This window comes from Micromonospora sp. CPCC 205539 (assembly GCF_036906815.1).
GTDB lineage: Bacteria > Actinomycetota > Actinomycetes > Mycobacteriales > Micromonosporaceae > Micromonospora.
On the sequence record NZ_JBAKHW010000014.1, the window covers coordinates 57,672 to 113,689 of the forward strand.

A 56,018-nucleotide genomic window follows, 5' to 3' on the forward strand; every position below is an offset into this window, starting at 1 on the left:
CGGCGGCGCCGTACCCCTTGGACACCCGGTCCAGGTTGACGATGTTGGCCACGCTCCCACCCTCCATGATTAAGGCGTCCCGGTGCCGGCGGGCACCTGGGGACGCCTGACCCAAGGGTACGCGGACGCTTCGGCCGCCCGCGCCGCGCGCCCGGAGGGCGCTGACGGCGGCTTCGTGACGGGCGGAGTCAGCTGATCCGGGCGCCCGCGACCGGGCCGTGTGCGACCCGGGCGTCCCGGCACACGCCGGCGGCGGCCAACTCTGCGGCGATCCGCTCGGCGGCGGCCGCGTCCGCGGCGAGGAAGACGCAGGTCGGCCCGGAGCCGGAGACGATGCCGGCGAGCGCGCCGGCCGCCTCACCGGCCTTGAGGGTGTCGGCCAGCGCCGGCCGCATCTCCAGCGCGGCGTCCTGGAGGTCGTTGCCGAGCGTGCGGGCGAGCACCCGGGGGTCGCGCTGGCGCAGCGCGCCCAGCAGCGCGTCGGTGCTGCCCAGCGGGGCCCCGGCGGTGCCGGCGTCGCGCAGCCGGTCCAGCTCCCGGTAGGCGGCCGGGGTGGACAGGCCGACGTCGGCGATCGCCACCACCCAGTGCCAAGAGGTGGGGCGGACCAGAACCGGGCTGACCGCCTCGCCCCGGCCGGTGCCCAGCGCCGTACCGCCGTAAATCAGGAACGGCACGTCGGAGCCGAGGTCGGCGGCGATCTCGGCCAGTTCGTCACGGGACAGCCCGGTGCCCCAGAGCGCGTCGCAGGCCACCAGGGCGGCGGCCGCGTCGGCGCTGCCACCGGCCAGCCCGCCGGCCAGCGGGATCTGCTTGCGCAGGTGCAGTCGGGCGTGCGGCAACACCCCGGCGTAACCGGCGAGGGCGTGCGCGGCACGGATCACCAGGTTGGTGTCGTCCAGCGCCAACTCGCCGGTGCCCTCGCCCTCCATCGTCAGGGCGAGCGTGTCACCCCGGCGGGCCGTCAGCTCGTCGTAGATGGAGATGGCGTGGTAGACGGTGTTCAGCTCGTGGTAGCCGTCGCGCCGCAGCGGGCCCACCCCGAGGTGCAGGTTGACCTTCGCGGGCACCCGGACCTTCACCGGCCCGATCGCGCCCCGCCGCTCGTCCTCGTCGTCCGGTCGCCAAGCCTCGGTCACGGGGTGACGTCCCGCAGGCGCAGGCGGATGTCGAACGGCTTGGCCACGATCAGCTCCTCGGCAGAGTCGGCGGCCAGCTCGTACCGGCCGTCGACCAGGTCGTACGCGTACACGTCCAGCGGATTTTGCTCGATCCGCCGGGACACCTCTTCGGCGGGCACGGCGTCAGCCTACTTCGCGGCCGGCGTACCGGCCGGAGCCGACGCGGCGATGGCGGCGAACTGCTCGACGGTCAACGACTCACCACGGGCGCCGGGGTCGACGCCCGCCGCGGTGAGCGCGGCGGCGGCCAGGTCCGCGCTGCCGGCCCAGCCGGCCAACGCGGCCCGCAGGGTCTTGCGGCGCTGCGCGAACGCCGCGTCCACCACGGCGAAGACCCGTGCCCGGGGTACGTCTGGGCGGGGTGGTTCCCGGCGGGTGAAGGCGACCAGGCCGGAGTCGACGTTGGGCACCGGCCAGAACACGTTCGGCGGCACCCGGCCGGCACCCCTGGACTGGGCGTACCAGGCGAGTTTGACCGATGGGATGCCGTACACCTTGGAGCCGGGACCGGCGACCAGCCGGTCGGCGACCTCCTTCTGCACCATCACCAGGCCGTGCCGCAGGCTGGGCAGCTCGGCGAGCAGGTGCAGCACCACCGGCACGGCCACGTTGTAGGGCAGGTTCGCCACCAGCGCGGTCGGCGGTGGGTCGGCCAGCTCGGCGGCCTTGATGCGCAGCGCGTCGGCGCGGTGCACGGTGAGCCGGTCGGCGTCCGCACCGGCGTGTCGCGCGGCGGTCTCCGGCAGGGCACCGGCGAGCACCGGGTCGATCTCCACGGCGTGCACGTGCCCGGCCGCCGGCAGCAGCCCGAGGGTGAGTGAGCCGAGCCCGGGGCCGACCTCCAGGACCACGTCGTCCGGGCTCAGGCCAGCGGCCGTGACGATGCGGCGCACGGTGTTCGGGTCGTGGACGAAGTTCTGGCCCAGCTTCTTGGTGGGCGCGACGCCGAGCCGGGCGGCCAGTTCCCGGATCTCCGCCGGGCCGAGGAGACCGGTCATGCCTGGGAGCGTAGCGGCGGCCGGTGGGCCGGCCGTCGGGTCGGGCTCACCACGGGCCGAAGACCCGCTCGCCGTTGGCGGAGATGGCCGCGCACAGCTCGTCCAGGTCGGCGCCGGTGGTCGCGGCGAGGGAGCGGACGGTGAGCGGGATCAGGTACGAGGCGTTCGGCCGGCCGCGGTGCGGCGTCGGCGTGAGGTACGGGGCGTCGGTCTCGACCAGGATCTGGTCCAGCGGGGTGAGCGCGGCGGCCTCGCGCAGGGCGGTGGCGCTGGCGAAGGTGACGGTGCCGGCGAAGCTGAGCAGGTAGCCGCGACGGACGCACTCGCGGGCGAAGTCGGCGTCGCCGGAGAAGCAGTGCAGCACCACGGTGTCGGGGGCACCCTCGTCGTCGAGGATGCGCAGCACGTCCGCGTGCGCCTCCCGGTCATGGATGACCAGCGCCTTCCCGTACCGCTTGGCGATGTCGATGTGTGCCCGGAAGCTCTTCTCCTGCGCGGCGCGCCCCTCGTCGCCGGTGCGGAAGAAGTCCATCCCGGTCTCGCCGATCCCCCGGACCCGGTCGCGGGCGGCCAGCTTCTCGATCGCCCGCAACGCCTCGTCGAGGTCGGGCAGTCGGGGCGCCTCGTTCGGGTGCAGCGCCACCGTGGCCAGCACGGCGGGATACCGGTCGGCGGTGTCCGCGCCCCAGCCGGAGGAGGCGAGGTCGACGCCCACCTGGACCAGCCGGTCGACACCGACTCCGGTGGCCAGCGCGATCGCCGCGGCGACCGGATCGTCGGCCGGCCCACCGCCGGGCACGCCGGCCTCGCTGACGGTGATGTCCAGGTGGGTGTGGCTGTCCAGCACCGGCCGGGGCAGCGGCTCGGGCGCGGGCGGGAACTCTCCGGCCCGCCGGGCGGCACGCTCGCGGCGGGTTTCAGTGGGCTCGGTCATCAGCGACAGCATCACACATCGGGGCTGTCCATCCGCTCGCCACCCGACGTTCACCTCGACTACGCCGCGCGACTCTACCGTCGCCGCGTGAGCGAGCGCAGCGAGCGGACCATGAGGCACAGCAGCCTGGCGCCTCGCGCCGCTATCGAGCGAAGCGAGGCGGCGGCGTGAGCGTCACTCCCCAGACCAGCGGCGCCGCCGGCGAACGTACCGGGCTGCGCGTGGCCTTCGGGGGTGGCGTCTACCCGGCCGAGGAGATCGCCCGGGGCGCCGCGTACGAGCTGTTCAGCGCCGACGAGGTGGCCGGCTTCGAGTGGGCGCCACGACCCGGCAGCGCCCTGCCGTGGCGTCGGTTCGTGCACACGACCGAGGTGACCGCGGTGCACGGGGCGTCGGAGCCGGCCGAGGAGCCGGACTCACCGCTGATGATGCCGGCGCACCGGGAGCGGGGCTGGGCACAGCTGCACCAGCTCAGCCAGCAGCCGGCCTCGGCAGGTGACCCGATGCTGGCGGCGGCGCGCGCGTCGGCGGTGATCCGGCGGGGCACCCGGATGGTGAAGATGCTCTCCGCCCAGCAGCTCGCCGGGTACGTGCGGGGATGGCTGCCGCACGGCTTCTGCTACCGCGAACACGACGTCGCCCACCTGCGTACGGCCACGGCGACCATGGTGCTGCGTACCGACGGTGACGTCGGCCGGGACGGCCTGGACGTGGCGTACGCGCTGCGCTGGCGGGCCGCCGACCCCGGCGACTACGACGTGCCGATGGGCGAGACGCACCGGGGTCTGATCGCACTGCCGTCCCGGGACCGACTGGGTCCGCCGGTGCTGGGGACCGGGTTCGTGCCGAGCAACGGCCAGCTCATCCCGGAGTTCATCACCCGGGACTTCGCCGACCTGCCGATGCCGGCGAACGCCAGCCTGCTCGCCTACCCGGCGGAGGGGGTGGAGGTGGTGCTCTACACCTACCAGGCCGAGCAGCGCGGGTGGCTGCGGATGGTGGGCCCGCAGTGGCGGCACCTGCTGGCCGGAGTGCCGGGTCTCTCGCCGGATCAGGAGTACCTGCCGACCGGGGATGCGCCGCGCTCCACCCAACTGGTGGGCATGTACGGCGACAGCGAGTACGAGGCGGTGGCCGACCTGCCCGGCGGGTTCCGGGTGCTGGCGATGACCCGGGCGGCCCGTTATCCGGTGGAGGCGGTGGCCCGCCGGGTCCGGTTCGCGCAGTGGCGGGGTGTGCCCTGCCTGGTGCTGCGGGAGGAGGCCGGCTGGCTGCGGGTTCGGCTGCGCTTCCCGGACGCCGACGCGGTGGTGGCCACCGGGGCGCAGTGCCACGATCGGGGCGTCTACGAGGCCTGGGCGCCGGCCGCCGAGGTGACCGATGATCAGGTGATGGACACCCGGTACGCGATGTGAGACGCGGCCCCGAGGGCTCCCGGGGCCGCGCTCATCTCGTACGACGGCTTGCTCAGTCGGCCAGCCGGGCCAGCTCCTCGTCGACGATCGACGGGTCGAGCTTGCGGAACACCGGCTTCGGCGCGGCCAACGGCCGACCCGCCTCCAGCGGCACGGACTCCCAGCGCGCGCCGACCGTGTAGTCACCGGTCAGGACCGGGTATTCCGGCCCGCCGTCCAGGTCGTCGACCTGCTCGATGACGGGCATCGGGGCGTGCACCCCGGTGCCGCCGAGCAGCTCGTGCACCTGCTGCGCGGAGTGCGGCAGGAACGGCGTGAGCAGCGTGTTGGCGTCGCTGACCACCTGGAGGGCGACGTGCAGGATGGTGCCCATCCGGGGCTTGTCCGCCTCGTCCTTGAGCTTCCACGGCGCCTGGTCGGACAGGTACTTGTTGGCCTCGGCGACCACCTTCATCGCCTCGCCGATCGCCTGCTTCTGCCGGTGCCGGCCGATCAGGTCGCCGACCGTGGTGAAGCCGGCCCGGGCCACGGCGAGCAACGCCTCGTCGGCCTCGGTGAGCCCGGCCGGGTCGACCGGTGGGATCGCACCGAAGTTCTTCGCCGTGAGCGAGATGGACCGGTTGACCAGGTTGCCCCAGCCGGCGACCAGCTCGTCGTTGTTGCGGCGGAGGAACTCGGCCCAGGTGAAGTCGGTGTCGTTGCTCTCCGGGCCGGCGGCGGCGATGAAGTAGCGCAGCGCGTCGGCGTCGTAGCGCTCGAGGAAGTCGCGGACGTAGATGACCACCCGACGGGACGAGGAGAACTTGCGCCCCTCCATGGTCAGGTATTCGCTGGAGACGACCTCGGTGGGCAGGTTGAGCCGGCCCAGCTCGCCCGGCTCACCGTCGCGGGAGCCCTCGCCGGAGTACCCGGACAGCAGCGCCGGCCAGATCACCGAGTGGAAGACGATGTTGTCCTTGCCCATAAAGTAGTAGGACCGGGCGTCCTTGCCCTCGCCGTCGGTGGACCACCACTTCCGCCACGCCTCCGGGTCGCCGGTGCGGCGGGCCCACTCGATCGAGGCGGACAGGTAGCCGATCACCGCGTCGAACCAGACGTAGATCCGCTTGTCCGGCCGGTCCCGCCAGCCGTCCAGCGGGATCGGTACGCCCCACTCCAGGTCCCGGGTGATCGCCCGGGGCTGGAGGTCGTCCAGCAGGTTGCGGGAGAACCGCAGCACGTTGGGCCGCCACCCCTCCCGCGTGTCCAGCCACTGGCGCAGCACGTCGGCCAGGGCGGGCAGGTCCAGGAAGAAGTGCTCGGTCTCGACGAACTTCGGGGTCTCCCCGTTGATCCGCGACTTCGGGTCGATCAGGTCGATCGGGTCGAGCTGGTTGCCGCAGTTGTCGCACTGGTCGCCGCGGGCGCTGTCGTATCCGCAGATCGGGCAGGTGCCCTCGATGTACCGGTCGGGCAGGGTGCGCCCGGTGGACGGGGAGATCGCGCCCATGGTGGTCTTCGGCACGATGTAGCCGTTGCGGTGCATCCCCTCGAACAACTCCTGCACCACCGCGTAGTGGTTGCGGGTGGTGGTGCGGGTGAACAGGTCGTAGGAGAGCCCGAGCCCGTGCAGGTCCTCGACGATCACCCTGTTGTAGCGGTCGGCCAGCTCGCGGGGGGTGACCCCGTCGGCGTCGGCCTGCACCTGGATCGGGGTGCCGTGCTCATCGGTGCCGGAGACCATGAGCACGTCGTGGCCGGCCATCCGCATGTACCGGGCGAAGACGTCGGAGGGTACGCCGAAACCGGAGACGTGGCCGATGTGGCGTGGGCCGTTGGCGTACGGCCAGGCCACCGCCGCGAGAACGTGACTCATGAGCAGCAAGCCTAGTGACCCGTCCGGGGCACCCGCGAACCAATAGGGGGTGCCGGCCGGACGGACCGGGCCGACCACCCCGGCCAATGGTCCGATTTGTCGCCGACACGCGGTCGAGCTGCCCGATCCTCCTCCCGGGCCGGGGTGCAATGAACCTCGTGACTGGCAGACGAGCGGCTCGGGACCACGACGGCCTCCCCATCGGGCCGGCGGTCGACGACGACCCGAGCCCGGGGTCCGGCGAGGGCCGGGGCCCCTCGGTCGCGCCCCAGCCCCGACCCACGCCGGGCGGACGGGCGAGCGCGCCGAGGCGGGACGGCGCGGCCGATCACGCCGCCACCCCGGCCGCACCGGTGCCCACTCCGGCCCGGCCAACCCCGGCAGCGCCCACACCGACCCCGACCCGACCCGGACCGAAGGGCCCCGCGGGCGCGGACCTGGCGGGCCGGGACGAGCCACCGGGCCCGACGGGCAGCTCGGTGCCGGGCGGTGTGCAGGCCCACGCGTCGGCAGCGGTCGAGGTGGAGCCGACCACCGGGGCGCCGGTGGACGCGGTGCCGCGTCGGGTGCCGGTCCGTCAGCAGAGCGGCTGGCACCGGGGCGCCACGCCTCCGGGCGGTGTCCCGGCGACGGAGGACGGCCTCGTCTTCTGGGCCCCGATCGAGGAGGTGCACTGGGATGGGACCCCGATCCGGGAGGACTCAGCGCCGCGGCGGCGACGCGGCCCCGCGCGCCGGACGCCCGCACCGCCGGACCCACTGCCCGGGCTCGCCGTGCTGGTGCTGCTGAGCCTGGTCGCGGCCTTCTTCGCCTGGGTCAGCGCCGGCCCGTTCTGGCTGGCGGTCGGGCACGCCCGGGTCGGCACGGTGCTGGTCGACGACTGCACCGGCGGCGGACTCACCCAACGGTGCCGAGGGATCTTCACGGCGGACGACGGCCAGTTCGTGGCCTACGGGGTGCGGGTCAGTGGCGTCCCCGCCGGGCGGGACACCCCCGGGACAGCGCTGGCGGCGCGGATGACCGGCTCGGACGGCGGCACCGCGTACGCCGACACCGGTGCCGGCCGGCACCTGCGCTGGCTGCCCGGCCTGCTGGTGGTGGTCGGGTGCGCCGCCGGCATCGCCCGATGGACCGGGTCGACCCGGCTGCCCGGGCGCCGGAACCGCCGCTGGGCGGTGTTCGTCGCCCTCGCCGGCCCGGCCCTGATCACCCTCGGCTTCCTGGCCGCCGCCTGGTGACCCGCCGACTCCGGGTCAGCTGTGCACGATCGTGTAGACCTCGCGGCGGCGCAGGGAGTATTCGGTGGCGACCTCGGTGATCGCGTCGCGGCGGGACTTACCGGCCGCCTCCCGCTCGGCGACCGCCGTACGCAGGGTCTCGTCGTCGGGTCGCTCCGGAGCCGTCACCGGGGCCCCGGCCACCACCAGGGTGATCTCCCCACGCGGATCGCCCTCGGCCGCCCAGCGGGCCAGCTCGCCGAGCGGCCTCCGGATGACCTCCTCGTAGGTCTTGGTGAGCTCCCGGCAGAGGGCGGCCGGCCGGTCCGCGCCGAACGCGTCGGCCAGGTCGGTGAGCGCCGCCCCGATCCGGTGCGGTGCCTCGAAGAAGACCAGGGTGCGCTCCTCGGCCGCGAGCGCGCGCAGCCGGGACCGGCGGGCGCCGGGCGTACGGGGCAGGAAGCCCTCGAAGCAGAACCGGTCACAGGGCAGCCCGGAGACCGCCAGCGCGGTGGTCACCGCGCTCGGCCCGGGGGCGACGGTGACCGGTGCCCCGGCGTCCAGGGAGGCCCGGACCAGCCGGTAGCCGGGGTCGGACACGCTCGGCATCCCGCCGTCGGTGACCAAGGCCACCACGTACCCGCCGAGGATGACCTCGACCAGCTCGGGAGTCCGCCGCTCCTCGTTGCCCTCGAAGTAGGAGACGATCCGACCGCCGACGGTGATGTCGAGATCGCGGGCCAGCCGGGTGAGCCGGCGAGTGTCCTCGGCGGCCACCACGTCCGCGCTGGTCAGGACCTCGCGGAAGCGGGCCGAGGCATCGGCGGGGTTGCCGAGCGGGGCGCCGAGCAGGATCAGGCGGCCAACCTCGGACATTTCACCCACGAAATTGTCTCCTTCGTCGACAAACGGATATCGGTATCAGGGACGACAGACGCCACGTGACACCTTGGCAGCCTACGATCGCCGGGTGACGAGTGCGTCGACAGCGCAGAGCCCGAGCGCCGACCCGGCAAAGTTGGTCGAAGTGACGGCGGGCGACCAGCGCCCCGACCCGGAATCAGCGGCACCCGACGTCGGTGGGGGCGGGGTGTCCGCGGTGGTCCGTCGCCGATTCGCCACCGTCGACGCCCGGCTGGATCGAACGTCGTGGTTGGCCACCGCCGTGGTGGTGGCCATCGCGGCGATCCTGCGCTTCGTCGGCCTGTCCGGCCCGAAGGGCAAGATCTTCGACGAGACCTACTACGCCAAGGACGCCTACGGGCTGATCGAGCGCGGCGTCGAGTGGAACTACAAGGACAACGTCCCGGGGTACGTGGTGCACCCCCCGCTGGGCAAGTGGCTGATCGGCCTCGGCGAGTGGGCCTTCGGTTACCAGGACGCCGAGTCGAAGGTCTCCGTTCCCGGGCACCTGGTCACCACCGCGCCGGAGTTCGGCTGGCGGTTCTCGGCGGCCGTGGTCGGCACCCTCTCGGTGCTGCTGCTGGTCCGCATCGGGCGGCGGTTGTTCCGCTCCACCGTGCTGGGCTGCGCGGCGGGCCTGCTGCTCGCCCTGGACGGTTTCCACCTGGTGCTGTCCCGCGCGGCCCTGCTCGACATCTTCCTGCTCTTCTTCGTGTTGGCCGGGTTCGGCGCGTTGGTGCTGGACCGCGACGCACGCCGTCGACGGTGGGCGCGGGCGCTGGACGACGGGCTCGACCCGACCGTGCCGGGTCGCGCCGGCCGACCACCGACCGGCTGGCGCACCTGGCCGTGGTGGCGGCTCGCGGCCGGGGTGCTGCTCGGCTGTGCCTGCGCGGTGAAATGGAGCGCTCTGTACTTCGTGCCGGCCTTCGCGCTGCTGGTGCTCCTCTGGGAGGTCGGCGTCCGCCGGTCGGCCGGGGTCCGCCGGCCCTGGCGGGACACCGTGCTCGACGAGCTGCCCTGGCTGGTGCTGGCCGGTGTGCTGATGGTGGCCACCTATCTGGCCACCTGGTCGGGCTGGTTCCTCAGCGACGACGGTTACTACCGGCTCGCGTCGACCTACCCGAGCGCCCCACTCAGTGACGCGCCCGTGATCGGCCCACTGATCAACCTGTTCGAGTACCACCGCGCGGCGTTCGGCTTCCACACCCAACTGGACGACCCGCACAAATACCAGTCCTGGCCGTGGCAGTGGCTGCTGCTCGGCCGCCCGGTGGCGTTCTACTACTCGGGCGACGGCGCCTGTGGCGCGCCGAGCTGCGCCTCGGAGATCCTGCTGCTCGGCACCCCGCTGCTCTGGTGGTCGTTCCTGCCCGCCCTGGTGGCGCTGGCCTGGCTGGGCGTGGCCCGTCGGGACTGGCGGGCCGGCGCGATCCTGCTCAGCGTCGCCGCCGGGTTGTTGCCGTGGTTCTGGTTCGCCCTCGACGGCCGGACGATGTTCGCGTTCTACGCCGCCCCGGCGCTGCCCTTCCTGGTGCTGGCCGTGGTGTACGTGCTGGGTGCGCTGATCGCCCCGGCGGGGGCGGACGTCGGTGTGCTGGCACCGCTGGTGCCCGGCGACCCGGGCTACGAACGCCGACTGCTGGGCAGCGTGGGGGCCGGCGCGTACGTGCTGCTGGTCGCACTCTGCTTCGGGTACTTCTATCCGATCTTCGTGGGTCGGGTCATGCCGTACTCGGATTGGCTGGCCCGAATGTGGCTGGACGGCCGCTGGATATAAGCGTCGAACTGCGCCCCGCGACGAGAACGGGCCCGCACGCTTCGGCGTGTGGGCCCGTTTGACATAGACGCGCGCCCCGATCGCCTGCCACGGGGGAAGCGGGCGATTGGGGCGCGCACGATGAGCTTAACCACCGCGCACCAGCGGCACAACGGGTCGACTTGGGTCAGATTTCCGACGGATACCGGCCGGACCGACACCTCCCCTCCGACCGTTGACCGAGGGTGACCTGACGTGGACCCAGCGCCCGATCAGCACCGATCCACCACCCCGGTGATCATCCAAAGTGGATCTCATTACACTGCGGGCCGTGATCAACTTCAGACGATCGGCGGCCGTCCTTCTCGGGCTGCTGGCGACCACCGCACTGACCGGGCCGCTCCCGGCTGCGGCCGACGACGAGCCGGTGGCCGAGCCGCCCCGGGTCGAGCTGGTGCTCGACGTCAGCGGCTCGATGCGCGCCGCCGACATCGACGGGCGAAGCCGGATCTCGGTCGCCCAGCAGGCGTTCAACGAGGTGGTGGACGCGCTTCCAGCGGAGACCCAACTCGGCATCCGGGTGCTCGGCGCGAGCTACAAGGGCAAGGACAAGAAGGTCGGCTGCCAGGACACCCAGCAGATCGTCGCCGTCGGCCCGGTGGACCGGACCCGCGCCAAGGCGGCGGTGGCCACCCTGCGGCCGACCGGGTTCACGCCGGTCGGGCTCGCGCTGCGCTCAGCCGCACAGGACCTCGGCACCGGGGACACCACCCGACGGATCGTGCTGATCACCGACGGGGAGGACACCTGCGCCCCGCCGGACCCGTGCGAGGTGGCCCGCGAGTTGGCCGCCCAGGGCACCAGCCTCGTGGTCGACACGCTCGGCCTGGCCCCCGACGAGAAGGTCCGTAAGCAGTTGCTCTGCATCGCCGCGGCGACCGGCGGGACCTACACCGCCGCGCAGAGCGCCGAGGAGCTGACCGACCGGATCAAGCAGCTCGTCGAGCGGGCCGGTGACACCCACACCCGGGCCCCCACCGTCGTCGGCGGCACGAACGCCTGCGACTCGGCGCCACTGCTGGCCCCCGGCGTGTACACCGACCGCGAGGCGTTCTCCGAGCACCGGTACTACCGGGTGCCGGTCCGCGCGGGGCAGGAGCTGCGCGCGTCGGTGAGCATGGCGCTGGACCGGCCGGTGAACCGGGACTACGGGGTGCTGCTGCGGGCCACCGCGGCGGACGGCCGGGAGCTGGTCCGGGGCGCGGACGCCGGCAGTGGCCGGGCCGACGTGCTCTCCGCCGGGCTGCGCTGGTCGGCCAGCGCCGACGAGGAGGACGCCACCGAGGTCGAGGAGACCCCGGCGACGGCCGTCGAGCCCACCACCGTCTGCCTCGTGGTGAGCAACTCGTTCGCCCCACGTACGGGCACCTCGGCCACCCCCGGCATGCCGGTGGAGCTGACCATCGACGTCGTCGCCGCCGCTCCCGCACCGGACGGACCGGACCTCGGCCGGGGCTGGGTGCTGCTCGCCCTGCTCACCGTGGCCGGTCTGCTCACCGGTCTGCTCGCCGGCCTGCTCACCCGCTGGTGGGTCGCCACCTGGAGGGAGAACTGATGCGTACCGCACTGTTCCGGTCGCTGGCGGCGCTGCTCACCGCCGGCGGGACCGCCCTGCTCCCCGCAGCGGCCGTCGCCGCGCCCTCCCCCTCGCCGGGTGCCACCCCGGTCACCCGGGCCGGCACGTCGTTCCTCACCGCCACCCCGATCACCGCCGGGCAACCGGTGCGGGTGGACGCCTCACTCGGTGACTACCTCTACTGGTCGTTCCCGGCGAGCGCTGGCCAGGTGCACGAGATCAGCGCCACCGTCACCTTCCCGAAGGCGCGCAGCGGCGGCTCCACCTGGACCGTGGACGTCTTCGACGGGCTGCGCCGCCGGCAGGCGTGCACGGCCGGGGCGCAGACCCCGACGGTGGACGCGAAGGCGTCGACCGTGACGCTGGGCTGCACGCTGCGCGAGGTGCGACCCTGGGCGGAGCCGTGGTCGGCCGACCCGCTGCCCGGCACGTACCTCATCCGGCTCTCCGTGGTTGACCTGCCGGAGCCGGACCTGGGCGCGCCGGTCGACGTGGACCTGCTGGTCGGCACCATCACCGACCGGGGCTCCTCGGCCGACGACGGCGAGTTGGCCGCACCGCTGGTGCCGAACACCAAGGCGGGCACGGTGCTCAACGCCGTACCGCCGGTGGACCCGGAGGCCGACGACGAGGGTGACTCGCTGACGGACTGGCTGCCGGATCTCGGCTCGCGCTGGATCTGGACCGGCATCGGCGGCGTGCTGGCCGCGGTGGCCGGCGTGGTCGGCTTCGCCCTGACCCGGCGCCCCCGGCGGCCCTGAGGACCGCCCGGCCTCCGGTGGCCGCCGCCGTGCGGCGGCGGCCACCGGCGGGCTCAGCCGCGTCGCGAACGGCGTGGCAGCCAACCGATGAACCGGCTCTGGAGGGACATCACCGGAGCGGCGCGCAGATCCTCGGTGGCGGCGGCGAGACATGAGCCCAGGTAGACGCTGAGCATCGCCCGGTCACCCCCGTACTCCGCCAGCAGCCGGCCGCGCTTCACCGCACACGGCCACTCGTCCCCGCAGGAGCCGCAGTCCCAGGCAGGGGTCGTCGGCGCGTGTTCGTCAGCCCGGCGCTCCAGCCGATCCACACCATCGGTCATCGCACGTCCTCTCCAGATGTCCGCGGGGCTGGCGGGCTGCGTGCCCGGTCAGCGGTTGATGGTGGTCCCCCCAGAGCCATCAGGAGAGCGATGCACGCCCCTCCGCTGTTACATCCTTGCGGTACGTTGTCCCATCGTGGCAGTCGGAAATGTGACCCTCCACCGAGTGTCGTCGGACCGTCACGGATGGTATTGGCGAGGAGGCGGTGATGCGTGACCTGCTGCCGCCGTCGGTCGCGGTGGCCATCGCGGGCCCGGCCGACTGGACAGGCGAGCTGCTCCCCGCCGAGCAGGCGTGCCTCAGCGACCGGGCGGTCCAGAGCCGGCGGCGGGACTTCACCGCCGGGCGGGTCTGCGCCCGGCGGGCGATGGCCGACCTCGGCCTGCCGCCGGCGCCCGTGCCAGCCGCCGATGACCGGGCCCCGATCTGGCCGGCCGGAGTGGTCGGCGCCATCACCCACACCGCCGGCTACTGCGCCGCCGCCGCGGCACGCACCACCGACGTCCGGTCCGTCGGCATGGACGCCGAGCAGCACCGCGAGCTGAATCCGGGGGTACGCCGACTCGTGCTGCTGCCCGAGGAGGAGGAGACCTGCGCGCGACTGCCCAGCGACACGTCCTGGCCGATCGTGCTGTTCAGCGCCAAGGAGACCGTCTACAAGGTCTGGTTCCCGGTCGTCGGGAGTTGGCTGGACTTCCACGATGCCCGGCTCGAGCTGGACCCGGACGCCGGCACGTTCACCGCCCGGATCGCGGTGGCCCGGCTGGCCGCGGCGACGGTACCCGCACCGCCGGCCACCATCAGCGGCCGGTTCACGGTCGCCGACGGGCTGGTCCGCACCGCAGCCGTACTCCCGCTGGGCTGACCTCGGCACCGTCCAAGCTGGTCCGTGCACCGCTGCCGGCGGTTGGGATGAGGTCCAGCGCGGCGACCGGGCCGTCGGCGACGCACGATAGCGTCGGCGGGTTCCCGAAACAGCATGTGCCGAGGAGCCAAGGAGCACGGTGACCCACCCCCAGCCCCCCGTCGGGCCGCAGGACCCCCAACAGCCGAATCCGGAGCCGCCGACGCAGCCATTCGCGACGACACCGCAGCCGTCGTACGCCAGCGCGCCACCGCCGCCCTTCGCCAGCACGCCGTACCCGACCTCGCCCGATCAGCCCTGGCCGCAGCCGCCGTTCGCCGGCGGGGCGTACCCGCCGCCGGGCGGGGGCGCGTACCCGCCGCCCGGCGGAGGCGCGTACCCACTCACCATGCCCCCGCCCACACCGGCGAAGAGTTCCAAGAAGACCGTGGTGGTCGTCGCGGTCACCGCGGCCGTCCTCGCCCTGCTGTGCTGCGCCGGCGGCATCGTGGCGGTGGTCATCGGCGCGAACCGGGCCGCCGAACAGGTGACCGACGCGCGGCCGACCCCCAACGTGACCCGGGGCGTCGGGCTGGCGCCGGGCACCGCACCCGCAACGGCCAGGCCCTCGACCAACGCCGAGACCCGGAACATGGCACCCGGTGAAACGCTCGTCGTCGATGGCGACGAGGGCAGCTTCGAGATCACCGTGACGAAGTTCTCCACCTCCTCGAAGGCGTGCACGACGTACGGCCTCAAGCCCGACGAGGGCATGTACGTGATCGCCGACGTGAAGGTGTCGATCACCAAGGGCACCGCTTCGGTGAACCCGCTCTTCTTCCAGTGGGTGGCCCCCGACGGCACCGAGACCAACGCGATCGGCGGGGCCTTCTCCGGCTGCGGCAAGCCCATGCCGTCCGGCAACGACCTGACCGCCGGCAGCACGCGCACCGGCAGCGTGGTGTTCGACGTCCACGACACCAAGGGCGTTCTGGAATACCAGTATCGGTTCGAGACCGTCGGCTCCTGGAAGCCGTGACGTCCGACGCGGGGCTGGCCCACCTGGGCCGGCCCCGCGTCGAGCAACATGCGAGGTGGTCAGCCGAAGGCCCGATCGCAGACGCGCCAGCCCGCGTGAGTCTCGTCTTCGAGGCGGAGGCTCAGCGAGGTTGTCGCGCCGGAGCTGCCCGTCACCCGTACGGTCACCGATGCGGCCGTGCCGGGCTCGTTGCTGAACCCGCCCTTGCCGACCTCGTGGGAGACGGGCCGGCCCATGCGCTCCACCGCCTCGGTGAACTGCACGATCGTGATCCGATCCCGCACGTCCGAGCACATTGACCGGTAGGCGGCGTCGTCCTCGATTCGCTCCAGGTGCTGTACGAACTGATCGGTCGCCGCCCGCGGCTCATCGATGTCCGGGCCGCCGTACATCCAGACGAGGAAACCGAGAACCGGCAGGAACGCCATGGCGAGCACCGCCGCCACGCATGCGGCGACGATGCCCCAGGGTGTCCAGCCGCGCTGCCCGGTGTGCACGGGTGTATGCATCGATGGCGTCATGTCCGCCACGCTAACTACGACGGGTCAGGGTCCGAACACGACCGGAGCACAGATCGATCTCGGGCATACGTCCGTGGTCGATGACGACGTCAGTGGGCGTAGCGGGCGAGCAGGTAGACGCTGAGGTGCCCGCCGTCGCGCACCGCCACCACGCTCCCCGTCACGAGGTCTCCCGCGCGCTGGTAGACGTCGTACGACTCCGCGTCGAAGTGCCACCCGAAGGTGTCCGGAATGGAGGAGGCGGAAAACGGGAAGTCGGGATCCCTCGGCGTCATCGTCGGCGGTTGCGTCGGTGCCGCGAGCCAGCCCTCCAGGATCCGGTCCAGGCACCTCTGCGAGGTGGTGAAATGCAGGTACAACTGACCCATCGGGCCGGTCATGTCCTCGGCGTTGCTGTAGCGGAGGCCGTCCACGTCACACGGCAGGCTGACCTGGTAGTGCGGCAGGATGTCGTCCTCGAAGTCGCCCCGGGTCACGCCGAAGATCCCGTCCGGGTGCCGATACGGTCGCGGGCCCCAGAAGTGGGCCGGTGGGTAGAGCGCCACCGCCAACCCGACGATCACCAGCACGACCGCGCCCCATCGCCAGAGCCGACGCCTGGGCCACCGAATCCTCATCCCCGTCATGGGGACCGAGCGTATGGTCAGCGCACCATTTCGGCAGCCCCGCTGCCGCAGCCCTCGGTCTCCCGCGCCAGCGTCGCCGCCCGGTCGTCCAGCCGCCTCGCCTCGGTCGCGTTACCGGCCAGCTCGGCGACCCGGGCGAGGATGCGGGACACCCGGATCTCGATCGGCCGGTAGCCGGAACGGACAGCCAGGGCCAACGCCGCCCGACCGTGCCGCCCGGCGGCGCCCCGGTCGCCCTGGGCCAGTTCGGCGGCGGCGAGGCCGGTCAGGGCCATCGCCTCACACCAGCAGAAATGGGTACGCCGAGCCAGCTCGAGCGCCCGGCTGTGCTGCTCGGCCGCCTCACCCGGGCGCCCCAGTGCCAGCAACACCCGCCCCAACGCGTCCGCCGACCACGCCTCGGTGCCCGCGTCGCCGATCTCCCGGGTCAGCGTCACCGCCCGCTCAGCGTCGGCGCGGGCCAACCCGGCCCGACCCGTCTCGCACCAGAGCAGCGCACGTCCGGACAGGGCGGTCGCCTCGCCGTAGCGGTAGCCGAGGTCCTTGTTGGCGGCCAGCGCACGGGCGTAGAGCTCCTCGGCGCCGAGGTGGTCGCCCCGGTCCCGGCGCACATTCGCCAGGTCGACCAGGAGCACCGCGACGTTGTAGTGCGCCCCCGCCCGCTCACCTCGGGCCAGCGCAGCCCGGAAGTGCGCGTCCGCCTCCGCCAACGCGCCGAGTTGCCAGTGCGAGAAGCCGAGGTTCGCCAGGGACATCGCCTCACCACCGTCGTTGCCCGCCCGGACGTTCAGCTCCAACGCGAGGCTGGCCGAGTGGATCGCCGCCTGCGGGTCACCGAGCCGCTGGTGCACCGCGCTCAGGTTGTTGAGGATCCCGGTCCGCCCCTCCTCCCAGCACTCCACATCGGTGCACCGCAGCCCGTCGAGCAGATGCTGGCGCGCCTCCTCGTACCGCCCACTGTTCACCTGGACCAGCGCGATGCTCGCGTGCATGGCGGCCTGGGCCCGGGCGTCGTCCTCGGCCCGGGCCGCAGCCAGCGCCACCGTCGCCGCGGCCAGCCACTCCTCCCGCCGACCCCGCTGGTGGAAGTAGGCGCGCAGCGCATCGGTGAGGTGCCAGGCGTAGCGGCGGGGACCTCGTCGGGCGGCCTGCTCCACTGCCGCTATGAGGTTCGCCGACTCGTCGTCCAGCCAGGTCAGGGCCGTCTCGTTGTCCGGGAACGGATCAGCGGCCACCGGCCGTGGCAGCCGGACGAAGTGCGGGATGAGCCGGCGGCCCGCCGCGTCCGCGGTGTCCAGGTAATGGTCGAGCAGCCGGCGTCGGGCCTCCTCCTGGGTCGCCTCGGTCTCCTCCCCGGTGACCCGGTCGACCGCGTAGCGACGCAGAAGGTCATGGAAGCGGTAACGCTCCCCCGGGTGCCGTTCCAGCAGGTGCGCCGCTGCCAGGGCACGAAGCCGCCGGGTGGCGGTGGCCGCCGGTACGCCCGCGACCGCACCCGCCGGGCCGGCGGTGACGCTCTGCCCGGGTACCAGACCGAGCCGGCGGAACAGCTCCCGCTGCGGGTCAGGCAGGGCGCGGTACGACAACGCGAACGCCTTCGTCACCGCGCCCTCCTCGGCGCCATCCACGGTGAGCCCCGCCAGCGGGTCCCCGTCGGTCAGCTCGCGGACCAGGTCGGCGATCGCCGGTCGTCCCGCCGCCTGCACGTTGGCCGCAGCGATGCGCAGTGCCAGCGGCAGGTGACCGCAGAGTCGAGCCAGCTCGGCTGCCGCGGTCGCCTCGGTCTGCACGGCCGCCTGACCCAGCAGCGTCGCCAGCAGGCGCACCGACTCCCCGGAGCTGAGCACGTCCAGCGGGAGCGGCCGGGCGTCCGCCTGGACCACCAACTCACCAAGGCGGTGCCGGCTGGTCACCAGCACGGTGCCGGAGGAGGGGATCAGCGGCAGCACCTGGCCGGCGTCGCGGGCGTTGTCCAACACCAGCAACACGTCCCGGCCGACCAGCAGCGAGCGGAGCAGCACCGCACGGCCGTCCAACTCGTCCGGCACCGCTCTCGGGTCGACCCCGAGCGCCGTCAGCAGTTGGGTGAGCGCCACCTCCGGCCGCAGCGGATCGCGGTCGGCGTCGAAGCCGCGCAGATCCAGATAGAGCTGCCCGTCCGGAAACGCCGTGCGGACGCGGTGCGCCCAGTGCACCGCGAGTGCGGTCTTGCCCACCCCGGCGGTACCGCTGACCACCCAGATCCGGGTGCCGGCGACGGGCTCGGCCAGCCCGGCGTCGAGCCGGGCCAACTCCGCGTCCCGGCCCGCGAGGTTGCGTGTGCCGTGTGGCAGCCCGGCAGGGCGGACCGGCGCGGAGCCAGCCTCTCCGCCGGGCACGGCCACGTCGACGGGTGGCCCCAGCGTCGGGTCGCCCCGCAGGATCCGCTCCTCGAGGCGGCGCAGTGCCGGGGCCGGGTCGAGGCCCAACTCGTCGGCGAGGTGATCGCGTACCTGCCGGTAGACGGCAAGCGCCCGGTCGACACGGCCCTCGCGATACAGGGCCAGCATGAGCTGACCGACCATCCGCTGACGGCCGGGTTGCCGGGCCACCGGGTTTGTCAGCTCGTCAGCCACCTGCCGGGAACGTCCCTGCCGCAACAGCACGTCGGCTCGGTCTTCCACCGCCGCCCAGCGGGCCTCATGCAGGCCCGCGCCGAGTCGGTGCCGCACCTGCTCGTCGGCCACGTCCGCGAGCGGCTCCCCCCGCCACAGGGTCAGCGCCTGGTCGAACAGGTCCACGGCGGTGTCGTCGCCGGCCGCCCGGGCCCCCGCGATCAGTGCGGCGAACCGGTGCGCGTCGACCGCCAGCGGATCAACCCGCAGCAGGTAACCGGGCTCCCGACTGATCAGCTCCACCGGCGCCCCGGCCCGTCGCAGCGCGGCGCGCAGCCGCGAGACCAACGCCTGCACGGTGCCCCGGGCACTACGCGGCGGCGAGGAACCCCACACCAGATCGATCAGCCGGTCCACCGCCACTACTCGGCCGGGCTCCAGCAGCAGCACCGCGAGGACGAGTCGAGGCTGGCGCCCACCCAGGTCGACCCGGGCGCCCTGCGCCCACGCCTCGACCGCGCCCAACACCCGAAACTCCATCGGCCCGCCTCCTGGGTTGCGAGTATGCCGGTCCGCCTCAGACCACTTGCAAGCCGGCTGCAAGGCGCCTGCATAGACGCGCGTAGATCATCGCGCTATCCCGTCCGGAGGCCCCACGGCAACCGGCGGGACGTGCGGCTGACACCGGCCGCACCACACCTCGGACAGGGGAAACGGCGAGTGGAGAAATTCAGGCGGACCGGCGTACGCCGGCTGGGCTTGGTGGCGGCGGGCGCGGTCGCGGTGACCGCGCTCGTCGCGGCCGTGGGTGTCGGTCGGGCCGACCCCGGCGTGCGCTACGACGCGCACCCCGAGTCGCTGGCTTTCGGCAAGGAGATGTACGAGTTCCAGACCGTCGAGCAGATGACCGCCACGTCACACCTGGTGGTCTACGGCACGGTCACCGCAGCGGTGCCGGGCCGGCTCGGCAGCGTCGACGAGGACCCCGCTGCGGTGGGCGGTGACATCCGGCTGCGGACGGTGACGATCGACGTCTCGGACACGCTGCACAACCCGAAGAGGTTGATCTTCCCGCGGATGATCACGCTCGAGGAGGAGGGCTGGGACGAGGAAGGTCGCGGCTACGTCTCCAACAACGTGGCGTGGAGTCAGGTGGGCGACAGCGGCTACTTCTTTCTGCGCCGCAGCGCGGGCACCAGCGACCCGTACACCTATCAGCTCGCCAGCTCGGACGGACGGGCACTGGTGGTCGACGGTTTCCTGCGTCCCAGCAACGCGGAGACCGAGCTCGCCACATCGGTCACCGCGATGTTGCCCGGCACCCTGAACAACAGGATCGTCGCGGCGAGCGGACAGGTCGCCGCGGGCACGTTGACCGAATCGATCCCGACCGCGGAGCTGCCGCAGCCTCCGGAGGGGAGTGGAGAATGAAGCGTACGACGATGATCCTGGGTGCCACGCTGATCTCCGTGGTGGCGTTCGCACCGCCGGCCGTGGCCGGCCACGGAGGCAAGGCCAACGGCGGCAAGCCGGACAACAAGGACCAGTCCGTGGAGTCGAACTCGTTGACCACGGCTGGCAAGGCGGCTGTCTCCTACGGCCGAGGGCAGCTCGACCGGTCGGAAATCAACACTTCGACCGGCAGCTCGGACATCCACGTCTACGACAAGTCGTACTCCGCTACCTGGTACGGCCTGACGAGCTGCACCGACACCAACTGGTGGAACGGGTTGTGCGACCACTACGACGTCAAGTTCAACACCCGGACGATGAGCGGACTGTCCACGTCCTACTGGCAGAGCCTCGGCTGTCACGAGCTCGGGCACACCGGCTCGCTGGGCCACCGCTCGGCCGGTGCCGACGTGGACAACAACTCCTGCATGCGCAAAGAGATCTGGCCCAGGAGCTTCGATGCCCACGACGTCGACGCGATCAATGACAACGTCTGACCGTCGTCTGCTGCTCTCCGGTGGGGTGGTGGCCGTGGTGGCCGCCGCCGCACTGGGCGGCTGGTGGCTGTCCCGGCCCGACCTGCCCTCGGACTGGTCCGGCCGGGACCAGTTCTGCGCCGAGGCGCAGACCTTCGCGCTGGCCAACCAGGCCGGGCTCACCGGGGATCAGCGGGTCGAGGCGATGAGCGCCCTGATCCGCTCCGCGCCACGTGAGCTGACCCCGGACCTGGAACGACTTGCCGGCGCGCTGGGGGATCACCACGAACCCACCGCCGCGCACGACCACGGCACGACCGGATCGAGCCCGGAGGGGCACGAACACGAAGCCGGTACGGCCGCCCACGAGCACGCCTCCGGCGCGGAGGCCCCCGCGCCGGAACCGGAGGCGGTGGAGGCTAGCGGTCGCCGGGCGGGTGAGTTCATCGAACGCACCTGCGGGGTCAACCTGCCCAACGTCCGCACCTGACCGCCGGGTGCTGCGGGCCCCGCCGTCGTAGCCCGGCCGGCCCGGACCACGGGTCCGGGCCGGGGGGGCCGGGCGTGACCCCCGCTGGCCGGCGTTAGACAGAATTGGGGTGTTCCGTGGTCGCGCGAGGAGGTGCCGACTTTGGGTGCCGAGAGCAACCCGGAGACGGTACGCGGCCTGCAGGAGCGAGCGGCGCGCGCACTTCCGGCCACGACCGTCAAGGACTGCGACGGCTGGTGGCTGCGCGCCTCTCCAGGCTGCGCCTGGTGGGTCGAGACGGTGCTGCCACACGCTGATCCCGCACCGGGCGACCTGGTGCGCAGAGTGATCAGCGCGGAGACGTTCTGTGCCGACCGTGGCGTGACCACGCGATTCCAGATGACTCCGGGGGCCTGCCCGCCAAGGCTCGACGCTGTTCTGGCGGAGCGCGGCTACCGCCCGGAGAGCCCGATGTCGTTGCAGGCGGCATCGACCACGCGCGTCCGGACCGAGGCACTGTCCACAGGGATTCGGGTACGACTGGACGATCACCCGACCGGCCGCTGGTTCGACGTCTGGGACTCCGTACACGGTCGCGCGGGGGCCTCCGCCGCCGAATGGGCCATGCTCGGCCGGGTGACCGGCCCCTGTGCGTACGCGAGCGCGATGCTCGGCGGCGCTGTCGTCGCGGTGGGCCGCGCGGTCGCCGACACCGGCTGGGCGGGGCTGTTCGGGATGGCCACGTTGCCCGAGGCCCGCGGGCTGCGCGCGGCCCGCGGCGTGCTCACCGCATTGGCCGAGTGGGCTGGCGACCAGCGGGCCGACCACCTGTATCTCCAGGTCGAACGGGCCAACACCCCCGCGCTCGGCCTGTACGAGCGGGCTGGCTTCAGCGAGGTGGCCGGCTACCACTACCGCAGCCTCGGCCACTAGCCGCGGCGGTCGGCCCACGCCTCCTGTGCGGTGACGACCGGCCCGCCGGTGCGTATCGACTCCTCGATGGCGAGGCTGATCAGGTGGTCCTGACACGCCTCGGCGAGCGGATAGGGCGCCGGGCCCTCGTTCCGCGCCCAGGCACCGGCGCGAGCCACGATGTCGGCCACGGCGATGTCGTCGTCGGACAGCCCGCTGCCGACGAACGGGTTGCGATAGACGACGCCGCCGTCGAAGCTGATGTGCTTCAGGTCGAGCCCTTCGAGGTTGAGGTCGATGCCGGTCTGCCGTCGGACCAGGGCGGACTCCACCGGCGTGGTCGGGTCGACCAGGCGCACCACCCGGTCGTCCACCATCTCGCCGAGTGAACCGCGGACCACCAACCGGCGGGTCCGTAGCGGGTTCCACCACTGGTTGTCGGTGAAGTCGTACAACCCCATTCGCCCGCCGAAGTCGATGGTCGCGAGGGTGGTGGAAAGCTGCTGCGGGGTGTCGTCACCGCTCCAGCCGGCGGGCGACAACGGGTTGGCCAGCGGCGCGACGAAGGCCCGCGCGCTGACCTCGGCGGCGTCGTGACCAACGCCGAGCAGACCACGGATCAGCGAGACCGCGTGGTACAGGTGCGTCGAGGAGATCTGGACGGAGGTCGGCTCGCCGAGCACCCCGGCGCGGACCAGCGCCAGCCGGGCCGCGTGCCCGGGCATCAGCAGGTACTGCTCGGCGACCTGCACCAGGCCGCTGCCGCCGACGTCGGACCAGAGCGACCGCAGCCCCTGCACGTCGGGCGCGGGCGGGGTCTCGGCGAGCACCGGCACGCCGGCCGCGACCAGCTGGCGGGTGACGTCGGGCGTCACCGGCCAGGGCACCGACACGATGACGAAGTCGGGCCGTTCGTGGGCGAGCAGGTCGGCCGTCGTGCGGAAGGTTCGCACGCCCCACTCGGCCGCGACCGCGTCACCACGCGATTCGGTACGCGTGACCACGCCGGTCACCCGGAAACGCTCGGGCAGGAGCCGGGCCAGCCGGAGGAAGAACTCGCCCCGCCAGCCGCTGCCGACGATGCCGAACCGGGTCTGGACCGCCGCTGTCATGTGGTCTCCTCACGTCGAATCCGGATGCTAGTCGGCCCCCTTCGCTAGGGTGGCGCTGATGACCACCGACCCGTCGCTGGACTACTACCTGATCCTGGCCGGTCACCCGGGCGCCGAGGTGCAGGGCATCGTCGTCGAGACGTTCGCCCGCCACCCCGACTTCACGACCGCGGGGCTGGACAGCGCGGGCTGGACGCCGACGGGTGCCGGCTGGTGGAGTTCCGCTTCACTGAGCCGCAGCATGCGCTCCGACCCGGAGCTGTCAGCGAGGGTGCTGCCCACCTCGCGCAGTGCTGCGGGGGACGCCTACCGCACACTCGGTGGCGGTCAACTCCCGGTCGAAACGGTGCTGCGGACGTACTTCCACGACCACCAGCCGATCCCGACTGTCCCGCCGCTGCGGCTCGGCCCCGCGCAGCCACCGACCGGATTCCACGAGCGGCGCGTCTACCGGGTCCTCTTCGCCAGGGATCTCCGGGAGGAGCAGGTGGCGAGCCTCCGGGCCCTCTGGCACTCGCCGGTCGACACCGCACCGGGATCGGTTGCCGCCGGTCACCTCGAGAAGGGTGACGATCAGTTCACCTGGGACCTCCGTCAAATCGGCAACCGGCTCGCCTGGTGCCTCGATGTGACGGTCCTGTTGGGAACCACCAACGCCGAAGCGGTGGCGGCGACCATCCACGAGCTGACGAACGTTCTGCGGCGGCACGGGTTGATACCGGTGACGACCGAGCGATTCGCCTGACCACAGACCGTGCGCAGCGCCCCCGGTGCGGGCGGCTCCCCCGTCGCTCGCCCGGGGCTGCCGTACCCGGTCATCGGTCAGCAGCTGGCCGCGCTGCGGCTGGAGGTTCCCGGCGTACACGGCTGCGTCCTGGGCGGAGTGGACGATCTGCTCATCACCCACAACATGCAGACCGACGCGGCCCCCCACGCCCTGACGTGGTGGGTACTTCGTCCACCAACTTACGCAAGAACGTCGCTTCCGGCCGGCGACATGTCACGTGCCGACGCGCTGCCCGGACTGTTCGGCGAGGTGCTGTGCCGCGAAAACCGCGGCATTGACGATCATGGTCGGGTGGTAGAGGTCCTTGTCATGCCACAGGGCAGGTCCGTCCGGTTGTCCTGCCGATGCCGCTGTCAGGTAGGCGTATCCACGGCTGAGGGCCCCGGTGGCGGATGGCACGCCGCGCCCTGCGATGGCCAGGGTCTGCATCGCGTACGCGGTCTCCTCCACGGTCCCCTCCCAGCGTCCCCACGAGCCGTCGTCCCGCTGCGTGCTCACGGTCCACGCCACGGCACGGTCCAGGGACTCCGTGGCCGCCGCCGCGGCGAATTCGGCGAGGGCGAGAGAGCAGCACATGGTCGCGTAGTAGGGGGACGCGTGCCAACGGTCCTGCCAACTGCCGTCGGGGAGTTGGTGGGCCTGCAGCGCGACGACCAGACGCTGGGCGGCCGCGTGGTAGTGCGGCGCCGCGTCCGGCCGCGTGGCAAGGTGCTGGGCCAGTGCGTCGAGGACGTGGGCGTTGGTGGTCACCGAGAAGCCGTCCTCACCGGGCCAGGTGCAGAAGCCTTCCGCTGTCTCGAATCGCAGCAGGCTCGTCGGGTCGGCGGGCAGGCCCAGCCGGGCGAGGGCGTACAGAGTCACCGAGGTCGTGTCGGCGTCTGGCGGCAGGCCGGGTCCCGCCGGGATCCCGTGCGGCCCCAGGCCGGCTGTCAGCGGACCCACGAGATCCGGTGGCGCGGGTGTCGTGATGCCAGCCCGGGTCAGGGTGCCGATCACCCAGGCGCGTTCGAAGACCGTGATCGGGGTCGCGCACGGCACCGGCCCCCCGTGCCGTGCGACGACGGACTCCAGGTAGGCCCGCGACGGATGCTCAGCGGGTGCCGGTTCGGCGGAGCCCAGCCACGCCGCCGTCGCGGCGGGCGACGCGCCCACGATGCCCGACGGCGGTGGCCGCACCCCGACGGCGTCCCCGACCAGATCGGCGACGACCTCCAGGGCGTGCAGCAGTTTCTCCGGCACCGGCCCGCCGGACGCCATCAGGGCCCGGACTGCCGCCAGCCTCCGGCCATCCATGCCGGAGGGCAGGGGCAGTCGGTGGTTGCGCCAGCGGGCGAGCCCGGGCAGGGCGTCAGGGCCGGTCAACTGGTCGTTGATGGAGCCGATCAGTGCCGGCACGATGAGGTCGATCGCCGGGGTGTCCGGGATGGCCCACCCAGCGCTGAGCCAGCTCGTGAGAGTCCGCAGTCCGGCCTCGGCGGCCTGGCTCAGCGCCTCGGTCGTCGCGGAGGTCCGCAGGATGGTGAGCAGTGCCTCGGTGGCGCTCAACGTCGGGACCAGGCCGTACCCCTCGGGGGGTCCCCAGCCACCACCGGAATGCTGCTGATCCAGGAGGTACCGCACCCGTTCGGCATGCCCGGTGAGCCAGGGCGACAGGCTCACGAGGCGGCCGGTCTCGTACAGGGACGCGGTCACCTGACCAGCCGGTTCCCGGAGCATTTCCGCGACCAGGCGTTCAGCGGCGGCGACAGGGTGCGCGGCCGGCGGGCCGTCGAGCAGGTGTCGCGCAGCAATCTCAACGCTCAACGCTGCCCCAGAAGTCGGTGCGGCCGTAGAAGGCAGTGGTGAACCCGATCTCGCGGGCCAGGTAGGTGGCCTCCTGCGGGCAGACCTGTTCCAGGTCGTGTAGCAGCGCGCGGCACTGGTCGATCCGCTCGGCGATCTGCCGATTGATCTCGTCCTGGTCGACGCCGAGCAGGAGAGCGTTGAGATCGCCCGTCTTGAGGTCGCGTTCGTAACTGGCCAGATCGTTGACCAGCCGCAGGATCTGCTGCACCTCACGACTGGCCGCTGTCAGTGTCGGGAGGTGGTTCAGGGTGTCGGCGGTGCCGGTAGCTATCCAGTGCGACACGTTGACGAAGGACGCGCCGTAGCCGTCGGCGTTGTCGAGATATTCGACGAAGGTGGGTAGCTGACGGTCGTCGGCGGCTCTGGCCGCGCGCCAGCGCCACTCGAGGGCGTCAGCGGCGAGCATGCGGCGTACCTCGTCGCGCCACAGCGGCTGGGCGTCGGCGAAGGCCGGAACGGTGGCCAGCTCGTCGCGAATCTCGGCGAGGAACTGGCCGAGCACGTCGTCGGCCGCCGGCGTAGCTCCCTCGGCGACCGCGATGCAGTTGGACACGATCCCCGTTACGGCGTCCAGAGACGTCGCAACCGCATCGATCAGCCAGTCTTCCGCAGTGACCCACAGGGATGCACGGTTGGCGATGCGAAGCTGCTGGGCGGTGCACCAGGGCGCGATGAACGCCGTCGACAGTGCGAGCGCACCCAGCATCGCGCCGTCGACAGGTGGACTGGGAAACAGGGTGGGATAGAGCGCGACGCGCTCCTGCAGATCCCGGTGGCCCCGCGAGGCGAGGGCGCTGATGCGCCCCTGTTCCGCGGCTGCCGCGAGCGCGTCGGTGGGGGTGTCGATGGGCACGGAAACTCCTATCGTGCGGCGGTACGAGCGACGCGGGTCAGGACCATCTCCACGGGGCGCGCGGGACGCAGCGACGCCGCGACCCTGGTGTCAGGGATGGCGGGGTCGCTCAGCCGAAACCGGAACCGGCTCAGGAAGGTCGCCACGATGAGGACGGCCTCGAGGTTGAACAGGTGCTCGCCGAGGCAACGGTGCTTCCCACCCCCGAAGGGGAAGTACGCGTACCGGTGGCGCTCCGGGTCACGGCCTGGCGTGAAACGCTCGGGGTCGAAGATCTCCGCCGTCTCCCCCCAGAGAGCGGACATTCGATGTGTGGCGTACGGGGAGAGGATGATGCTGGCACCCTTCTCGATTCGCACTCCGCCGAGCACATCCGCCGCGACCGCGCGACGGGGCAGGATCCACCCGGCGGGGTAGAGCCGCAGGAGCTCGTCCAGCACCATCCGGGTGTAGGTCAGATCCTGTAGATGTTCGGCCCGGACCGGGCCGGCCCCGACGACGTGGTCGAGCTCGTCGTAGAGCCGGGTGGCGACCTCAGGATGATTGGCGAGGACCGGCCACAGCCAGGTGAGCACGACGTACGAGGTCTCCGTCGTGACCGCGACCATCGACACGAGGTCGTCGCGCATCTGTTTCTCGCTCAAGCGGCTCCCGTCGGGAGTACGCGCCCGGGCCAGGGTGGACAGGACGTCGTCTCCGTCACCTGGCTGATCGAGTGCCTCGCGCAGCACCGGAAGCAGGATGTCGTCGATGGTCTGCACGGCGGCGTGGAACCGGCGGTCGCCGGGCATGCGGATCCACCACGGCACGAAGGGTGCCAGCAGGCGCGGCGCCATCGAGGTGACGATCACCTCCTGCGCGGCCATGATCCGCAGGGCGGTGTCGATGTCGACCCGATCGGCGAAGAACACCCGCATGATGGCGCTGGAAACGATGCGGGACAGCTCCGCGCCCACGTCGATGGGCGTCGCCGATGCCGCCACCGCCTCCAGCCCGTCGATCGAGGTGGCGATGGCGTCGGCCATCGTGTCGACCAGGGTGCTGATGCGGGTCGGCCGGAACAGCGGGCCGAGCGTCCGGCGACTCGCCGCCCAGGTCTCCCCCTCGGCGAGGATGCCGTCACCGACCAGCCTCCGCACTGACCGCCACAACGCGGTGTCGTCTCCGCGCGGGTAATTGTCGGCCCTCTCCTGCAGCACCTGCTGTACGTGGGCGGGGTTCGTCACGAGGTAGGCGCTGGAAACGCCGAGTCCGAGACGGACGACGTCACCGCCGGACGAGTTGGCGATGTCGACGAGCGACTGGTGCGTGTTGCGGACCAAGCGCGGTAGCGCCCTGTAGGCAGGAATGGACTTGGCCCTGGTGCCTGGCGTCGTCTTCGGCAACGTGATACCCCTCCCGTACCGCGCCCCGCCGGGAACCCTTGGTCACCGCCTCGAAGCCACAGTGGCCGCCAGTGTCCTAGGTGTAACGCGCCCGGGCAATGGGTGATCCAGATGGTCACACCGAGCCCGCCGATGGACTTCGCACGCTTGGCGGGGCTGACCAGGATCGATCGGATGCCCTCAAGCGGCGGAAGAGAATGATCCGACGGTGGCGCGTTTGAGGGTCTGACCTGCCGTGGGCGGCAGCATCGACACGGCGGGCGCCGGATCGGCAGCCGTCTGATCCGCTCGCCGCCTCCTCGGCGCGGCCGCGCGCAGTACCGTGCCTGTGCTCACCGTCACACTGCGCATCACCGAATGTCGTGTATGGACAGCAGCATTCGCGCTGGAGACTTCCACTCGTCCGGCGCCACCATCAGACCGGAGCTGCCACTGCCGGTGACACGGCCTCCCTCGACCACACCGCTGGCAGAACTAGCTCGCCGCAGGCCCGAAACCCCGCTGCTGGGCACGCAGCGGGTCGGACGAGCCCAGAACAGGCGTCTCGGATCGATACTGCTGAGGTGACAAGCCGTACGTCGATCGGAACAGCCGAGTGAAATGGGCCTTGTCCGGGAAACCCCAGCGAGCGGCAATCACATAAATCGGCTGATGGGCCGCGAGCGGGCTAGTCAGATCACGCTGGCACCGGTCGAGGCGGCGATGCCGAATTATTTCCGCGACCGTCATCGACTCACCCTCGAAGAGCCGATTCAACGTTCGCAGGGAAATATGGTGGGCACCGGCGACCGATGACGGAGTGAGCTCGCGATCCGGCAGATTCTGCTCGATGAACGCCAGAACACGGACACGGAGGGCATGCCGCCGCACTTCCGCGGGCAACGCCTGCTCGACATCGAGCTGCCGTGCAAGCGTGGCGGAGACGAGGTCGAGGACAATGCCACCCAGCCGCAGCGCCTCGGCCGGTTGATGTTGCTCCGGGTGCGCACCAACGCGCCGCAGAAACTGCGCCAGCAGAGCACCGAAGCCCTCGTTGGCCGGAATCGACGAGGCGAGCAGACGGCGAACCTGGTCCGGGGACAAGGGCAGTGCCGAGTGGGGGATCATCACGGTGATGGTCTCGGCGAGCTTCCGCTCACCGGCCGCCTGCGACGCGACGTGGGGACGGGCGGTATCCAGGAAGGTGAACTCGGAAGCCTTCACCGCCGTCTCCCGCCGGTCCTGAATAAGCCTGCTCTCCCCCACCGTCGGCAGCGCCAGTTGGTAGTACTCAGGCGCGCTCTGGCGGACCAGTCGAGCCGAACGAGTCGAGTCGAGTGATGGGTACCGCAGAGACTGCATGGTGACAGCACCCAGGTCGATCGCGCGGACATAAGCGAGGAAATTGTCCATGTGTGGACTACTGATATGCGCCGGGGCGGTTTCTCGCGATACAAGATCATGCCAGAATTCAAAGCGATCTGACGGTGGCAGCAGCTTGGTGTCGATCTCGACGCTGGGCAGCACCTGCTTGTCCCCCGTCCATCCCTGACACTTGCTGAGTGCGTCCACCGGCGCGCCAAGAGCACCGCACCGACCCCTCCTACCGGCAGCCAGCGCCGCAGGCCCGGGATCATACAACTGAGTCGGCGCTCAGCGGCGTCGAACTTGAGCTCTGGAATCCAACCCACTGCGGTTGGTCGTCATTGCAGCTACCTGCCACTTGACTCCCAGCCGGCCGCCAGTGGCGCCGAACCCATCCGTCCGGCCTGCCGCCTCCCGCTGCGGTCGGAGCTTCCGTCCGACGGTCACGTGGCGGTCAAATGATCAAAGGCGGGCTCCCCGTCGTGCGAGAACCCGTCTTGACCTGCTGTTTCGTGGTGGAGCTGAGGGGATTTGAACCCCTTGCACCTCCGGCTTCGACAGATCGTTCCCTATCGGACCGATCACCAGGCTAACCTGCGCAACCACCGCCAACGCCTCTCGGCGTTTGACACGGCTTGTCGGTCCCGGTTGTGCCGGAACTGTGCCCGATGATCTTCCCGTCGCCATGACGACCGTTTAGCCCGGAGCTCACCCGAGGGCATTCGGTTGCTTGACCGTCGGCCACACTTATGACGTGACGACGAAAATTGTGCCGGTGGCCTCCGCTCATCCGGCGTTCGATCAGGTGGCTGCCCTGTTCGACGACTATCGGGCGCACTACGGCCACCCGTCATCTCCGGAGAGCACCCGCTCCTGGCTGCACGACCAGCTCGCACAGCACCGGTTTTCCGCAGCCGCCGCCATCCAAGCCGATCACGTCTGCGGCTTCATAACAGCCACGATCATGCCGGCATCGCTCAGGCTGGGCACCGCATGGTCGATCCGCGACCTCTACGTGGCCCCGCACCACCGCCGTAGCGGTATCGCAAACGCCCTCCTTCAGCACATCATCTACAACGCCCGTGCTGCTGGCGCGCATCGCGTGTCACTCCAAACCGAGACCGACAACATCCCGGCCCTGACGCTCTACACCGAAGTCGGCTTCCAGCCCGTCACCGGCCTGGAACTGCTCAACCTCACCCTCGATCCCACTCACCAAGAGCCAGGAGAGACGCCTTAGTAGCGCTTCCTACGTCCACTGGTGGCCGAAGAAGGACCGCCGCCGCAACATCATCAGCGGCGCGCTCCGCGAGGCGAGCGCCAAACGAAAGCAGGGCCCGAAGGCCCTGGACTCTCGCTGATTTGTGCCGGATCTGTGCCCGCTGATCTTGCTAGCGGGGTTTCCCCTGGTCAACGGTGTTGCTGGTGGAGCTGAGGGGATTTGAACCCCTGACCCCCTCGATGCGAACGAGGTGCGCTACCAGTCTGCGCCACAGCCCCTCCGCCGGCGAACCGGCTTCGGTCCCACCCGGCTTACACCGGGCGGGCCGGCAGCAAGGCTAACAGGTCCACGGTCCCCACCGCGAATCCGCCCCCAGCGCGCCGCCGCTGATCCACTCGGGTTCGCGAAATCGGGGCATCCAGGACGCCGGGGCACCCCAACTTCGGCGACCTCGAGTCGATCACGCACCGAGCGACCCACCGGTCGGCGCACGCGCTTGATCGACTCCAGATCGGTGATTCGGGGGCATCCGCGCCCGGAGAACACCCCGACTTCGGCGACCTCGAGTCGATCAAGCGCCGCGACCCCGCCGCGACCCGGCCGACGCGCCTGGGGGCCGGGTCTAGGCCGGGTGGGAGTTGCGGCCGGCCTCGTAGGGGCGGCCGCGTAGGCCACCTGAACGCCGGTACGAGACCGAACCGCCGTTCACGGCCGTCGGCAGGTCCCCGGGGCGGTCCAGGCCCATCGCGGCTCGGCGTACCCCCTCGCGCTGGGCTGCCAGGCGGCGCTGCGCCTCCCGGCGGGCCGCTGCCCGGCGGGCCTGCTCGCGGCGCACCTCGGCCTGCCGGGCGGCCAGCCAGGCGGCCTCCCGGGCCCGGGCGCGGCGTCGGCGGCGCGCGGCCAGGGCCTGACCCCGCAGGTGGACGACGTACGCGACCAGCAGCAGGAAGGTGACCGAGAAACCGATCCAGAAGCCGGGGCTGACGAGCAGCACGCCGATCAGTTCGACGACGTTGAGGAGCAGCAGCGCGGCGAGGACGCGGCGGCGTCGGTACACGGCGGGGGTGTGCTGGCGGCGGCGCGGCGGCCGGCGGCGGGACCGCTTCGGAGCGGGCGGCACGGCGCGCAGTCGGCCGGACCGGCGGGCCGCCGGGGGCGCGGAGACCGGTGTGGTCAGCTCGCCAGTAGCCGAGTCTTCACTGATAGTGACGACGAGGGAGCGCGGGGGGTGGACGGGTTGCCGTCCCGGCACAGTGCGGCGTCGTCGGCGGCGCTGGAGCACCCGCGCCGTCGACTGCGCCCGCTCCGCCACCAGTCGCTCGGTGGCGTCGTACCGGCGAACCAACGCCGGGGCCAGTGCGAGCAGGCCGGCGGCGGCGAGGACGGCGAGGAGCACCGAGGTCGGCACCCTCACCCCTCCCGTCACCGAATTCGGAGCAACCGCCACCCGACCGCAGGATCTTCCACCGATCGCGCTCAGGTGCGTGGATCGTCCGGACGGGCAGCGCTTGCCGTAGCTTGCAGTTACTTGAGGTTACGGTGCACCGACCGTGATGCCACCACGCCGCGCCGATCCCGTCCGTGGGACGACTCACCGAGCGGCGGCGCGTACCCGGTGCCAGCGGGCCAGCAGGCCACCCTCGGCGGTGATCTCCTCATTGGTCATCGCGTATCCAATGTGGTCCCGCCAGGCACCGTCGATGTGCATGTAGCGCACGTGGTACGACTCCTCACGGAAGCCGAGCTTCTCCACGACCCGGCGGGACGGTCGGTTCTCCGGCCGAATGTTGACCTCCACCCGGTGCAGGCCGCCCGGACCGAACGCGTGATCCACGGCCAACGCGAGCGCCGTCGGGATCACACCCTGCCCGGCGACGCGGGCGTCCACCCAGTAGCCGACGTACCCGGAGCAGAACGCACGCCGCACGATGCTGCCCACGTTAAGATGCCCGACCAGCCGGTCCCGGTCGGCCTCGCGTAGGCAGACGGCGAACGGCATGCCCTCGCCCTCGCGGGCCGAACGTCGCTGGTCGCGGTGCACCCAGCGGAACGCGGCCGGCGAATTCAGCTCGTCCCAACTGCCGGGCAGCGACGATTCCCAGGGTGCCAGCCAGGCCCGGTTGGCCCGGCGCACCTCCGACCAGGCCGCCGCATCGGACCGTCGATAGGGCCGCAGCAGCACCGGACCGTCGACCAGCACCGCCGGCCAGCCCGGCGCGCGCGCAGGCCCGAAGAGACTCACCCGCACAGTCTCCCGCGCGGGACCGGTCCGTGCGCAAGTGGAACTGCCACCGCGCGACGAACGCGCGAACTCACCGGCGGCGGTCCAACAGCAACACGTCCACGGTGGAGCCGGCGGCGGCGGTGGTCACCCGCTCACCCAGCACCAGCAACCCGTTGGCCTCGGCCAGCCCGGAGAGGGTGAACGGGCCACCGCTCAACGGCTGCACCGTGTAGCCGCCGCCGCGCCGCTCGGCGACGTGTGCGGGCCGGAATTCACGCAGCCCGCCCGGGGACGACACGGTCTCCAGCAGGTGTGCCCGGACACTGGGCCGGAACACCGGTTCGGCGCCAGCGAGCAGTTGGATGGCCGGGCGGGCCAGCACCTCGAACCCGATCAGCGCGGCGCCGGGGTCACCGGGCAGACAGACCACCGGCACCTCCTCGGCGCCGACCGTGCCGAAGCCGAGCGCGGTGCCGGGATAGAGCGCCACATCGGTGAAGGTGACCGGCCCGGCCCGGCCGCCCTCCCGGCGGGACAGGATCCGACGCACCATGTCACCGGGGCCGGTGCCGGTGCCTCCGGTGGTGATGATCAGGTCTGCGCGCAGGGTCTGGTCCTCCAGCAGCCCACGCAACCCCTCGGGGTCGTCGTCGCAGATGCCCACCCGGTACGCCTGCGCACCCACTTCGGCCGCGGCGGCGGTCAGCGCGTGTGAGTTCGCGTCCACCACCTGGCCGGGCTGACTGCCCCGGCCCACGTCGACCAGCTCGTCGCCGGTGGCCACGATGACCACCCGCGGGCTGGGCCGCACCACCACGTGCCCGATGCCGGTGGCGGCGAAGACCGCGACCAGCGCCGGGGAGACGTACGTGCCGGCTCGGGCGAGCAGGGTGCCCGCGGGCAACTCCTCACCGGCGCGGCGCACCCCGTACCCCCGCTTGGGGGTGCGGAAGATCTCCACGGCGGCCATGCCCTGGTCGGTCCACTCCACCGGCACCACCACGTCGGCGGCCACCGGCAGCGGCGCACCGGCGGCCACCGAGAAGCAGGAGCCCGGGGTCAGCCGGACCGGCCGCCAGCTCGCCGCGCCGAGATCGCCGACCACGTTGAGCCGGATCGTCCGGCCACCGGGCGTGCCGGAGGGGGCCGGGACGTAGCTCGCGCCCCGGGCCCCTCCCGAAATGTCCTCCCAGCGGGCCGCGTACCCGTCCACGGCCGCCTGGTCGAAGGCCGGAAAGGCGTGCGGCGCGACGACGTCCTCGGCGAGGACGTTGCCGTGGGCCTGGGTGAGGTCGAGGTCGAGCGGAGGCAGCGCGCGTAACCTGCGCAGCACGCTGCCCAGGTAGTCGGCGAGCGGCGTCAACTCGTTCGCGGCCGCCTCGGCGTCGGCCGTCGCGGTCATGTACCAGATCCGCCCGCCGTGTCGGCGTTGACGAACTCGGCCAGCCAGGCGCGGAACTCTGCGCCCAGGTCGTCGCGCTCCGCCGCGATCTGCACCACCGTCTGGAGGTAGCCCAGCGGCATTCCGGTGTCGTAGCGGGTGCCCCGGTAGACGATCGCGTGCACCGGCGTGCCCTCGGTACGCAGTAGTTCCATCGCGTCGGTCAGCTGGATCTCGCCGCCGCTGCCCGGCTTGGTCCGCCGGATCGCGTCGAAGATCTTGCCCGGCAGCACGTAACGGCCGAGCACCGCGAGGTTGCTCGGCGCGTCCTCCGGCTGCGGCTTCTCCACCATCCCGGTCACCCGGACGACCTCACCGATGTCGGTCAGCTCCGCCTCGGCGGGCTCGACCGACGCGATGCCGTACCGCTTGGTGTCGGCGGGGTCGACCTCGAAGAAGGCGAGCACCACGCCCCCGGTGCGGGCCTGCAGCTCCAGCATCGCCGGCAGCAGTGGCTCGGACGGCTTGACGAACTCGTCGCCGAGCAGCACCGCGAAGGGCTGGTCGCCGACGTGCGACTCGGCGTACCCGACGGCGTGACCGAGCCCGAGCTGCTCCGGCTGCCGGACGGTGTAGATCTCGGCCAGTTCGCTGGGCCGACGCACGGCGGCCAGCCGCGCGGTGTCGCCCTTCTCTTCCAGCCTGGCCTCCAGGTCGGGGCGACGGTCGAAGTGGTCCACCATCGACGTCTTACCCCGACCGGTGATCAGCAACACGTCACCGATGCCGGCCTGGGTGGCCTCCTCGACGATGTACTGCAGTACCGGCCGGTCCACCACCGGCAGCAGCTCCTTGGGCACCGCCTTCGTGGCCGGCAGGAACCGGGTGGCCAGACCGGCGGCCGGGATGACGGCCTTGACCGCCACGGGACGGCCGGTTGCGGCGACCGTCGATGAGGGGTTCGCTGAGTGCTCCGACATGCCGCGAGACTATCGGCCACGGCTCTGCCGCGGCGGGTGTGGCCCGGAAGACGCGCCGCCACCTGACCCCGGCCGGGTGGCATCGGGGCCGCCCCAGGCCGCGTTCGTGGCGATGTCCGCCGCGTCGTCGGCCGGCTCCGGCCGCGCGTGCGCCGGCCCCGGCCGGGACGATTCGGGTACGCCCGCGGCCGGCTCCGACCGGGCGTGCCCGCCCGGCTCCCGGGTGACCTGCGCGGGCCGCCCGGCCCGCGGCAACCCGTCGGGCGGACTCACCGCCCCCGCCGGCACCGGGATCTCCCGCATCGGCACGTCCGGGCGGTCCTCGGCCACCCGGTAGGTGTCCCGGCCGGCCGCCTTGGCCACGTAGAGCGCATTGTCGGCGGCGTCCAGCACCTCCCGCCCGGTGCTGCCGTGATCCGGGTACACGGCGATGCCCACCGACACGGTCACCACGATCGGCCCGGCGTACGCCTCGACGGCGATCGGCGTGTCCCGTACCGCCGCGCCCAGCCGCTCCGCCACGATCGCCGCACCCCGGGCGTCGGTCTCCGGCAGCAGCAGCACGAACTCCTCCCCACCCTGCCGGAAGGCCAGGTCGACCTCGCGGATCTCGCCGCGCACCCGCCGGGCGAACTCGGCCAGCACGGTGTCCCCGGCCGCGTGCCCGTACGTGTCGTTGACGTCCTTGAACCGGTCCAGGTCCAGGGCCAGGACACTCAGCATGCGGCCGAACCGGCTGGCCCGTTCCACCTCCCGGCGGATGGACTCGCCCAGGTAGCGGTAGTTCCACAGCCCGGTCAGCGGGTCGGTCAGCGAGAGGCGCTGCGCCTCCTCGTGCACCCGTACGTTGTCCACCGCCACCGCGGCGTGCCCGGCGAAGGTGCGCAGCGTGACCAGGTCGTCGTCGTCGAAGTCGTCGGCGCCCAGCCGGTCGTAGAGGGCGAGGACGCCGAGCGCCACCGCCGGCGTACCCACCTCCTCGCCGACGCCGACGGGCGGACCGAGCCCACTCGGGGTGCCGCCGCCCGGGGTGGCGAACGGAACCGCGACGTACGTGCGACAGCGCGGCTCGCCCACCAGGACCTCGGTCGGCTCCAGCCGCCCCCGCTGCGGCTCACCCGTGGCGGCCACGGCGCCGACCACGCCGACGCCCACCGGCACCCGCAACGTCTGCGGGCTGCCGTCGTCGCCCGCCGGCCAGCGCCCGTCCAGCCCCTCGGTGCACTGCGCGACGAGCACCCCACCGGTCTCCACCAGCAGCACCGCGCCGGCCCGAGCCCCGGTGGCGGCGATCGCGCTGTGCAGGATCACCCGCAGGATGCGTTGCAGGTCGTGCGTGCTGGCCAGGGTGTCCCCGAGCACCGCGAGGTGCCCTCGCAACTGGTCCCGGCTGCTGGTCAGCGCGGCCACGTAGGAGCCGGTCTCCCGGGTCATCCGGTTGAACGCGCCGGCCAGCCGGCCCACCTCGTCGCGACTGCGCACCGGCACCCGGGCGGTCAGGTCGCCGTGCGCCACCCGGTCCACCGCGCCGGCCAGCTCCACCAGCGGTCGGGTGGTGACCCGGGCCAGTCGCCAGGCGGTCAGCACGGCGAGCAGCCCGGCCAGTACGACCACGCTGGCGAGCGTGGCGTGCAGGCCGGGTGGCCGTTCGCTGGGCACGGAGAGCACCAGCGGCAGTGGCTGCCCGATGGACGGCCCGACCCGCCGCACGTACCGGCCCTCCGTGGTCTCGGTGACCCGCTCGCCGTCGACGGTGCCGGCGGCGGCCAGCACCGCGTCGCGTACCTCACGGCTCTCGGTCGTGTGGGTGACCCGCGCGACGCTCGCGCCGTCGTCGAGCAGCGTGACCGCCACCCCGGTCACCGCCGCCAGCCGCGCCACGAAGGCCGGGTCGACGAGCTGCGCGGCGGACACCGTGCCCAGCGGGGTGCCGGCCCGGTCGTGCAGGTCGACCCGGGCGGCCACCGCGCGGACCGGGCCGGACGACGCCTCGGCCAGCCCGGAGCAGTCCCGCCATGGCGTCGACGGCGCGCCGGGCGAGGCGTAGGTGACCTCGCCGGTCCCATCGGTGATCAACACTGCGGCGGCCAACCCCCGGCTGACCAGTTGACCGGCGGCAGCCGCCGGGTCCGTGGTGAGGGCCACCGCGTCGGCGGTGGCACGGAGCTGCTGGCAGAGCGCATCGACCGAGGTGCGCACGGTGGACACCGCCACCGCGAGGCGCTCGGCGGAGCGGCCGCGGTCGACGGCGGTGACGATGGAGGCGACGAAGTACGCACCGAGCAGGACCGGCCCGAGCACCACCACGAGGAAGGCTGCCGTCAACCGCCCGCGTAGCGTCACTCGTCCCCCCGGAAGTTCCGCCTCCGATGCTTGCGATGCTGACACAGAGCAACCGTGGGAGAGGCGATGCGTCAGGAGTGTTGCGTGCCGGATTTTTCTGATGAAGCGGAAGTGACGCGGGTGACGAAGCGCGACGCCCGCGCCGAGCTGCTCGCCCGCCGCCACGCGCTGACCGCTGCGACCCGGGCCACGGCCGCCGGCCGCGTCCAGGCCGAACTGGTCGCCCTGGTACGCAGGCTGCGCCCACTCCGGATGACGGCGTACGTGCCGGTGGGCTCCGAGCCGGGCGGCGGCGACCTGCCGGAGGTGTTACGGGCGGCGCTGCCTCTCGGGGGCGAGCTGCTGCTGCCGGTGCTCCGCGCTGACCTGGACCTGGACTGGGCCGCGTACACCGGGCCGGACGGCTTGATCCCGGCCGGCCGGGGTATCCGTGAGCCGGACGGGCCGAGGCTCGGGGTGAGCGTGGTCAGCGGCGCGGAGCTGGTGGTCGTACCGGCACTGGCGGTCGACCTGCGGGGCCGGCGGCTCGGTCGCGGCGGCGGCTCGTACGACCGGGCGCTGGCCCGGGTGCCCACGACGACACTGACCGTGGTTCCGCTGCACGACGGGGAGCTGGTCGAGGCGCTGCCCGTCGAGCCGCACGACCGCCCGGTCCGCGCGGTCGTCAACCCCACCGACGGGGTGCGTACCCTTGACGGCGGCCCGGGTGCGGCGCATAGTGTCGCGCCCCACACGTCCGCTGGACGAACCCCGGGCGAATGACGCACCATTGGCACTCGAATACGTCGAGTGCCAACTGGCCGAGTCCAGATCCGGAGGAGAACGTGCCCACGTACCAGTACGCCTGCACCGCGTGCGGTCACCAGCTCGAGGCAGTGCAGTCCTTCTCTGACGAGCCGCTGACCGAGTGCCCGGCGTGTGAGGGGCGGCTGCGCAAGGTCTTCAACTCGGTCGGCATCGTCTTCAAGGGCTCCGGCTTCTACCGCACCGACTCGCGCGCGTCCGGCTCCGAGGTGGCGGCCGGCGGGACGGCCAGCAAGCCGGCCAAGTCCGAGTCGTCCTCGTCGTCCTCCGGTGGAGACTCCGGGTCGTCGTCGGGCTCCTCGTCCTCGTCGTCCGGTTCGGGGTCGTCGTCCTCGGGGTCGTCTTCGGCGTCCGGCTCCTCCTCGTCGTCCGGCGGGTCGAGCGGCGGCAAGTCCCCGGCGACCAGTTCCGCATCCTGACCCGGCCGGTCCTGACCAAGCCGGGCGCGGTCGTCGCGTCTCATAGCAAACCCGGCCGGTCCGTGGACGTTGTCCACAGGCCGGCCGGTTGTCCACAGGCATGGACGAGCGGCCGGCTGAACGGCCTCCGACCGGCCTAGCCTGCCGTCCGTGGGTGTCGCTCCAGCACCCGGGACGGGAGGCGGCAGATGGCGACCGGCGATCCAGACTCACCGCGCGCGTTGCGTCCGCTACGCCGGCTCGCCCTGCCCGGTGGGCGCACCCTGCTCCGGGCGGGCCTGGTCGCCGCGCTGCTCGGCCTGGCCGCCGCCGTCCTGCACACCCCGACCGGCTGCCCACCGGCCGACCGGGCCGGAGCCACCCCGCACCCGACCGGCGCGGGCCCGACCGAGCCGAGTCAGCAGGCCAACCGCAGCGACCCGACCGATCCGGACCGCCCGGCCGGCGGCGAGCCCACCGACCCGAATCAGCAGGCCGACGGCGGGCGGACCGGCCCGAGTGGAGCGGTCGAGGGGCCTGCCGGCACGGATGCGGCGGCCAGCGGGAGCGCCACGTCCCGTCAGCTTCCGCTGCCCAGCGGGACGGTCGGGGTGCCGCTCCGGCTCGCCGAACCAGCAGCGTTGGCCGTGGTCCGCCCCGGAGCCCGGGTCGACCTGCTCGTGGCACCGCCGGGCGGGCTGGGCACCGAGGCCACCCTGCTCGCTCCCCGAGCGTTGGTGCTGGACGTACTGGGCGCCGAGGCGACCGACGGATCCTCGGCGCTCTATCTGGCGCTGCGCCCCGACCAGGCACGACGCATCGTCGGGCTGCCCGAGGGCAGCCGATTCGCCATCGTCGTCCGCGCCTGACCAGCCCGGTGTCCGGGCGCAACAGCTCCCGCCCTCTGGTCGGACCTCAGCACGAGCACGAGCGCGATCTCAGTCCCGGTTCGCGGCGCCGACGCTCAGTCCCAGTGCGGGGGGCGCTCGGCGAGCAGCCAGTCGTCGTTCCCGCCGGCCCGCTCGCCCCAGCCACGATCGGTGTCGTCGGCGGTCTGCTCGGGCAGCACCACGAAATCGTCGCTCAGGTCGACGGTGCGGTCATCGTCGCCGCGCGCGCCCTGCTTACCGGGGTCCTCGGTGCTCACGAGCGGCAAGACTAACGCAGCCCACGGCGGCGCAGCCGACGCCGACGGTGCCGCGCCGGCCAGAACCGACCAGGCCGTGGGCCGCGTTGGTAGCGTCGGACGGCGTGACGACCCCCAGCGGTGGCAGCATCCCGGACGACTACTGGCGGCGGCCCGGGGGTGGCGACGACGCCGACCAACCTCCCGTCGTGTCCTCGACCCCGCCCACGAACGAATACGCCGGCCCGCCGCCGAGCGTGCCGCCGCCCGCGGGCTGGCGTCCACCCGTACACCTGGAGGCGGCGCCGCCACGACGGCTACCGCCGCAGAACCTGGCCGACCTGGACGCGGCCGAACAGCGCTCCCAGCGGCTCACCTACGGCTTCGGCGCGGCCGCCGGCGTGGTGCTGGTGGTGTTGGTCTGCCTGCTCTGCTCCCGGGTCATCTTCTGACCCGCGCCCACGAGCACGTCAGACGGTGGTGCCCCAGACGGCCTCGGCACCGGAATGCCCGGTCAGGTAGACGTAGACCAGGGCGGCGATGGCCAGCGCGACGACCGCCACCGCCAACACCGGCACCACCAGCGCCGGCAGTTGCGGCACCCGGGGGTGGTCGCTGGTCGCCACCAACAGCAGGATGGCCACGATCCCAAGCGGCACCGCGATCCGGAACAGGATGTCGCCGTAGCGGGAGTGTTCGAAGATCTGGTCGAGGATTTCGCCCTGGAAGCCCTTGGCGACCAGCGCGTCAGCGAGGGCCTCACCCGACTTGACCGCCACGAAGGCGGTGACCGGCGCGACCACGGCGAGGATGCCCACCGCCCAGTCCAGTCGGTGCCGCCAGCGCGGCAGACCCACGTAGGCGATGGCCAGCACAGCCAGCAGTGGCACGAACACGACCACCGCGTGGACCACCATGGCGTGTACCGGTAGGCCCAGGATCTCCTTGAACATCGACATCCTCCAGGTGGATCACGGTGGGAGTTGCGAGCCCAGGGTCCGCTGGCCGTCCCGAGGCCTTCGACCGGACACACGCACGCCGGCACGATCGGGTTCACCGCAGCCAAATCCGCGTCGCCGCCGGCCGCGCCCGGTGCGGGCGGGTCCCGCCGTGGCACTCTTGGTCGGTGGACTCCGATGACCTCGGCCTCTTCGGTCCGGGTTCGGTCACGTGGAAGGTGCACGAGGAGCCGATCCTGATCGTCGCCGGCCTGCGCTCGCTCTACCTGCAGGCGCTGCACCCACGGGCGATGGCCGGGGTGGCGCAGATCAGCAACTACCGCACTGACGCCTGGGGCCGTCTGGTCCGTACGGCCACCTACGTGGCGACCACCGTCTACGGGACCACCGCCGAGGCGGAGGCTGCCGGGTCGCGACTGCGCCGGCTGCACGCCCGGCTGCGGGCCACCGACCCGTTCAGCGGCGAGGAGTTCCGGATCGACGATCCGGATCTGCTGCGCTGGGTGCACGTCACCGAGGTCGAGTCGTTCCTCAGCACCGCGCGGCGGGCTGGCCTGCCACTCACCGACGCCGAGGTGGACGGCTACTACACCGAGCAGCGCCGCTCCGCCGCGCTGGTGGGTCTGGACCCGGCCACCGTCCCCGGCACCGCCGACGAGATTGCCGCGTACTACCGCGGGGTGCGGCCGGAACTGCGGATGACGCGGGAGGCCGCCGAGACCGCGCTCTTCCTCACCGCTCCGCCGCTGCCGTGGAAGCTCAGCCTGCCGGCCCGGTTGGGGCTCACCCTCGGCCCGCCGCGTTGGGCGTACCTGGGCATCGCCGGCACCGCCCTCGCAATGCTGCCGGCCTGGGCCCGCCGGATGTACGGCGGGCTGGGCCTGCCCACCACCGCACTGTCGGCGGACCTGACCGTGCGTGCCCTACGGCTGGCGCTCGGCGCCGTGCCCCGTCGCTATCGGGAGGGGCCGCTGTTGCAGGCCGCCAAGGAGCGCGCCGAGCGCCTCGCCGCCAGCCCGCTGGCCGGCTGAGCGCGGCCTGTCGCCAGAGGTCAGCCGTCGGTGGCCCGGTCGACGGCCGCCCACGGCTCCTTACCCGGTGTCTGCGCCCCGGTCGGGCAACTGCGCCGGTAGTCGCACCAGCCGCAGCGCGGGCCGGGTGCCACGGGAAACGCTTCGTCGGGATCGGTGCCGTCGGCGACCGCCCGCTCGGCAGCCATGATGTCCTGAGCTGTCTGCTCAGCACGCGTGAGCTGTCGGGCCAGCGACTCGACGGTGTGGTCGTGCCCGGCGACCGTACCGGTCGGCAGGTGGTGCAGCTCCACCCGACGGCACGGTCGGCGGAACACCCGCTCGGCCGCGTACGCGTAGAGCGCCAGCGCCTGGGAGCCCCGGGCGTCGTCCGCGTCCATGCCGGTGCGGCCGGTCTTGTAGTCGACGATGACCAGCTCCGGGCCCTCCGGCCCGGGGCGGGAGTCGATCCGGTCGGCGCGACCGTTGAAGGCCAGCACGGCGGTCTTGACCGCGACGACCCGTTCCACGCCGAGCGGGTCAGCCTCCGGCTCCAGCGTGTCGACGTACGATTCCAGCCAACCCAGCGCCCGCCGGTAGGCGGCCCGCTCCTGCTCGTCGTCGCGGTAGCCCTCGCGCACCCAGGTGCCCTTGAGCAGGGTGGCCAACGCCTCGGGGCGACGGCGGTCGGCGGGCAGCGCATACCAGTTCTTCAGGGCGGTGTGCACGCTGGCGCCGAGCGAGTTGTGCGCCCACGGCGGGCCTTTCGGGGGCGCCGGCCGGTCGACGTAGGAGTAGCGGTAGCGGCGTGGGCAGTCCGCGTACGCGCCGAGCTTGCTCGGGGTGCAGACGAACAGCCGCTCCGGCATGCCCTCGAAGCCGAGCTGCTCGGCGCCGCCGTCACGCTGTCTGGGAGCCCGGCCGCCAGCGGCGGGTCGTCCGGCTGAAGAAGCTCGTCGCACGCCTGCGATCCTGCCATCCACCCCCGACATCGCGGGTGTCCCGGGTCAGGTGGCGTTCAGGTAGTGCCGTACGAAGGCGGCCACCGCGTCCGCGATGAGCTGTACGGCGATCGCGGCCAGCAGCAGGCCGGCGATCCGGGTCAGCACCTCGATCCCGGCGGGACGCAGGATCTTCACGATGCCGCCGGAGAATCGCAGCACGATCCAGACCGCGACCATCACGGCCAGGATCCCCGCGGCGATGGCGGTGTGGTCGCCCAACCCGTGGGCCTGCTGGACGAAGAGCATGGTGGCCACGATGGCGCCCGGGCCGGCCAACAGCGGGGTGCCCAGCGGCACCAGCGCGATGTTCGAGGTGGCGTCCGGGCTCGGGCCGTCGGTCTTGCCGGTCAACAGCTCCAGGGCGACCAGGACGAGCAGCAGCCCACCGGCCGCCTGCAGGGCCGGCAGGTCCACGTGCAGGTAGTCGAGCAGGTTCTGCCCAGCCACCGCGAAGACGACGATCACGCCGAGCGCCAGCGCGACCGCCTGCCAGGCTGCCCGGTTGCGGTCGCGGGCCGGCAGTGGGCCGGTCAGCGCGAGGAAGATCGGCACCATGCCCGGCGGGTCGGTGATCACCAGCAGGGTCACGAAAACCTCGCCGAACAGCTTCAGGTCCACGTGATCAAACTAGCCGCGCCGTTGCGGGCGGAAACCCGGATCAGCCCGAAGCGACCTCGGTCACGCCTTCGGCGACGATCCGCTCGTACGCCTCGACGCTGGTGCTGAAGGCGCCGAGCTGGACGGTCTTGTGGGTGCCGTGGAAATCCGAGGAGCCGGTGACCAGCAGGCCCAGCTCGGCGGCGAGCGCTCGTACGTGCTCCCGCTCGGCCGGGCTGTGGTCCTCGTGGTCCGCCTCCAGTCCGGCCAGCCCGGCAGCCGCCAGCTCGGCGATCAACTCGTCGGGCACCACCCGACCGCGGCGGGTGGCTCGGGGGTGGGCGAAGACCGGCACGCCGCCGGCCGCCCGGACCAGCCGGACCGCCCGGAACACGTCGATGTCCTCCTTGGGCAGCCGGTACCGCTCGCCCAACCACGCTGGGCCGAACGCCTCCCGGGTGTCGACCACCAGACCGGCTCGGATCAACGCCTGCGCGATGTGCGGACGGCCCACCGTGCCGCCGCCCGCTCGGGCCAGGATGTCGGGCCAGCTCACGTCGATTCCGTCGGCGCGCAGCAGCGCGACCATCCGCTCGCCGCGCTCCTCGCGGGCGGCCCGGACGCGGGACAGCTCGGCGACCAGCTCCGGGTGGTCCGGGTCGAACAGGTACGCGAGCAGGTGCAGCGCCACCGCCGATCGCGTGCCGGACCAGCGGCAGGACAGCTCGGCTCCCCGGATGAGGCGCAGCCCGGGGGGCAGCGCCCGGACGGCCGGCGCCCAGCCGGCCGTGGTGTCGTGATCGGTGATCGCCAGCACGTCCAGCCCTGCCTCGGCGGCCGCGCGGACCAGCTCGGCCGGGCTCAGCGTGCCGTCGCTGGCCGTCGAGTGGGCGTGCAGGTCGATCCGCGGGGCCGGGCCGGTACGCGAGGTCATTTCATGACGCTACCGAGAACCGTGGACCGGGACCGCAGCCGACCCGTGCACGCCCACCGACGGACCCGACCCGGTCGGGGTCAGGAGCCGGTCACCAGGACCGGCCGCTCCCCCGGCTGCACACCGGGCACCGGGGCCGGGGCAGCCGGCTGGCCCGCTCGTACCCGGTCGACGTCCACCCGGACCAGCTTGCCCTCGCCGTCGATGTAGGTGGCGGCGGAGTCGGTGGTCCACGACACCGTGCCAACCATCGACGGACCAACCGGCAGGGCGGTCACGTCCGAGCCGAGCTGGCCCAGGTCGACGAGCAGGGACCGGCCGGCCTTGCCGACAGTGCCGTTGACCAGCAGCCACCGGCCGTCGGGAGAGGTCCCGCCGACTCCGTCCGGGCTGAGCTCGGGACCACAACCGGTGCGTACCGGCCGCAGGTCGCGCTGCGGGTCGAGCAGGGCCAGGCAGGTCTGGCGCGGGTCAGCGCCGGAGACCTGGCCGACGAGCCGGCCGTCGGGCAGTGCGCCGTAGACGCTGAGGGTCTTCCGGTCGGCACCCGTGGTCAGCTCACCGACACCCGGCTGCCAGAGGGTGTGACCGGGCCGGTTTGGGTCGAGCCGGACCAGCACGCTGTCGCCGACGAACCGGACCGGCACCGCGTCGACCGGCGCGGGTGTGCGCACCGGACCGATGAGCTGGGTGCCCACCACGCCCGCCATGAGCAGGCCGCTGCCGTCGCGCCAGGCGACCTGGCGCCCGTCGGCGGCGATGGTGATCGGGCCCGCACCGGCGAGCAGCACCTGCACCAGCCCGTCGCGCTGCGCCACCCAGAGGGAGCGGCCGGCGGCGGTCGGCGCGCCGACCACCAGCCAACCGGCGCCGTCGGGCAGCAGGTGGGCGTGCTCGGCCGGCCCGATGCCGGGCAGCGGCAGCCGCTCGCCGTCCGCGCTGGTCAACGCCCCGCTCACGAGGAAATCCAGCGAGGTGCCGGGCGCGGGAGCGGGGGCGGCACTGGAGGCTGACGGGATCGGCCGACCGGACGAGTACGGGTCACCGATCACCACGATGGGCGACGGTGGCCGCCCGGAGTGCCCCCCGAGCTGCGCCACGCTGGCGCTGATCAGCACGGTGGTGGCCGCCGCGAGGGCGAGGCCGACGCCGGCGCGCCGACGCCGGACCCGGTTCGCCCGGCGGATGGCCTGGCCTGCCGGGTCGGCACTGAGCGGGCGGGTGACAGCGACCTGGTGCGAGAGAGTCTCCCGCACCGCCCCTTCCAGCTCGTCAGGTCGCACCTCGTATGAACGCGGCGGGGTGCCCGTCAGGTTGTCGGACCGGCCGCGGGATGCGCTCACCGCAACTTCCCGGCGCCGGTGCCGACGGGTACGGCCGGCTGCGCGGCGGGCAGCACGGTCGGCGGGGCGACGGGCTGGTCGGCCGGCGGGGCGACGGGCTGGTCGGCCAGCGGGGCGGCGGGCACGGCCGGAGCGACCGTGGGCGACGGGTCGAGCGGGCGGGGCACGGCCGGCCTGGGCACGGAACCGCCGACCGGCCGGCGTACGTTTCCGGCCTCGTCGGCGCCGGGCGTACGGCCGGGCGCGGCGGAACGCACCGGTCGGCGCGCCGTAGCGGGCCCGGCCGGAGCCGAGTCGGCGGGAGCCGCGCCGACGGGTAGGTCCGGCAGTTCGGCACCCATCCGGCGACGCAGCGTGGAGAGCGCTCGGGACGCCTGGCTCTTCACGGTGCCGGGGGAGATGTCGAGCATCGCGGCGGTCTGCGCCTCCGACATGTCCTCGTAGTAGCGCAGCACCAACACCGCCCGCTGCCGGCTGGGCAGCTCCCGGAGGTGTCGCCAGAGCAGGTCCCGGTCGAGTTGCTGCTCGATCTCGTCGACGCCGGCCCGCTCGGGCAGCACCTCGGTGGGGCGCTCACCGTGCCAACGTCGCCGCCACCAGCTCGTCGAGGTGTTGACCATCACCCGCCGGGCGTACGGCTCGACGGCCTCGATCCCCCCGAGCCGCTTCCAGGCGAGGTACGTCTTGGTCAACGCCGTCTGGAGCAGATCCTCGGCCGTGGCCCAGTCGCCGGCGAGCAGGTACGCGGTGCGCAGCAGGGCGGGGGAGCGAGCCGCGACGAACTCGCGAAACTCCTCCTCCAAGGGGTCCCTGCTCGCCACCGCCCACCTCCGCACCCAAGCCGTCCTGGCAGAGTGCCACGTCAGAGGCGGTCCGGTCCATGACGAAAGGTGCGCACTTGCTCCGATGTTCGGACGAAAACTTTCACGCCCCGTCGTCGGCCTTGGCCTCGTCGGCCTCCTTGCCGAGCCGCGCCTCGACTGCCTGCGGCTCGTACATCTCCTCGACCACACGCAGGTAGAGCTCGTTCGGGTTGGGCAAATTCTTGATCTCGCGCAGCGCCTGCTCCTGGCCGGCGGACTCCAGCACGAAGGTGCCGTAGTTGAGCGCACGGCCGGTGGGCGTCTGCTCGTACTTCATGTCGGTGACCCGGACCAGCGGCATCATGGCCACCTTGCGGGTGACGATGCCGTTGACCACCATGACCCGCTTGTTGGTCAGGATGAACCGGTCATACCACCAGTCCGCGACCTTCCAGGCCACCCAGCCCATCACCGCGAACCACAGCAGTACGGCGATGGTCGTCAACGCGCCGACGTTCTGCCCGGCGAGGAAGCCGGAGAGGTAGCCGAGCACGAAGGTCGCCGCGACACCGATCAGCAGCGGGGTGGTGAGATGGACCCAGTGCCGCTTCCACTCACCCCGGTAGCGCTCGGTGGGGAAGAGGTAGCGGGCGACCAGCGAGCTGGGCTCGTCCTCCAGCGGCAGCACCCGCCGGGGTGCCGCGCCGGTGGCGTCGGCGCGCAGCCCGGCCAGCTCGTCTTCGGAGATCTGCGGCGGCTGGTAGCCGGCCTCTGGGTCACGGATCCACGCTCGACCGGACCGACCCTCGCCGGCGTAGCCGGGGCCGTCGCCGAAGCCGACGTCGTCCGATAGGGACGGACCGTCGGACAGGCCGGCGCCGGCCCCGTAGCCAGGGCCGTCATCCGGACCGATCCGTGGGATCGGCTCGGTGTCACGCTCGCGACGCGCCCGGTCAGGATCGTCCGGGTCGAAGGGTGGACCGGAGGGGCTGCCCATTGACGGCTAGGCGACGAGGCTGGTGAAGAAGTCGCCGAACCCCTGGGCAATATCCATGATCCCGCCGCCGAGCGACTTGAACACATCCGCCGCCGAGTTTGGCCGGTAGGCGACGAAGAAGATCAAGAATGCGATTCCGGCCCAGGTGAGGACCTTCTTGACCATGGCGGGCCATCCTCTCGCGCGGCGCCGGGTCCCATTACCGCAGCGGCACCCAGAGTATCAGTGTGGTGTCGTACAGTGAATATCTGCGACCGTTCTCCTTTAACTCGGGAGAGTTGTCAAGCTCTCCCGGGCAGGTACGGAGACGGTGCGCCGTACACGAGCTCGGGCGGTGTCCACTCGGTCAGGTCGTGTAGCACGACATCTTCCGCGAGCAGGTGACCCGCACTCGCCGGCCAGGCTATCGCATGGAGCCACATTCCCCGAGCTTCGCCGGCGTACGCGCTTCGATCCGTCGGAGAATTCACGAGCCACAGTGGAGTGGGATGCCCGCCAACCCGGATCTTGGCCTGTCCGACGTGCTCGGGGTGGCCGGGCCCCGGGTCGGTCAGCGCATCGGCCAACTCCGGCCCCGGGTCCGGGCCGGCGAGTCCGGCGAGCCGGGTGCCCAGGCCCACGCCCGGCTCCTCGGCCACGAACACCAGATCCGCTGGGCCTCCACCGAGCGGCGCGGGGCCGGCGCAGGCCACCGCCGTGGCCCGCACCCCGGAGCGGTCGTCCCCCGCGTACGCCACGCCGGTGAGGGTCCAGCCGAGCGGCAGCGGCCACGGGCACCACAGCGGCATGCCCGGCGGACCCGCGGTCGCGGTGATCCGTTCCACCACGCTCGCCACGATCTCCGCTCCGATGTGCTCGGGCACGTGCAGCGGCGGCACAGGGCCGCAGAGCAGGCACCTCGACTCGGTGTGCATCAGATCCGGCGCCCGTACCGGGCCCCCGCATCTCGGACAACTCACCGCGACACTCACATCCCCACCGTCACCCCGGACCGGCGGCACGTCAAGCCGGACCGCCCGATTCGGCACCGACGCGCGGGTCAGTCCGGCGGCGGCCCGGCGTGTGTACGGATCCAGGCGTGCATGGCGATGCCGCTGGCCACACCCGCGTTGATGGACCGGGTGGAGCCGTACTGGGCGATGGAACAGAGCTGCTCGGAGGCGGCGCGGGCCGGTTCGGAGAGCCCCGGCCCCTCCTGCCCGAACAGCAGGACGCAGTCCCGCGGCAGGGTGACGGTCTCCAGCGGCCGGGAGCCGGGCAGGTTGTCGATGCCGACCACCGGCAGCCGTCGTCCGGCCGCCCACCCGACGAACTCCTCGATCGTGTCGTGGTGCCGGACGTGCTGGTAGCGGTCGGTCACCATGGCGCCGCGGCGGTTCCACCGTCGACGCCCGACGATGTGCACCTCGGCGGCGAGGAACGCGTTGGCGTTGCGGACCACGGTGCCGATGTTGAAGTCGTGCTGCCAGTTCTCGATGGCGACGTGGAAGACGTGCCGGTGCTGGTCGAGGTCGGCGACGATCGCGTCGTGCCGCCAGTAGCGGTAGCGGTCGACCACGTTGCGCCGGTCCCCCTCGGCCAGCAGCTGCGGGTCGTAGCGCGGGTCGTCCGGCGGGTCCCCCGGCCAGGGGCCCACACCCACCTCAAGCTGGTCGTCGGTCACGGTCATCAGAGGGTACGGGTCCGGCCGGCGCACGCGGCGGCGGCCTACCGGGTCAGCGCAGCCCGAGCGCGTCGCCGAGCCGGTCGAGGAGACGCCGGTCGACCGGGCTCGGTGGCCCACCCGCCGAGCGCTCGCCGGTGGCGGGCGCCGTCCGGCAGACCCGGGCCGCGACCGACTGCACCCACTGGCGGTACGCGGCCGAGTCGGCGGGGTCGGCACGCCGATGCAGGACGCGAACCGTCGCCCGACAGGCGGCCAGCAGGTCCACCAGATCGGTGAGCCGCTCGGCGGGTGGCGGGGCGCCGTCGTGGCGGGCGTAGATCGCGGACACCACCGCGCGGACCAGATCACTGTCGGAGGCCCGGCCGGCAGCCACCGCGTCCAGGCCGGCGAGACCCGCCTCGACACCCCGGTCCGGCTGACCGGCGCCGGGCGCGGCGGCGGCCACGAGAACCCGACCGGGCAGGCTGGTGAGCAGGTCCCACTCGGCGACGGAGTAGACAGCGGTGGTCAAGGGTGCGGCTCGGCGACCGGTAGAGGGCGGCTCTCCGGCGACGGAGTGGCTCATCGGAACCTCCGGCGTCAGCATATGCCCCGAAACGGGAAAAGGGCCCCTTCCCCACCAGAACGTGGTGCGGGAAGGAGCCCGAAGCCCGGCGTACCGCTCAGCGCGGCTCCGGGAAGCTGGGCCGCTCCGGGTCGACGCCCTCGCCGACGGCGCTCGCCGCGTACTCCCGCTTGGGGACCATGACCCGGCGGCGGAAGACGCAGACCATCGTGCCGTCCTGGTTGTAGCCCCGGGTCTCCACCGACACCACGCCGCGGTCGGGCTTGGAGCCGGACTCCCGCTTGTCCAGGACCGTGGTCTCGCCGTAGATGGTGTCGCCGTGGAAGGTGGGCGCGACGTGCCGCAGCGACTCCACCTCCAGGTTGGCGATCGCCTTGCCGCTGACATCCGGCACCGACATGCCGAGCAGCAGCGAGTAGATGTAGTTGCCCACCACGACGTTCCGCTTGAACTGGCTGGACGTCTCGGCGTAGTGCGCGTCCAGGTGGAGCGGGTGGTGGTTCATGGTGAGCAGGCAGAAGAGGTGGTCGTCGTACTCGGTGACGGTCTTGCCCGGCCAGTGCCGGTAGACCGCGCCGACCTCGAACTCCTCGTAGTAACGGCCGAACTGCATCCTGGTCCCCTTCGACGGGCGGCGATGGAGTTCGGCACAGCATGCCTTACCGGCGGTTAAGGCGACCGGCGGGGATCGAGCCCGGCGGAAATGTCACACCGGTCACTCTGGGGGGAGACGCAATGAGCGGCGGGGCCCTCCCCGGCACCCGCCGCCCACGCTCTGATGCGGACGATTCTGCCCTACGCAAGCGTAGGTTCAACAGAGACCCGGGTCACATTTATCTTTTTGTAACACTACCCTCAGTGACGAAACATGAGTTGATCAGCGATCTCCCCAGGCCGGATACCTCCTCGTCAAGGCCCAAGTTACCAATTCGTAGCGCTCAATCGAGTGGATCTCTATGGAAACGCTCCCATCACGGCAGGTCACGCAAGTGCGACATGCATTTGCGTTCCGCAGGTCGAGACGAACAGACACGGGTCGATGACTGTCGGTACCCCTGAGCAGCCCGGAGCACGTTTCACGCCCGACCGCACGGGAATTCGATACGGTCAGCCCTGGTTCTACGGGACGTAGACAAACCGCGGTGATCGGAGAGTGCAATGGCAACCGTTGAGCTGACCTCGGAGAACTTCGACGAGGTGACCGGCAACGACGGCATCGTCCTGGTCGACTTCTGGGCCGACTGGTGTGGTCCGTGCAAGCGGTTCGCCCCGGTCTACGAGCGCTCCTCGGAGAAGCACTCGGGCATCGTCTTCGGCAAGGTCGACACCGAGGCCCAGCAGGAGTTGGGCGCCAAGTTCGACATCCGGTCGATCCCGACCATCATGGCGATCCGCGACGGCGTCATCGTCTTCGCCCAGCCCGGCGCTCTCCCCGAGTCCGCGTTGGAGAACCTGATCGAGCAGGTCGAGGCCCTGGACATGGACGACGTCCGTAAGCAGTTGGCCGAGCACAACCACTGAGCCGTCTCAGGACGGCACGAAGGCCGGGCCCGGTGCGGGCTCGGCCTTCGGCGTTCATCCCGTATCGTCACGACCCGATGGAGAACCTCACCACCCGCGGGCGGGCCACCCGGCTGGGCGCGACCGCGCTCGGCCTCGCCCTGCTGCTGGTCGGCACCCTCTGGGGCGCTGACGACGACTTCCCGTTCGGCCCGTTCCGGATGTACGCCACCTCGAACCCGCCGAACGAGCCCGCGCCGGACACCCGCGTGGAGGGGGTCGACAGCGCCGGCACCGTGATCGACCTCGGCCAGGACGCGACCGGCATCCGCCGCGCCGAGATCGAGGGCCAGCAGGGCCGCTACGCCGAGGATCCGGCGCTGCTCCGCGAGGTCGCCGACGCGTACGCCGAGCGCCACCCGGGCGCCGCCGAGCTGGTCGAGGTCCGCATCGTCATTCGCTGGCACGGCATCCGCGCCGGCCGCCCGACGGGCCGACACACCGACGAGACCGTCGTCCGCTGGCAGGCACCCCGATGAGCCGCTGGTTGACCGAGCCGGTGCCCCGCGGTCGGGTGGCCGCCTTCCGCACCCTGATCTACCTCTTCGTCGCCGCCGACCTGGTGATCTTCACGCCCTGGGTGCGGACCCGAGCCGGCGTTCCCGGTGCGCTGTACGAGCCCTTGCTGATCGGCCGGGTGCTGCCACTGCCCACGCCCACCCCGGCGCTGGTAGCGGTGATCTTCTGGGCGCTGCTGCTGATCAGCCTGCTCGCCGCGACCGGGCGAGCGCCCCGGCTGCTCGGTTGGGCGGTCTGCGCGCTGTACCTCGAGTGGATGATCATCGCGATGAGCTACGGCAAGGTCGACCACGACCGGTTCGGACTGCTCGTCGCGCTGGCCGTGCTGCCCACCGCCGGACGGGCCCGACACGGCGACAGCACGCGCACGGAAGCCGGCGGCTGGGCGCTGCGGGTCACCCAGATCGCGGTGATCTGCACGTATTTCCTGGCCGCCTGGGCCAAGCTGCGCTTCGGCGGTCTCGACTGGCTGACCGGCTCGGTGCTGGCCCGGGCGATCATCCGGCGCGGCACCGACCTGGCGGACCTGATCGCCCAGGTGCCGTACCTGTTGATCGTCGCCCAGTTCGGCATTGTGGCATTCGAGCTGCTCACCCCGGTGGTCTTCCTGTTGCCGGCCCGCTGGCGACTGGCGATGGTCGGCTTCTTCTACTCGTTCCACCTGGTCACCATCGCGACCATCACCATCTCGTTCGCCCCGCACCTGGCGGCGATGACCAGTTTCCTGCCGCTGGAGCGAGTCCGCCCGTTGGTGTGGGCCCGTCGCCTCGTCGGGCGTTCCGCGCCCGACCCGGAGGGGTCCGCGCTGCCAAACACGGAGTCGGACCCGCGAGGGGCCGATACGCAGGCGGCCTCGGCAGCGGGCAGCGGGGAGACGGCACCGGCCCCAGCCGGAACCGGTGCGGAGGGCGCGGTGCCCGGTGGTCAGCCCTCGGTGACCGGGCGACCGGCCGGGCCGTAAAGCCGCTCCCGGGCCTCCTGAGGCAGGGCGCAGGCTGCCGTGCCGCCGGGCATCCGGTGCCGGTTGCGCGCCACCCAGCGGTACGCCGGCCAGGCAACCGCACGCACCGGAGGGAACCGCAGGCCGGCCCCGGCCACCCGCCAGAGCGGGCCGCTGTCGGCGAGCAGCTTGGCGATGGCGTCCGGGCCGGCGGCGCGTGAGCCGTCCGCACCGACCCACTGCACGGCCTCCTCGCACTCGACCTCGGTGAGGCCGAGCGCGGCCAGGTCGGCGAACTGCCAGGGCACCACCCGCGCGCCCGTGGGGATGCGGCGCGCGATGAACTCGGCACACTGGGTGCAGAACGCGCAGTCACCGTCGTAGACGAAGGTCGACCTCTCCATGGCGCCCATCATCCTCTCTCGATCACCCGATCGCGCACGGGTGTCCGGCGGGTCACTTGCGCTGCGCTCGTACACGTGTTCGAATAGTGCTCATGCGCTGGGAAAACCTCACCGCTCCCCCGGTTGAGGGAGATCCCGAGCGGGCAGCGCCAGCGACGCCACCCCTGCCGCTGGCGCTGCCCAGCGCCGTCGCCCGCACCTTCGACACCCCGGAGTTCGCCGGGATGACCTTCTACGAGGTGCAGGCCAAGTCCATCCTCAACCGGGTGCCCGGGCAGTCCCGCGTCCCGTTCGAGTGGACGATCAACCCGTACCGGGGCTGCTCTCATGCTTGCGTCTACTGCGTGTCGGGCGACACCCCGATCCTCATGGCGAACGGGCGCACCAAGCCGATCAGCAAGCTGGAGCCCGGCGAACGCATCTATGGGACCGAGCGACGCGGCGCGTACCGCCGATACGTCGTCACCACCGTGCTAGACAAGTGGTCCACCGTGAAGCCCGCATACCGAGTCACATTGACGGATGGCACCACGTTGATCGCCAGCGGCGACCACCGGTTCCTTTCCGATCGCGGCTGGAAGCACGTCACCGGGGCCATGCAGGGCGCGGGCCAGCGCCCCTACCTGACCACCAACAATCGCCTGATCGGCACAGGCCGTTTCGCAGCCGGGCCAAAGGAGTCGCCCGACTACCGGCGGGGCTACCTCTGTGGCATGGTCCGGGGGGATGCAAACCTTGGCAGCTACTCGTACTCGTCCGGGGTCCTGCACCGCTTCCGGTTGGCTCTGATCGACGATGAGGCGCTCACCCGAAGTGAGCGTTACCTAGCTGAGGAGGGCGTTGCAACGACGCGCTTCGTGTTCGCGGCGGCGAGCGCCACGCGGCGAGCGATGTCCGCCATCCGCACCTCGAAGCAGCGGGACGTCGAGAGCATCACCGCGCTGATCCAATGGCCACTGAGCCCCAGCGACGAGTGGCGGCTCGGCTTCCTGGCCGGAATCTTCGATGCCGAGGGCAGTTGCAGCAAGGGCATTCTGCGCATCAGCAACAGCGACGACGCCATCCTCGACCAGACGACGGAGGCATTGCATCGGTTCGGGTTTACCTGTGTGCGCGAGGACCCTGGCCTAACTAACCGCGTGCGGCAGATCAGGTTGACCGGGGGCCTCGCCGCCCGGCTCCGGTTCTTCCACCTGACCGACCCAGCCATCACTCGCAAGCGCTCGATCGAGGGTGTCGCCTTGAAGCATCAAACTGCTCTCAGGGTGGTCGACATTCAGAAGCTCGGGCTGGAGCTACCCCTGTGGGACATCACCACCGGCACCGGGGACTTCATCGCCGACGGGGTGGTCAGCCACAACTGCTTTGCGAGAAACACTCACACCTATCTCGATCTCGATGCCGGGGCCGACTTCGACCGCAAGGTGATCGTCAAGGTCAACGCGGGTGAGCTGGTCCGGCGGGAGCTGGCCGCGCCGCGCTGGCGAGGCGCGCACGTGGCGATGGGCACCAACGTCGACTGCTACCAGCGGGCCGAGGGCCGCTACCGGCTCATGCCGCAGATCATCGGTGCCCTGCGCGACTTCGCCAACCCGTTCTCGATCCTCACCAAGGGCACGCTGATCCTTCGGGACCTGCCCCTGCTGCGCGAGGCCGCCCAGGTGACCTCGGTCGGCATCTCGTTCTCGGTGGGCTTCGTCGACGAGCAACTCTGGCGTGCGGTCGAGCCGGGCACGCCGCACCCGCGCCGCCGGCTGGACGCCGTCCGGGCGCTCGCCGACGCCGGCTTCTCGGTCGGGGTGCTGATGGCCCCGATCCTGCCGGGGCTGAGCGACAGCGACGAGTCGATCGACGCCACCGTGTCGGCGATCGCCGCCGCCGGGGCGACCAGCGTGACCCCACTGGCCCTGCACCTGCGACCCGGTGCTCGCGAGTGGTACGCGCAGTGGCTGGCCCAGGCATATCCGCACCTTGTGCCGCGCTACCGCGAGCTCTACCGGGCCGGCTCCTACGCCCCGCAGGCGTACCAGCGGGAGCTGACCGCGCGGGTGCGGATCGCGTCCCGTCGGCACGGGCTGCACCGTGCCGAGCAGGGCGACAACCGGCAGTTGCCCGAGCCACCGCCGGCTGCGGAACAGCTGACGTTGCTCTAGCCGGGGGCGGAGCTACAGTCGGCGGGTGCGCACCGCTCAGCAGATCCTCGCCGACTCCGCCGTCATCGCCGTCGTGGGCGCGTCCCGTGATCCGGCCAAGGCCGCGCACGGCGTGCCGTTGCAGATGCAGCAGTACGGCTGGCGCATCATCCCCGTCAACCCGACCGTCGACGAACTCTTCGGGGAGCGGGCGTACGCGACGCTGGCCGACATCCCGCACCCGGTCGACCTCGTGGACGTGTTCCGGCCGGCGGCCGACGCCGTGCAGGTGGTCCGGGACGCGGCAGCGATCGGCGCCCCGGCGGTCTGGTTGCAGCTGGGCATCGTCTCGGCTGAGGCACGGCAGATCGCCGAGGCGGCCGGGATGGACTACGTCGAGGACCGCTGTCTGATCGTCGAACGCGCCGCGGCGGGCCTGACCCGCCTGCGCTGAGCCCATGGTCGCGGGCCTGGCAAGAGCGGGCAGCCGGCCTCATCCGCGACTCCCGTCGCATCGTGACGTCGTCGCTGTTGTCCGATCACCAGCGACACCAATGCTGCACTCCGGCGGAGGTGGCCACAATGGCCGCTGAGCGGCAGACCGACACTGCGTCGGCGTAGGCGGCCACATCAACGAAAGAATGGGCAGCGTCGATCGGCTGTTCAGTTAAGTATTTACCGAATTAGTTCGACTGTCGTGGCAGGTATTGTCGCAAACCCGACAGCACGATGACCCCAACAAGAAGAACGACGCAGTCTGAGGCAGCTACTGCCGAAGGCTTCCGGTGCCGTCCTCTGTGTCGACACGGGACAGCCAGGGCGGACCGCTGCTGTCGAGGAATGCGAGCGTCATGGGCCTGAACGA

59 protein-coding genes, 1 tRNA gene and 1 pseudogene (2 of these 61 cut by a window edge) are annotated in these 56,018 nt (G+C 72.0%); 24 read left to right on the plus strand and 37 right to left on the minus strand.

Translation table 11 applies throughout. From position 1 onward, the window contains the following. From V6V47_RS14720 to V6V47_RS14740, 5 genes are all read right to left on the minus strand, one after another. Positions 1-52, minus strand: the 5' end (the start) of a protein-coding gene (locus V6V47_RS14720) for an ABC-F family ATP-binding cassette domain-containing protein (RefSeq protein WP_334628758.1). The gene continues 1,754 nt to the left of window position 1, outside the view; the window shows 52 of its 1,806 coding nt (coding positions 1-52); its start codon is at positions 50-52; its stop codon lies off the left edge, out of view. Between the two features lie 136 nt (positions 53-188). Then, positions 189-1,139 (minus strand): 4-(cytidine 5'-diphospho)-2-C-methyl-D-erythritol kinase, encoded by a 951-nt coding sequence (locus V6V47_RS14725; protein WP_334628759.1) that lies wholly within the window; start codon positions 1,137-1,139, stop codon positions 189-191. After that, the gene (locus tag V6V47_RS14730; protein WP_334628760.1) at positions 1,136-1,300 is read right to left on the minus strand and encodes a hypothetical protein; all 165 of its coding nucleotides are present in this window, start codon (positions 1,298-1,300) and stop codon (positions 1,136-1,138) included. The genes V6V47_RS14725 and V6V47_RS14730 overlap by 4 nt, the downstream gene beginning before the upstream one ends. Before the next feature lie 9 nt (positions 1,301-1,309). Next, complete coding sequence (rsmA, locus tag V6V47_RS14735; RefSeq protein WP_334628761.1) at positions 1,310-2,179, minus strand: 16S rRNA (adenine(1518)-N(6)/adenine(1519)-N(6))-dimethyltransferase RsmA; 870 nt, start codon at positions 2,177-2,179, stop codon at positions 1,310-1,312. Positions 2,180-2,225: 46 nt separating this feature from the next. Next, the gene (locus V6V47_RS14740) at positions 2,226-3,125 is read right to left on the minus strand and encodes a TatD family hydrolase (protein WP_334628868.1); all 900 of its coding nucleotides are present in this window, start codon (positions 3,123-3,125) and stop codon (positions 2,226-2,228) included. A gap of 155 nt (positions 3,126-3,280) precedes the next feature. Between V6V47_RS14740 and V6V47_RS14745 the strand changes: the two genes are divergently transcribed. Beyond that, positions 3,281-4,528 carry a hypothetical protein gene (locus tag V6V47_RS14745; protein WP_334628762.1) on the plus strand — a complete coding sequence of 416 codons (1,248 nt, stop codon included), beginning with the start codon at positions 3,281-3,283 and terminating at the stop codon, positions 4,526-4,528. A gap of 52 nt (positions 4,529-4,580) precedes the next feature. Here the strand turns inward: V6V47_RS14745 and metG are convergent, their stop codons facing one another. Next, positions 4,581-6,383 (minus strand): methionine--tRNA ligase, encoded by a 1,803-nt coding sequence (gene metG / locus V6V47_RS14750; protein ID WP_334628763.1) that lies wholly within the window; start codon positions 6,381-6,383, stop codon positions 4,581-4,583. A 149-nt stretch (positions 6,384-6,532) separates the two neighbouring features. Here metG and V6V47_RS14755 point away from each other — a divergent pair, with 149 nt between their 5' ends. Beyond that, a complete protein-coding gene (locus tag V6V47_RS14755) occupies positions 6,533-7,621 on the plus strand; it encodes a hypothetical protein (protein WP_442934236.1) in 1,089 nt (362 codons plus the stop codon). Between the two features lie 15 nt (positions 7,622-7,636). On the opposite strand, the gene rsmI is transcribed toward V6V47_RS14755, so the two are convergent. Further along, positions 7,637-8,476, minus strand: a complete 840-nt coding sequence (gene rsmI / locus V6V47_RS14760; protein ID WP_442934238.1) for a 16S rRNA (cytidine(1402)-2'-O)-methyltransferase — start codon at positions 8,474-8,476, stop codon at positions 7,637-7,639. 151 nt (positions 8,477-8,627) lie between these two features. On the opposite strand from rsmI, the gene V6V47_RS14765 reads away from it, so the two are divergent. From V6V47_RS14765 to V6V47_RS14775, 3 genes are all read left to right on the plus strand, one after another. Then, positions 8,628-10,283: a dolichyl-phosphate-mannose--protein mannosyltransferase gene (locus V6V47_RS14765; RefSeq protein WP_442934239.1), complete on the plus strand. Its 1,656-nt coding sequence runs from the start codon at positions 8,628-8,630 to the stop codon at positions 10,281-10,283. A 310-nt stretch (positions 10,284-10,593) separates the two neighbouring features. Continuing rightward, positions 10,594-11,877, plus strand: coding sequence for a VWA domain-containing protein (locus V6V47_RS14770; protein WP_334628767.1), 1,284 nt, complete (start codon positions 10,594-10,596; stop codon positions 11,875-11,877). After that, positions 11,877-12,659: a peptidase gene (locus V6V47_RS14775; protein WP_334628768.1), complete on the plus strand. Its 783-nt coding sequence runs from the start codon at positions 11,877-11,879 to the stop codon at positions 12,657-12,659. The genes V6V47_RS14770 and V6V47_RS14775 overlap by 1 nt, the downstream gene beginning before the upstream one ends. 53 nt (positions 12,660-12,712) lie before the next feature. Here the strand turns inward: V6V47_RS14775 and V6V47_RS14780 are convergent, their stop codons facing one another. Then, positions 12,713-12,982 (minus strand): hypothetical protein, encoded by a 270-nt coding sequence (locus V6V47_RS14780; protein ID WP_334628769.1) that lies wholly within the window; start codon positions 12,980-12,982, stop codon positions 12,713-12,715. A 209-nt stretch (positions 12,983-13,191) separates the two neighbouring features. Here V6V47_RS14780 and V6V47_RS14785 point away from each other — a divergent pair, with 209 nt between their 5' ends. Both V6V47_RS14785 and V6V47_RS14790 read left to right on the plus strand, forming a co-directional pair. After that, positions 13,192-13,848, plus strand: coding sequence for a 4'-phosphopantetheinyl transferase family protein (locus V6V47_RS14785; protein ID WP_334628770.1), 657 nt, complete (start codon positions 13,192-13,194; stop codon positions 13,846-13,848). Positions 13,849-13,987: 139 nt separating this feature from the next. Continuing rightward, complete coding sequence (locus tag V6V47_RS14790) at positions 13,988-14,866, plus strand: DUF4352 domain-containing protein (RefSeq protein WP_334628771.1); 879 nt, start codon at positions 13,988-13,990, stop codon at positions 14,864-14,866. A 59-nt stretch (positions 14,867-14,925) separates the two neighbouring features. Here V6V47_RS14790 and V6V47_RS14795 read toward each other — a convergent pair whose 3' ends face one another. From V6V47_RS14795 to V6V47_RS14805, 3 genes are all read right to left on the minus strand, one after another. Next, positions 14,926-15,387, minus strand: coding sequence for a hypothetical protein (locus V6V47_RS14795; RefSeq protein ID WP_334628772.1), 462 nt, complete (start codon positions 15,385-15,387; stop codon positions 14,926-14,928). Between the two features lie 89 nt (positions 15,388-15,476). After that, positions 15,477-16,013, minus strand: coding sequence for a hypothetical protein (locus V6V47_RS14800; protein ID WP_334628773.1), 537 nt, complete (start codon positions 16,011-16,013; stop codon positions 15,477-15,479). Positions 16,014-16,030: 17 nt separating this feature from the next. After that, a complete protein-coding gene (locus V6V47_RS14805; RefSeq protein ID WP_334628774.1) occupies positions 16,031-19,147 on the minus strand; it encodes an AfsR/SARP family transcriptional regulator in 3,117 nt (1,038 codons plus the stop codon). Positions 19,148-19,327: 180 nt separating this feature from the next. Between V6V47_RS14805 and V6V47_RS14810 the strand changes: the two genes are divergently transcribed. The 4 genes from V6V47_RS14810 to V6V47_RS14825 all read left to right on the plus strand — a co-directional run bounded on the left by V6V47_RS14810 (position 19,328) and on the right by V6V47_RS14825 (position 21,937). Beyond that, positions 19,328-20,038 carry a hypothetical protein gene (locus V6V47_RS14810; RefSeq protein WP_334628775.1) on the plus strand — a complete coding sequence of 237 codons (711 nt, stop codon included), beginning with the start codon at positions 19,328-19,330 and terminating at the stop codon, positions 20,036-20,038. After that, positions 20,035-20,556, plus strand: coding sequence for a hypothetical protein (locus V6V47_RS14815; protein WP_334628776.1), 522 nt, complete (start codon positions 20,035-20,037; stop codon positions 20,554-20,556). The genes V6V47_RS14810 and V6V47_RS14815 overlap by 4 nt, the downstream gene beginning before the upstream one ends. Further along, positions 20,543-21,025, plus strand: a complete 483-nt coding sequence (locus V6V47_RS14820) for a hypothetical protein (RefSeq protein WP_334628777.1) — start codon at positions 20,543-20,545, stop codon at positions 21,023-21,025. Before V6V47_RS14815 ends, V6V47_RS14820 begins: the two co-directional genes overlap by 14 nt. Positions 21,026-21,166: 141 nt before the next feature. Beyond that, complete coding sequence (locus V6V47_RS14825) at positions 21,167-21,937, plus strand: GNAT family N-acetyltransferase (protein ID WP_334628778.1); 771 nt, start codon at positions 21,167-21,169, stop codon at positions 21,935-21,937. Here V6V47_RS14825 and V6V47_RS14830 read toward each other — a convergent pair. Next, positions 21,934-23,028: a Gfo/Idh/MocA family protein gene (locus V6V47_RS14830; protein WP_334628779.1), complete on the minus strand. Its 1,095-nt coding sequence runs from the start codon at positions 23,026-23,028 to the stop codon at positions 21,934-21,936. The two genes, V6V47_RS14825 and V6V47_RS14830, sit on opposite strands and share 4 nt — an antisense overlap. Positions 23,029-23,086: 58 nt before the next feature. On the opposite strand from V6V47_RS14830, the gene V6V47_RS14835 reads away from it, so the two are divergent. Then, on the plus strand, positions 23,087-23,773 hold the full coding sequence (locus V6V47_RS14835) for a hypothetical protein (RefSeq protein ID WP_334628780.1): 687 nt from the start codon (positions 23,087-23,089) through the stop codon (positions 23,771-23,773). A gap of 255 nt (positions 23,774-24,028) precedes the next feature. On the opposite strand, the gene V6V47_RS14840 is transcribed toward V6V47_RS14835, so the two are convergent. The 4 genes from V6V47_RS14840 to V6V47_RS14855 form a co-directional block, all read right to left on the minus strand. Then, a complete protein-coding gene (locus V6V47_RS14840) occupies positions 24,029-25,618 on the minus strand; it encodes a prenyltransferase/squalene oxidase repeat-containing protein (protein ID WP_334628781.1) in 1,590 nt (529 codons plus the stop codon). After that, entirely contained in the window at positions 25,608-26,513 is a 906-nt protein-coding gene (locus V6V47_RS14845) for a terpene synthase family protein (protein WP_334628782.1), read from the minus strand. Before V6V47_RS14845 ends, V6V47_RS14840 begins: the two co-directional genes overlap by 11 nt. 8 nt (positions 26,514-26,521) lie before the next feature. Continuing rightward, the gene (locus V6V47_RS14850; protein ID WP_334628869.1) at positions 26,522-27,862 is read right to left on the minus strand and encodes a cytochrome P450; all 1,341 of its coding nucleotides are present in this window, start codon (positions 27,860-27,862) and stop codon (positions 26,522-26,524) included. Positions 27,863-28,372: 510 nt separating this feature from the next. Next, a complete protein-coding gene (locus tag V6V47_RS14855) occupies positions 28,373-29,404 on the minus strand; it encodes a helix-turn-helix domain-containing protein (protein ID WP_334628783.1) in 1,032 nt (343 codons plus the stop codon). Positions 29,405-29,996: 592 nt separating this feature from the next. On the opposite strand from V6V47_RS14855, the gene V6V47_RS14860 reads away from it, so the two are divergent. Continuing rightward, positions 29,997-30,482, plus strand: a complete 486-nt coding sequence (locus V6V47_RS14860; protein ID WP_334628784.1) for a GNAT family N-acetyltransferase — start codon at positions 29,997-29,999, stop codon at positions 30,480-30,482. Between the two features lie 183 nt (positions 30,483-30,665). Here the strand turns inward: V6V47_RS14860 and V6V47_RS14865 are convergent. The 6 genes from V6V47_RS14865 to V6V47_RS14890 all read right to left on the minus strand — a co-directional run bounded on the left by V6V47_RS14865 (position 30,666) and on the right by V6V47_RS14890 (position 37,392). Beyond that, positions 30,666-30,742: transfer RNA gene (locus tag V6V47_RS14865), tRNA-Ala, on the minus strand. A 344-nt stretch (positions 30,743-31,086) separates the two neighbouring features. After that, entirely contained in the window at positions 31,087-31,878 is a 792-nt protein-coding gene (sepX, locus tag V6V47_RS14870; RefSeq protein ID WP_334628785.1) for a divisome protein SepX/GlpR, read from the minus strand. Positions 31,879-32,055: 177 nt separating this feature from the next. Further along, on the minus strand, positions 32,056-32,706 hold the full coding sequence (locus V6V47_RS14875; protein WP_334628786.1) for a GNAT family N-acetyltransferase: 651 nt from the start codon (positions 32,704-32,706) through the stop codon (positions 32,056-32,058). Between the two features lie 70 nt (positions 32,707-32,776). Next, the gene (locus V6V47_RS14880) at positions 32,777-34,090 is read right to left on the minus strand and encodes a molybdopterin molybdotransferase MoeA (protein ID WP_334628787.1); all 1,314 of its coding nucleotides are present in this window, start codon (positions 34,088-34,090) and stop codon (positions 32,777-32,779) included. Further along, positions 34,087-35,049: a UTP--glucose-1-phosphate uridylyltransferase gene (locus tag V6V47_RS14885; protein WP_334628788.1), complete on the minus strand. Its 963-nt coding sequence runs from the start codon at positions 35,047-35,049 to the stop codon at positions 34,087-34,089. The genes V6V47_RS14880 and V6V47_RS14885 overlap by 4 nt, the downstream gene beginning before the upstream one ends. Before the next feature lie 9 nt (positions 35,050-35,058). Then, positions 35,059-37,392, minus strand: coding sequence for a diguanylate cyclase (locus V6V47_RS14890; RefSeq protein WP_334628789.1), 2,334 nt, complete (start codon positions 37,390-37,392; stop codon positions 35,059-35,061). A gap of 84 nt (positions 37,393-37,476) precedes the next feature. On the opposite strand from V6V47_RS14890, the gene V6V47_RS14895 reads away from it, so the two are divergent. Both V6V47_RS14895 and V6V47_RS14900 read left to right on the plus strand, forming a co-directional pair. Further along, a complete protein-coding gene (locus V6V47_RS14895; RefSeq protein ID WP_334628790.1) occupies positions 37,477-38,154 on the plus strand; it encodes a 5-formyltetrahydrofolate cyclo-ligase in 678 nt (225 codons plus the stop codon). After that, positions 38,151-38,357 (plus strand): annotated as a pseudogene (locus V6V47_RS14900) (FmdB family zinc ribbon protein); the annotation flags it as partial. The gene V6V47_RS14895 and the pseudogene V6V47_RS14900, both read left to right, overlap by 4 nt. A gap of 14 nt (positions 38,358-38,371) precedes the next feature. Here the strand turns inward: V6V47_RS14900 and V6V47_RS14905 are convergent. Continuing rightward, positions 38,372-38,659: a hypothetical protein gene (locus tag V6V47_RS14905; RefSeq protein ID WP_334628873.1), complete on the minus strand. Its 288-nt coding sequence runs from the start codon at positions 38,657-38,659 to the stop codon at positions 38,372-38,374. Between the two features lie 144 nt (positions 38,660-38,803). Here V6V47_RS14905 and V6V47_RS14910 point away from each other — a divergent pair, with 144 nt between their 5' ends. Then, positions 38,804-39,463 carry a flagellar biosynthesis protein FlgA gene (locus tag V6V47_RS14910; RefSeq protein ID WP_334628791.1) on the plus strand — a complete coding sequence of 220 codons (660 nt, stop codon included), beginning with the start codon at positions 38,804-38,806 and terminating at the stop codon, positions 39,461-39,463. A 95-nt stretch (positions 39,464-39,558) separates the two neighbouring features. Here V6V47_RS14910 and V6V47_RS14915 read toward each other — a convergent pair whose 3' ends face one another. Beyond that, complete coding sequence (locus tag V6V47_RS14915) at positions 39,559-39,741, minus strand: hypothetical protein (RefSeq protein WP_334628792.1); 183 nt, start codon at positions 39,739-39,741, stop codon at positions 39,559-39,561. 104 nt (positions 39,742-39,845) lie between these two features. On the opposite strand from V6V47_RS14915, the gene V6V47_RS14920 reads away from it, so the two are divergent. Then, on the plus strand, positions 39,846-40,172 hold the full coding sequence (locus tag V6V47_RS14920; protein WP_334628793.1) for a hypothetical protein: 327 nt from the start codon (positions 39,846-39,848) through the stop codon (positions 40,170-40,172). Between the two features lie 18 nt (positions 40,173-40,190). On the opposite strand, the gene V6V47_RS14925 is transcribed toward V6V47_RS14920, so the two are convergent. Beyond that, positions 40,191-40,673, minus strand: a complete 483-nt coding sequence (locus V6V47_RS14925) for a DUF2231 domain-containing protein (protein ID WP_334628794.1) — start codon at positions 40,671-40,673, stop codon at positions 40,191-40,193. Between the two features lie 173 nt (positions 40,674-40,846). On the opposite strand from V6V47_RS14925, the gene V6V47_RS14930 reads away from it, so the two are divergent. Next, positions 40,847-41,710, plus strand: a complete 864-nt coding sequence (locus V6V47_RS14930) for an oxygenase MpaB family protein (protein WP_334628795.1) — start codon at positions 40,847-40,849, stop codon at positions 41,708-41,710. Positions 41,711-41,730: 20 nt separating this feature from the next. On the opposite strand, the gene V6V47_RS14935 is transcribed toward V6V47_RS14930, so the two are convergent. From V6V47_RS14935 to V6V47_RS14985, 11 genes are all read right to left on the minus strand, one after another. After that, entirely contained in the window at positions 41,731-42,558 is an 828-nt protein-coding gene (locus V6V47_RS14935; protein WP_334628870.1) for a RecB family exonuclease, read from the minus strand. Between the two features lie 138 nt (positions 42,559-42,696). Continuing rightward, positions 42,697-43,311, minus strand: a complete 615-nt coding sequence (locus V6V47_RS14940) for a MarC family protein (RefSeq protein ID WP_334628796.1) — start codon at positions 43,309-43,311, stop codon at positions 42,697-42,699. A gap of 40 nt (positions 43,312-43,351) precedes the next feature. Beyond that, positions 43,352-44,224 carry a PHP domain-containing protein gene (locus tag V6V47_RS14945; RefSeq protein ID WP_334628797.1) on the minus strand — a complete coding sequence of 291 codons (873 nt, stop codon included), beginning with the start codon at positions 44,222-44,224 and terminating at the stop codon, positions 43,352-43,354. A gap of 80 nt (positions 44,225-44,304) precedes the next feature. Then, entirely contained in the window at positions 44,305-45,480 is a 1,176-nt protein-coding gene (locus V6V47_RS14950; RefSeq protein ID WP_334628798.1) for a hypothetical protein, read from the minus strand. Between the two features lie 83 nt (positions 45,481-45,563). Beyond that, complete coding sequence (locus V6V47_RS14955) at positions 45,564-46,388, minus strand: SigE family RNA polymerase sigma factor (protein WP_334628799.1); 825 nt, start codon at positions 46,386-46,388, stop codon at positions 45,564-45,566. A gap of 103 nt (positions 46,389-46,491) precedes the next feature. Continuing rightward, positions 46,492-47,367 carry a PH domain-containing protein gene (locus V6V47_RS14960; RefSeq protein WP_334628800.1) on the minus strand — a complete coding sequence of 292 codons (876 nt, stop codon included), beginning with the start codon at positions 47,365-47,367 and terminating at the stop codon, positions 46,492-46,494. A gap of 6 nt (positions 47,368-47,373) precedes the next feature. Further along, a complete protein-coding gene (locus V6V47_RS14965) occupies positions 47,374-47,532 on the minus strand; it encodes a hypothetical protein (RefSeq protein WP_007455302.1) in 159 nt (52 codons plus the stop codon). Positions 47,533-47,648: 116 nt separating this feature from the next. Further along, on the minus strand, positions 47,649-48,395 hold the full coding sequence (locus tag V6V47_RS14970; protein ID WP_334628801.1) for a DUF6758 family protein: 747 nt from the start codon (positions 48,393-48,395) through the stop codon (positions 47,649-47,651). Between the two features lie 11 nt (positions 48,396-48,406). Next, positions 48,407-49,030, minus strand: a complete 624-nt coding sequence (locus tag V6V47_RS14975; protein ID WP_334628871.1) for a TrmH family RNA methyltransferase — start codon at positions 49,028-49,030, stop codon at positions 48,407-48,409. Between the two features lie 52 nt (positions 49,031-49,082). Further along, complete coding sequence (locus V6V47_RS14980) at positions 49,083-49,619, minus strand: hypothetical protein (RefSeq protein WP_334628802.1); 537 nt, start codon at positions 49,617-49,619, stop codon at positions 49,083-49,085. A gap of 76 nt (positions 49,620-49,695) precedes the next feature. Next, on the minus strand, positions 49,696-50,211 hold the full coding sequence (locus tag V6V47_RS14985; protein WP_334628803.1) for a MaoC family dehydratase: 516 nt from the start codon (positions 50,209-50,211) through the stop codon (positions 49,696-49,698). Between the two features lie 545 nt (positions 50,212-50,756). On the opposite strand from V6V47_RS14985, the gene trxA reads away from it, so the two are divergent. The 3 genes from trxA to V6V47_RS15000 all read left to right on the plus strand — a co-directional run bounded on the left by trxA (position 50,757) and on the right by V6V47_RS15000 (position 52,638). Next, positions 50,757-51,119, plus strand: coding sequence for a thioredoxin (gene trxA, locus V6V47_RS14990; RefSeq protein ID WP_334628804.1), 363 nt, complete (start codon positions 50,757-50,759; stop codon positions 51,117-51,119). Positions 51,120-51,196: 77 nt separating this feature from the next. Continuing rightward, positions 51,197-51,637 (plus strand): hypothetical protein, encoded by a 441-nt coding sequence (locus V6V47_RS14995; protein WP_334628805.1) that lies wholly within the window; start codon positions 51,197-51,199, stop codon positions 51,635-51,637. Next, complete coding sequence (locus V6V47_RS15000) at positions 51,634-52,638, plus strand: HTTM domain-containing protein (protein WP_334628806.1); 1,005 nt, start codon at positions 51,634-51,636, stop codon at positions 52,636-52,638. Before V6V47_RS14995 ends, V6V47_RS15000 begins: the two co-directional genes overlap by 4 nt. On the opposite strand, the gene V6V47_RS15005 is transcribed toward V6V47_RS15000, so the two are convergent. Continuing rightward, on the minus strand, positions 52,602-53,021 hold the full coding sequence (locus V6V47_RS15005) for a thiol-disulfide oxidoreductase DCC family protein (protein ID WP_334628807.1): 420 nt from the start codon (positions 53,019-53,021) through the stop codon (positions 52,602-52,604). The genes V6V47_RS15000 and V6V47_RS15005 overlap by 37 nt on opposite strands. Before the next feature lie 92 nt (positions 53,022-53,113). Between V6V47_RS15005 and V6V47_RS15010 the strand changes: the two genes are divergently transcribed. The 3 genes from V6V47_RS15010 to V6V47_RS15020 all read left to right on the plus strand — a co-directional run. Beyond that, entirely contained in the window at positions 53,114-55,174 is a 2,061-nt protein-coding gene (locus tag V6V47_RS15010; protein WP_334628808.1) for an intein-containing Rv2578c family radical SAM protein, read from the plus strand. Between the two features lie 25 nt (positions 55,175-55,199). Then, entirely contained in the window at positions 55,200-55,607 is a 408-nt protein-coding gene (locus V6V47_RS15015; RefSeq protein ID WP_334628809.1) for a CoA-binding protein, read from the plus strand. A gap of 397 nt (positions 55,608-56,004) precedes the next feature. Continuing rightward, positions 56,005-56,018 carry the 5' end (the start) of an AIPR family protein gene (locus V6V47_RS15020; RefSeq protein WP_334628810.1) on the plus strand. The gene runs 1,747 nt beyond the window's last position, so 14 of the gene's 1,761 nt are visible here — the first part of the coding sequence; it begins with the start codon at positions 56,005-56,007; the stop codon falls past the right edge of the window.

Coding starts and splice junctions, on each gene's coding strand:
- V6V47_RS15000 (WP_334628806.1), top strand. CDS start 51,634: ATGAGCCGCTGGTTGACCGAGCCGGTGCCCCGCGGTCGGGTGGCCGCC.
- rsmI (WP_442934238.1), bottom strand. CDS start 8,476: ATGTCCGAGGTTGGCCGCCTGATCCTGCTCGGCGCCCCGCTCGGCAAC.
- V6V47_RS14945 (WP_334628797.1), bottom strand. CDS start 44,224: ATGACCTCGCGTACCGGCCCGGCCCCGCGGATCGACCTGCACGCCCAC.
- V6V47_RS14780 (WP_334628769.1), bottom strand. CDS start 12,982: ATGACCGATGGTGTGGATCGGCTGGAGCGCCGGGCTGACGAACACGCG.
- V6V47_RS14800 (WP_334628773.1), bottom strand. CDS start 16,013: ATGACGGGGATGAGGATTCGGTGGCCCAGGCGTCGGCTCTGGCGATGG.
- rsmA (WP_334628761.1), bottom strand. CDS start 2,179: ATGACCGGTCTCCTCGGCCCGGCGGAGATCCGGGAACTGGCCGCCCGG.
- metG (WP_334628763.1), bottom strand. CDS start 6,383: ATGAGTCACGTTCTCGCGGCGGTGGCCTGGCCGTACGCCAACGGCCCA.
- V6V47_RS14805 (WP_334628774.1), bottom strand. CDS start 19,147: ATGGAGTTTCGGGTGTTGGGCGCGGTCGAGGCGTGGGCGCAGGGCGCC.
- V6V47_RS14885 (WP_334628788.1), bottom strand. CDS start 35,049: ATGTCGGAGCACTCAGCGAACCCCTCATCGACGGTCGCCGCAACCGGC.
- V6V47_RS14935 (WP_334628870.1), bottom strand. CDS start 42,558: ATGCCGGAGCGGCTGTTCGTCTGCACCCCGAGCAAGCTCGGCGCGTAC.
- trxA (WP_334628804.1), top strand. CDS start 50,757: ATGGCAACCGTTGAGCTGACCTCGGAGAACTTCGACGAGGTGACCGGC.
- V6V47_RS14965 (WP_007455302.1), bottom strand. CDS start 47,532: ATGGTCAAGAAGGTCCTCACCTGGGCCGGAATCGCATTCTTGATCTTC.
- V6V47_RS14785 (WP_334628770.1), top strand. CDS start 13,192: ATGCGTGACCTGCTGCCGCCGTCGGTCGCGGTGGCCATCGCGGGCCCG.
- V6V47_RS14835 (WP_334628780.1), top strand. CDS start 23,087: ATGACCACCGACCCGTCGCTGGACTACTACCTGATCCTGGCCGGTCAC.
- V6V47_RS14795 (WP_334628772.1), bottom strand. CDS start 15,387: ATGACGCCATCGATGCATACACCCGTGCACACCGGGCAGCGCGGCTGG.
- V6V47_RS15010 (WP_334628808.1), top strand. CDS start 53,114: ATGCGCTGGGAAAACCTCACCGCTCCCCCGGTTGAGGGAGATCCCGAG.
- V6V47_RS14905 (WP_334628873.1), bottom strand. CDS start 38,659: ATGAGACGCGACGACCGCGCCCGGCTTGGTCAGGACCGGCCGGGTCAG.
- V6V47_RS14925 (WP_334628794.1), bottom strand. CDS start 40,673: ATGTTCAAGGAGATCCTGGGCCTACCGGTACACGCCATGGTGGTCCAC.
- V6V47_RS14755 (WP_442934236.1), top strand. CDS start 6,533: ATGAACCTCGTGACTGGCAGACGAGCGGCTCGGGACCACGACGGCCTC.
- V6V47_RS14815 (WP_334628776.1), top strand. CDS start 20,035: ATGAAGCGTACGACGATGATCCTGGGTGCCACGCTGATCTCCGTGGTG.
- V6V47_RS14740 (WP_334628868.1), bottom strand. CDS start 3,125: ATGCTGTCGCTGATGACCGAGCCCACTGAAACCCGCCGCGAGCGTGCC.
- V6V47_RS15005 (WP_334628807.1), bottom strand. CDS start 53,021: ATGGAGAGGTCGACCTTCGTCTACGACGGTGACTGCGCGTTCTGCACC.
- V6V47_RS14910 (WP_334628791.1), top strand. CDS start 38,804: ATGGCGACCGGCGATCCAGACTCACCGCGCGCGTTGCGTCCGCTACGC.
- V6V47_RS14985 (WP_334628803.1), bottom strand. CDS start 50,211: ATGCAGTTCGGCCGTTACTACGAGGAGTTCGAGGTCGGCGCGGTCTAC.
- V6V47_RS14880 (WP_334628787.1), bottom strand. CDS start 34,090: ATGACCGCGACGGCCGACGCCGAGGCGGCCGCGAACGAGTTGACGCCG.
- V6V47_RS14960 (WP_334628800.1), bottom strand. CDS start 47,367: ATGGGCAGCCCCTCCGGTCCACCCTTCGACCCGGACGATCCTGACCGG.
- V6V47_RS14830 (WP_334628779.1), bottom strand. CDS start 23,028: ATGACAGCGGCGGTCCAGACCCGGTTCGGCATCGTCGGCAGCGGCTGG.
- V6V47_RS14980 (WP_334628802.1), bottom strand. CDS start 49,619: ATGCTGACGCCGGAGGTTCCGATGAGCCACTCCGTCGCCGGAGAGCCG.
- V6V47_RS14820 (WP_334628777.1), top strand. CDS start 20,543: ATGACAACGTCTGACCGTCGTCTGCTGCTCTCCGGTGGGGTGGTGGCC.
- V6V47_RS14775 (WP_334628768.1), top strand. CDS start 11,877: ATGCGTACCGCACTGTTCCGGTCGCTGGCGGCGCTGCTCACCGCCGGC.
- V6V47_RS14995 (WP_334628805.1), top strand. CDS start 51,197: ATGGAGAACCTCACCACCCGCGGGCGGGCCACCCGGCTGGGCGCGACC.